This window comes from Burkholderia lata, from assembly GCF_902499025.1.
Lineage (GTDB): Bacteria > Pseudomonadota > Gammaproteobacteria > Burkholderiales > Burkholderiaceae > Burkholderia > Burkholderia lata_C.
In genome coordinates, this window is sequence record NZ_CABVPW010000020.1 from 56,746 (window position 1) to 114,416 (window position 57,671).

44 protein-coding genes and 1 riboswitch (2 of these 45 only partly in view) are annotated in these 57,671 nt (G+C 68.5%); of the genes, 29 read left to right on the top strand and 15 right to left on the bottom strand.

Annotated features, from left to right (window positions below):
- The 7 genes from BDI24065_RS20915 to BDI24065_RS20945 form a co-directional block, all read left to right on the top strand.
- Nucleotides 1-355: the end of a LacI family DNA-binding transcriptional regulator gene (locus BDI24065_RS20915; RefSeq protein ID WP_175032875.1), read on the top strand. 671 nt of this gene lie to the left of the window's left edge; 355 of the gene's 1,026 nt are visible here — the last part of the coding sequence; the start codon falls outside the window, past its left edge; its stop codon occupies nt 353-355.
- Nucleotides 356-430: 75 nt separating this feature from the next.
- Nucleotides 431-1,459, top strand: coding sequence for an ABC transporter substrate-binding protein (locus BDI24065_RS20920; protein WP_175032876.1), 1,029 nt, complete (start codon nt 431-433; stop codon nt 1,457-1,459).
- Between the two features lie 17 nt (nt 1,460-1,476).
- Complete coding sequence (locus tag BDI24065_RS20925) at nt 1,477-2,301, top strand: ABC transporter permease (protein ID WP_175032877.1); 825 nt, start codon at nt 1,477-1,479, stop codon at nt 2,299-2,301.
- A gap of 10 nt (nt 2,302-2,311) precedes the next feature.
- Nucleotides 2,312-3,208 carry an ABC transporter permease gene (locus BDI24065_RS20930; protein ID WP_175032878.1) on the top strand — a complete coding sequence of 299 codons (897 nt, stop codon included), beginning with the start codon at nt 2,312-2,314 and terminating at the stop codon, nt 3,206-3,208.
- Nucleotides 3,209-3,221: 13 nt separating this feature from the next.
- A complete protein-coding gene (locus BDI24065_RS20935; protein ID WP_175032879.1) occupies nt 3,222-4,253 on the top strand; it encodes an ABC transporter ATP-binding protein in 1,032 nt (343 codons plus the stop codon).
- Between the two features lie 87 nt (nt 4,254-4,340).
- Nucleotides 4,341-5,165 (top strand): phosphodiesterase, encoded by an 825-nt coding sequence (locus tag BDI24065_RS20940; RefSeq protein ID WP_175032880.1) that lies wholly within the window; start codon nt 4,341-4,343, stop codon nt 5,163-5,165.
- Between the two features lie 191 nt (nt 5,166-5,356).
- Nucleotides 5,357-6,556 carry an MFS transporter gene (locus BDI24065_RS20945; protein ID WP_175032881.1) on the top strand — a complete coding sequence of 400 codons (1,200 nt, stop codon included), beginning with the start codon at nt 5,357-5,359 and terminating at the stop codon, nt 6,554-6,556.
- Nucleotides 6,557-6,577: 21 nt separating this feature from the next.
- Here the strand turns inward: BDI24065_RS20945 and BDI24065_RS20950 are convergent, their stop codons facing one another.
- On the bottom strand, nt 6,578-7,786 hold the full coding sequence (locus BDI24065_RS20950) for an EamA family transporter (protein ID WP_175032882.1): 1,209 nt from the start codon (nt 7,784-7,786) through the stop codon (nt 6,578-6,580).
- 108 nt (nt 7,787-7,894) lie between these two features.
- On the opposite strand from BDI24065_RS20950, the gene BDI24065_RS20955 reads away from it, so the two are divergent.
- The gene (locus BDI24065_RS20955) at nt 7,895-8,305 is read left to right on the top strand and encodes a hypothetical protein (RefSeq protein WP_175032835.1); all 411 of its coding nucleotides are present in this window, start codon (nt 7,895-7,897) and stop codon (nt 8,303-8,305) included.
- Complete coding sequence (locus BDI24065_RS41395) at nt 8,302-9,996, top strand: methyl-accepting chemotaxis protein (protein WP_175032883.1); 1,695 nt, start codon at nt 8,302-8,304, stop codon at nt 9,994-9,996. The genes BDI24065_RS20955 and BDI24065_RS41395 overlap by 4 nt, the downstream gene beginning before the upstream one ends.
- Before the next feature lie 18 nt (nt 9,997-10,014).
- Here the strand turns inward: BDI24065_RS41395 and BDI24065_RS20965 are convergent, their stop codons facing one another.
- From BDI24065_RS20965 to BDI24065_RS20975, 3 genes are all read right to left on the bottom strand, one after another.
- On the bottom strand, nt 10,015-10,803 hold the full coding sequence (locus tag BDI24065_RS20965) for a molybdopterin-dependent oxidoreductase (RefSeq protein WP_175032884.1): 789 nt from the start codon (nt 10,801-10,803) through the stop codon (nt 10,015-10,017).
- Nucleotides 10,804-10,832: 29 nt separating this feature from the next.
- Nucleotides 10,833-11,465 carry a cytochrome b/b6 domain-containing protein gene (locus tag BDI24065_RS20970; RefSeq protein WP_175032885.1) on the bottom strand — a complete coding sequence of 211 codons (633 nt, stop codon included), beginning with the start codon at nt 11,463-11,465 and terminating at the stop codon, nt 10,833-10,835.
- A 97-nt stretch (nt 11,466-11,562) separates the two neighbouring features.
- Nucleotides 11,563-11,838 (bottom strand): pentapeptide MXKDX repeat protein, encoded by a 276-nt coding sequence (locus BDI24065_RS20975; RefSeq protein WP_175032886.1) that lies wholly within the window; start codon nt 11,836-11,838, stop codon nt 11,563-11,565.
- A 272-nt stretch (nt 11,839-12,110) separates the two neighbouring features.
- Nucleotides 12,111-12,227: riboswitch (TPP riboswitch) on the top strand.
- 124 nt (nt 12,228-12,351) lie between these two features.
- Here BDI24065_RS20975 and thiC point away from each other — a divergent pair.
- The 5 genes from thiC (at nt 12,352) to BDI24065_RS21000 (ending at nt 17,997) form a co-directional block, all read left to right on the top strand.
- Nucleotides 12,352-14,283: a phosphomethylpyrimidine synthase ThiC gene (gene thiC, locus BDI24065_RS20980; protein WP_048024440.1), complete on the top strand. Its 1,932-nt coding sequence runs from the start codon at nt 12,352-12,354 to the stop codon at nt 14,281-14,283.
- A gap of 250 nt (nt 14,284-14,533) precedes the next feature.
- Nucleotides 14,534-14,746 carry a glycine zipper 2TM domain-containing protein gene (locus BDI24065_RS20985; protein WP_043182137.1) on the top strand — a complete coding sequence of 71 codons (213 nt, stop codon included), beginning with the start codon at nt 14,534-14,536 and terminating at the stop codon, nt 14,744-14,746.
- A gap of 191 nt (nt 14,747-14,937) precedes the next feature.
- Nucleotides 14,938-15,186 (top strand): hypothetical protein, encoded by a 249-nt coding sequence (locus BDI24065_RS20990; protein WP_175032887.1) that lies wholly within the window; start codon nt 14,938-14,940, stop codon nt 15,184-15,186.
- A gap of 143 nt (nt 15,187-15,329) precedes the next feature.
- A complete protein-coding gene (locus tag BDI24065_RS20995) occupies nt 15,330-16,256 on the top strand; it encodes a DMT family transporter (protein WP_175032888.1) in 927 nt (308 codons plus the stop codon).
- 460 nt (nt 16,257-16,716) lie between these two features.
- A complete protein-coding gene (locus tag BDI24065_RS21000; RefSeq protein WP_175032889.1) occupies nt 16,717-17,997 on the top strand; it encodes a sensor domain-containing phosphodiesterase in 1,281 nt (426 codons plus the stop codon).
- A gap of 58 nt (nt 17,998-18,055) precedes the next feature.
- Here the strand turns inward: BDI24065_RS21000 and arfB are convergent, their stop codons facing one another.
- From arfB to recC, 4 genes are read right to left on the bottom strand one after another with little or no spacing between them, the layout of a single operon-like run.
- Nucleotides 18,056-18,460 (bottom strand): alternative ribosome rescue aminoacyl-tRNA hydrolase ArfB, encoded by a 405-nt coding sequence (gene arfB / locus BDI24065_RS21005; protein WP_175032890.1) that lies wholly within the window; start codon nt 18,458-18,460, stop codon nt 18,056-18,058.
- Nucleotides 18,457-20,775 (bottom strand): AAA family ATPase, encoded by a 2,319-nt coding sequence (locus BDI24065_RS21010; protein WP_175032935.1) that lies wholly within the window; start codon nt 20,773-20,775, stop codon nt 18,457-18,459. Before BDI24065_RS21010 ends, arfB begins: the two co-directional genes overlap by 4 nt.
- 2 nt (nt 20,776-20,777) lie before the next feature.
- Entirely contained in the window at nt 20,778-24,488 is a 3,711-nt protein-coding gene (gene recB / locus BDI24065_RS21015; protein WP_175032891.1) for an exodeoxyribonuclease V subunit beta, read from the bottom strand.
- Nucleotides 24,485-27,823, bottom strand: coding sequence for an exodeoxyribonuclease V subunit gamma (recC, locus tag BDI24065_RS21020; protein WP_175032892.1), 3,339 nt, complete (start codon nt 27,821-27,823; stop codon nt 24,485-24,487). Before recC ends, recB begins: the two co-directional genes overlap by 4 nt.
- Nucleotides 27,824-28,005: 182 nt before the next feature.
- On the opposite strand from recC, the gene BDI24065_RS21025 reads away from it, so the two are divergent.
- Both BDI24065_RS21025 and BDI24065_RS21030 read left to right on the top strand, forming a co-directional pair.
- Nucleotides 28,006-30,297 (top strand): FUSC family protein, encoded by a 2,292-nt coding sequence (locus BDI24065_RS21025; RefSeq protein WP_175032893.1) that lies wholly within the window; start codon nt 28,006-28,008, stop codon nt 30,295-30,297.
- 290 nt (nt 30,298-30,587) lie between these two features.
- Complete coding sequence (locus BDI24065_RS21030) at nt 30,588-31,955, top strand: amino acid permease (protein WP_175032894.1); 1,368 nt, start codon at nt 30,588-30,590, stop codon at nt 31,953-31,955.
- A 148-nt stretch (nt 31,956-32,103) separates the two neighbouring features.
- On the opposite strand, the gene BDI24065_RS21035 is transcribed toward BDI24065_RS21030, so the two are convergent.
- Nucleotides 32,104-32,265: a hypothetical protein gene (locus BDI24065_RS21035; RefSeq protein WP_006476417.1), complete on the bottom strand. Its 162-nt coding sequence runs from the start codon at nt 32,263-32,265 to the stop codon at nt 32,104-32,106.
- Nucleotides 32,266-32,508: 243 nt separating this feature from the next.
- Here BDI24065_RS21035 and BDI24065_RS21040 point away from each other — a divergent pair, with 243 nt between their 5' ends.
- The 3 genes from BDI24065_RS21040 to BDI24065_RS21050 are packed head-to-tail and all read left to right on the top strand — an operon-like array spanning nt 32,509 to nt 36,008.
- Nucleotides 32,509-33,552, top strand: coding sequence for a Fe(3+) ABC transporter substrate-binding protein (locus BDI24065_RS21040; RefSeq protein ID WP_175032895.1), 1,044 nt, complete (start codon nt 32,509-32,511; stop codon nt 33,550-33,552).
- Nucleotides 33,542-35,230, top strand: coding sequence for an ABC transporter permease (locus tag BDI24065_RS21045; protein ID WP_175032896.1), 1,689 nt, complete (start codon nt 33,542-33,544; stop codon nt 35,228-35,230). Before BDI24065_RS21040 ends, BDI24065_RS21045 begins: the two co-directional genes overlap by 11 nt.
- Before the next feature lie 4 nt (nt 35,231-35,234).
- Entirely contained in the window at nt 35,235-36,008 is a 774-nt protein-coding gene (locus BDI24065_RS21050; RefSeq protein ID WP_175032897.1) for an ABC transporter ATP-binding protein, read from the top strand.
- Nucleotides 36,009-36,050: 42 nt separating this feature from the next.
- Here BDI24065_RS21050 and BDI24065_RS21055 read toward each other — a convergent pair whose 3' ends face one another.
- The 4 genes from BDI24065_RS21055 to BDI24065_RS21070 form a co-directional block, all read right to left on the bottom strand.
- Nucleotides 36,051-36,521, bottom strand: coding sequence for an Lrp/AsnC family transcriptional regulator (locus BDI24065_RS21055; protein WP_011351482.1), 471 nt, complete (start codon nt 36,519-36,521; stop codon nt 36,051-36,053).
- 246 nt (nt 36,522-36,767) lie between these two features.
- The gene (locus BDI24065_RS21060; RefSeq protein WP_175032898.1) at nt 36,768-37,409 is read right to left on the bottom strand and encodes an NAD(P)-dependent oxidoreductase; all 642 of its coding nucleotides are present in this window, start codon (nt 37,407-37,409) and stop codon (nt 36,768-36,770) included.
- Between the two features lie 133 nt (nt 37,410-37,542).
- The gene (locus BDI24065_RS21065; RefSeq protein ID WP_175032899.1) at nt 37,543-37,998 is read right to left on the bottom strand and encodes an Rrf2 family transcriptional regulator; all 456 of its coding nucleotides are present in this window, start codon (nt 37,996-37,998) and stop codon (nt 37,543-37,545) included.
- A gap of 90 nt (nt 37,999-38,088) precedes the next feature.
- Nucleotides 38,089-38,517: a hypothetical protein gene (locus tag BDI24065_RS21070; RefSeq protein ID WP_175032900.1), complete on the bottom strand. Its 429-nt coding sequence runs from the start codon at nt 38,515-38,517 to the stop codon at nt 38,089-38,091.
- 193 nt (nt 38,518-38,710) lie between these two features.
- On the opposite strand from BDI24065_RS21070, the gene BDI24065_RS21075 reads away from it, so the two are divergent.
- From BDI24065_RS21075 to BDI24065_RS21110, 8 genes are all read left to right on the top strand, one after another.
- Nucleotides 38,711-39,046 carry a hypothetical protein gene (locus tag BDI24065_RS21075; RefSeq protein ID WP_175032901.1) on the top strand — a complete coding sequence of 112 codons (336 nt, stop codon included), beginning with the start codon at nt 38,711-38,713 and terminating at the stop codon, nt 39,044-39,046.
- 275 nt (nt 39,047-39,321) lie between these two features.
- Nucleotides 39,322-40,515 (top strand): ammonium transporter, encoded by a 1,194-nt coding sequence (locus BDI24065_RS21080; protein ID WP_011351477.1) that lies wholly within the window; start codon nt 39,322-39,324, stop codon nt 40,513-40,515.
- 159 nt (nt 40,516-40,674) lie between these two features.
- Nucleotides 40,675-42,639, top strand: a complete 1,965-nt coding sequence (locus tag BDI24065_RS21085; protein ID WP_175032902.1) for a PhoX family protein — start codon at nt 40,675-40,677, stop codon at nt 42,637-42,639.
- A 594-nt stretch (nt 42,640-43,233) separates the two neighbouring features.
- Nucleotides 43,234-44,058 carry an IclR family transcriptional regulator gene (locus tag BDI24065_RS21090; protein WP_175032903.1) on the top strand — a complete coding sequence of 275 codons (825 nt, stop codon included), beginning with the start codon at nt 43,234-43,236 and terminating at the stop codon, nt 44,056-44,058.
- A gap of 253 nt (nt 44,059-44,311) precedes the next feature.
- Nucleotides 44,312-45,682, top strand: coding sequence for an MdtA/MuxA family multidrug efflux RND transporter periplasmic adaptor subunit (locus BDI24065_RS21095; RefSeq protein WP_175032904.1), 1,371 nt, complete (start codon nt 44,312-44,314; stop codon nt 45,680-45,682).
- Nucleotides 45,683-45,697: 15 nt separating this feature from the next.
- Nucleotides 45,698-48,811: an MdtB/MuxB family multidrug efflux RND transporter permease subunit gene (locus tag BDI24065_RS21100; RefSeq protein ID WP_175032905.1), complete on the top strand. Its 3,114-nt coding sequence runs from the start codon at nt 45,698-45,700 to the stop codon at nt 48,809-48,811.
- Between the two features lie 3 nt (nt 48,812-48,814).
- Nucleotides 48,815-52,123 (top strand): efflux RND transporter permease subunit, encoded by a 3,309-nt coding sequence (locus BDI24065_RS21105; RefSeq protein ID WP_175032906.1) that lies wholly within the window; start codon nt 48,815-48,817, stop codon nt 52,121-52,123.
- A 105-nt stretch (nt 52,124-52,228) separates the two neighbouring features.
- Nucleotides 52,229-52,612 carry a VOC family protein gene (locus tag BDI24065_RS21110; RefSeq protein WP_175032907.1) on the top strand — a complete coding sequence of 128 codons (384 nt, stop codon included), beginning with the start codon at nt 52,229-52,231 and terminating at the stop codon, nt 52,610-52,612.
- A 79-nt stretch (nt 52,613-52,691) separates the two neighbouring features.
- Here the strand turns inward: BDI24065_RS21110 and BDI24065_RS21115 are convergent, their stop codons facing one another.
- Nucleotides 52,692-54,176 (bottom strand): NYN domain-containing protein, encoded by a 1,485-nt coding sequence (locus BDI24065_RS21115; RefSeq protein ID WP_175032908.1) that lies wholly within the window; start codon nt 54,174-54,176, stop codon nt 52,692-52,694.
- A gap of 333 nt (nt 54,177-54,509) precedes the next feature.
- Between BDI24065_RS21115 and BDI24065_RS21120 the strand changes: the two genes are divergently transcribed.
- Nucleotides 54,510-55,139 carry an NAD(P)H-binding protein gene (locus tag BDI24065_RS21120; RefSeq protein WP_175032909.1) on the top strand — a complete coding sequence of 210 codons (630 nt, stop codon included), beginning with the start codon at nt 54,510-54,512 and terminating at the stop codon, nt 55,137-55,139.
- Nucleotides 55,140-55,226: 87 nt separating this feature from the next.
- Here BDI24065_RS21120 and BDI24065_RS21125 read toward each other — a convergent pair whose 3' ends face one another.
- Nucleotides 55,227-55,778, bottom strand: coding sequence for a peroxiredoxin (locus BDI24065_RS21125; RefSeq protein ID WP_089430805.1), 552 nt, complete (start codon nt 55,776-55,778; stop codon nt 55,227-55,229).
- Nucleotides 55,779-56,057: 279 nt separating this feature from the next.
- Here BDI24065_RS21125 and cdpA point away from each other — a divergent pair, with 279 nt between their 5' ends.
- Nucleotides 56,058-57,671, top strand: the 5' portion of a protein-coding gene (gene cdpA / locus BDI24065_RS21130; RefSeq protein ID WP_217481825.1) for a cyclic di-GMP phosphodiesterase CdpA. The gene runs 129 nt beyond the window's last position; 1,614 of the gene's 1,743 nt are visible here — the first part of the coding sequence; its start codon is at nt 56,058-56,060; its stop codon lies off the right edge, out of view.

Genomic DNA, 57,671 nt, shown 5'->3' on the forward strand with positions numbered 1-57,671 from the left:
CGATGCGGTGCTCGCCCATCTCACTGCGCACGCGACGCGCCCGACCGCCCTCTTCTGCAGCAACGACCTGCTCGCGATGGTCGTGATGCGCGGCCTGCGCCGTGCAGGCTTCTCGATCCCGGACGACCTGTCGGTGCTCGGCTTCGACGGGATCGCGATCGGCGAACTGCTCGCGCCGCCGCTCGCGAGCGTCGCGACGCCGAACCGCGACATCGGCCGCCACGCATGGCAGCGTCTCGTCGAGTGCATCGGCGGCGCAGCGATCGAGCGCACGTCGCTGATCCTGCCGCACGTGGTACGCGACGGCGCGACGGTCGCACCGCCGGCCACCGACCTGCAATTGCGCAAGGCCTGAACCCGCGCCGCCGCACACGTACACAAGCACACAACCACACCACCCCAGCGCCTCACCCTCGCCCGGAGACCTACCGTGTCCTTTCGCCTGACCTCGCTGCTGCGCGCGCTTGCAGCTCCCGTCGCCTGCGCCGCGCTCATCGCCGGCGCGCCCGCCGCCCATGCCGACGAAACGGCGATCTGCTACAACTGCCCGCCCGAATGGGCCGACTGGGCCGCGCAGATCGCGGCGATCAAGCAGAAGACCGGCATCCGCGTGCCGTTCGACAACAAGAACTCGGGCCAGTCGATCGCGCAGCTGATCGCCGAGCAGAAGAGCCCGGTCGCCGACGTCGTCTACCTCGGCGTGTCGTCGGCCTTCCAGGCGAAGGACAAGGGCGTGATCGCACCGTACAAGCCCGCGCACTGGAACGACATCCCCGCGAACCTGAAGGACCCGCAAGGCTACTGGTTCGCGATCCACTCGGGCACGCTCGGCTTCTTCGTGAACAAGGACGCGCTCGACGGCAAGCCGGTGCCGCGCTCGTGGGCCGATCTGCTGAAGCCCGAATACAAGGGCATGGTCGGCTATCTCGATCCGTCGAGCGCGTTCGTCGGCTACGCGGGCGCGGTCGCCGTGAACCAGGCGCTCGGCGGCAGCCTCGACAACTTCAAGCCGGCGCTCGACTGGTTCAAAAAGCTGAAGGCGAACGCGCCGATCGTGCCGAAGCAGACCGCGTATGCGCGCGTGCTGTCGGGTGAGATTCCGATCCTGCTCGACTACGACTTCGACGCATATCGCGCGAAGTACAAGGACAACGCGAACGTCGAGTTCGTGATTCCGAAAGAAGGCACGATCGCGGTGCCGTACGTGATGAGTCTCGTGAAGGGTGCCCCACACGACGCAAACGGCAAGAAGGTGCTCGACTTCGTACTGTCGGACGAAGGCCAGAAGCTGTGGGCCAACGCGTACCTGCGTCCGGTACGTGCGCAGACGCTCGGCGCCGACATCGCGTCGAAGTTCCTGCCGGCGAGCGAATATGCGCGTGCGAAATCGGTCGACTTCGGCAAGATGGCGGCCGGCCAGCAGGCATTCGGCCAGCAATACCTCCAGGTGATGCAGTAAGCGGCCGGACATCATCGATGCTTGACCTGACTTTCCCGCTACGCTGGCGCGTCGCGCTCGTCGCGCCGGCGCTCGCGGTGTTCGCCGCTTTCTGGCTGCTGCCGATGGCGGCACTCGTGCAGGTATCCGCCGACGGCGCGTTCTTCTCGAACTACGCGGCGCTGCTCGGCAATGCGCGCTACATGAGGAGCCTCGGCGAAACCGTCGCGCTGTCCGCGGGCGTCACGCTCGCGACGCTCGTGCTGTCGACGATCTCGGGCCTCCTGCTCGCACGCCGCGAATTCGCGGGCAAGCGCGTGCTGCTCGCGCTGCTCACGTTTCCGCTCGCGTTCCCGGGCGTCGTCGTCGGCTTCATGGTGATCATGCTCGCCGGCCGGCAGGGGCTGATCGGCATGCTGTCCGCGAAGCTCACCGGCGACAAGTGGGTATTCGCGTACTCGGTCGCGGGCCTGTTCATCGGCTACCTGTACTTCTCGATTCCGCGCGTGATCGTCACCGTGATCGCGGCGGCGTCGAAGCTCGACGCGTCGCTCGAGGAAGCCGCGCGCTCGCTCGGCGCATCGCCGTGGCGCATCTTCGTCGACATCGTGCTGCCCGCGCTCGCGCCGGGCCTGATCGCGGCCGGCGCGATCTGTTTCGCGACCGCGATGGGCGCGTTCGGCACCGCGTTCACGCTCGCCACCGACCTGAACGTGCTGCCGATGACGATCTATACCGAGTTCACGCTGAACGCGAACATCGCGACGGCGGCCGGCCTGTCGATCGTGCTCGGCATCGTCACCTGGGCCGTGCTCGCGCTCGCGCGCCGCTTCACCGGCCACACCGCCGCCGCCGCGGCCTGAGGATTCCCGCATGCAATCGCTTTCCGGCTCTTCCGCGCCGTCGCCGGCCCCCGCTCCCGCGCAGGCGAACGGCATCGCCCGCCGCGCGCCGCGCGTCACCGGCGCGCGCGCGATCGCCGCGCTGCAATGGGGCGTCACGCTGCTGCTGTGCGCGTTCCTGATCGTGCCCGTCGTGATGTCGGTGCTCGCGGGCCTCACCGTCAACTATTTCCGCGGCCTGTCGAGCGGGCTCACGCTGCGCTGGCTCGAACAGGTGTGGCAGCAATATCACGGCTCGGTCGCGCTGTCGCTCTACGTCGCGTTCGCGACGCTCGCGATCGTGCTCGTCGTCGGCGTGCCGGCCGGCTATGCGCTCGCGCGCAGCAAGAGCCGCGTCGCGCGCGCGATCGAGGAGGCGCTCGTGCTGCCGGTCGCGCTGCCGGGCCTTGCATCGGCGCTCGCGCTGCTGGTCGTGTATGGCGGCTTCACCGCGTTCCGGATGAGCCTGTGGTTCATCGTCGTCGGCCACGTCGTGTTCACGCTGCCGTTCATGGTGCGCGCGGTCGCGGCCGTCGCGGCCGGCGCCGACCTGCGCACGCTCGAGGAAGGTGCGGCCAGCCTCGGCGCGTCGTTCGTCACGCGCTTCGTCACGATCGTGCTGCCGAACCTGCGCCCCGGCATCGTCGCGGGTGCGCTCGCGGTGCTCACGCTGTCGATCGGCGAATTCAACCTCACGTGGATGCTGCATACGCCCGACACCAAGACGCTGCCGGTCGGGCTCGCCGATACGTATGCGTCGCTGCGCCTCGAAGTCGGCAGCGCGTACACGATCCTGTTCCTGCTGATGACGCTGCCGCTGCTCGTTGCGATGCAGTGGCTCGGCGTCGATCCGTCCGGCACGCGCGCGCTCAAGAAGCGCCCGCGCTGAATTTCTCGCAGACATGAAACTCGATTCCACCCCCATCACCCTGACCCGCTGCGCGAAGACGTTCCGCGGCACGCGCGTGCTCGAACCGCTCGACCTGTCGATCGGCGCGGGCGAAACGCTCGTGCTGCTCGGGCCGTCCGGCTGCGGCAAGACGACGACGCTGCGCCTGATCGCGGGCCTCGACACGCCGGACGCCGGCGGCACGATCGCGTTCGGCAATGACGACGTGACCCCGCTGCCGATCGAGCGCCGGCAGGTCGGCATGGTGTTCCAGAACTACGCGCTGTTTCCGAACCTGACGGTGCGCGGCAACGTCGGCTACGGGCTGAAGATCCGCAAGACCGAGTCGCGCGCGCTGCGCGAGCGCGTCGACGAGCTGCTCGCGATGATGCGGCTCGACGCGCATGCGGACAAGCCGATCGACCAGCTGTCGGGCGGCCAGCGCCAGCGCGTCGCGCTGGCCCGCGCGCTGGCGGTGCGGCCGCGCGTGCTGCTGCTCGACGAGCCGCTGACCGCACTCGACGCGAAGCTGCGCGACACGCTGCGTCGCGAGATGAATGCGCTGCTGCGCGAACTCGGCGTGACGACGGTCTATGTGACGCACGACCAGGCCGAAGCGATGGAGCTCGGCGACCGGATCGTCGTGATGGGCGCGGGCCGCATCGAGCAGATCGGCACGCCACGCGACATTTACTACCACCCGGCGAATCGCACGGTCGCGCAGTTCATCGGCACGCTGAACCGGCTCGCCGGGCAATGGCGCGATGGCACGCTGGTGACCACGGGCGGCGCGATCGCGACGCCGCACGCCGCCGACGAGTGGTTCTTCCGCCCCGAGGACGCACAACTCGCCGATCCCGCGCTTGCGCCGCTGCGCGGTGCCGTGAGTGCGTGCGCGTTCCTCGGCGAGCGCACGCGGCTCACGATCGAGCATGCGGCCCCCGACGCGCTCGTGATCGACGTGCCGGGCCGCATCGCGCTCGCACGCGGCACGGCGGTCGGCCTCACGATCGCACCGGAAGGCCTGATCGCGCTCGGCGCGTGATCCGTCGTTCGGGCATCATTCAGGCAGCACCCCACCGCGGCGCGCAACGACGCCGCGACAACATACAAACGATTCCGAGGAACGACGATGCTGCTTGCTCAAATCAGCGATCTCCACATCAAGCGTCCGGGACAGCTCGCGTACCGGCGCGTCGACACCGCGGCCGCGCTCGCGCGCTGCATCGAAAAACTGAATGCGCTCGTGCCGCGCCCCGACGCGGTGCTCGTCACCGGCGACCTGACCGATTTCGGCCACGATGAAGAGTACGGCAACCTGCGCGGGCTGCTCGCGGCGCTCGAGATTCCGTATTACCTGATGATCGGCAATCACGACGACCGCGCCGGGCTGCGCCGCGCGTTCGCCGATCGCGCCGAGCTGCACGACGGCGAATTCGTACAGTACGCGCTCGACGTCGGCACAGTGCGCGTGCTCGCGCTCGATTCGCAGGTGCCGGGCGCCAGCTACGGCGACCTGTGCGATGCACGGCTCGCCTGGCTCGCCGCGCAGCTCGACGCCGCGCGCGACCGGCCCGTGATCGTCGCGCTGCATCACCCGCCGTTCGCGTCGGGCATCGGCCACATGGACAAGCTGCGCCTCGCGCCCGCCGCTTCCGCGAAACTCGACGCGCTGCTGCGCGGCCATCCGAACGTCGAGCGCGTGCTGTGCGGCCACGTGCATCGCACGATGTTCACGCGCTTCGGCGGCACGCTCGCAGCCGCGGTGCCGTCGCCCGCGCACCAGGTCGCATTCGACCTGCGCACCGATGCGCCGTCCGCCTTCCGGCTCGAACCGCCGGCGTTCGCGGTCCATCGCTATGTGCCCGATGCGGGGATGACGTCGCATCACGTGTACGTCGATGAAGGCGCCGGGCCCTATCCGTTCTATGAACCGACGGGCGAGCTGGTCGACTGACGGGGTGAAGCACGCACGATGACGGGCGGCAGCAGCCGCCGCCCGGTTGCGCCGGTTTCGCCGATTTGCCCCTGTCCGGCAGGATTCACGTCGCTCCGGTATGATCGGCAGCCTTGACCGGCGCCCCGCGCGCCTGCGCACCCGACGCGTGCGCCCGCGCGCCGCGCCGCCCCACTTCCGTCCGCGCAGCCATGTCCACCGCCTCCACCGACCGTCCGACCGACGCCGCCTCACCCCACTATTCGCGCAGCCTGCTGTTGCTGCTAGCGACGATCGCGGGTGTGTCCGTCGCGAACATCTATTACAACCAGCCGCTGCTCGACAGCTTCCGCTCGGCGTTTCCCGACGGCGCATCCTGGATCGGCGCGGTGCCGACCGCGACGCAGCTCGGCTATGCGGCCGGCATGTTCCTGCTCGCGCCGCTCGGCGACCGCTTCGACCGCCGCGGGCTGATCCTGATGCAGATCGCCGGCCTGTCGATCGCGCTGATCGTCGCGGCCACCGCGCCGTCGCTGGCCGTGCTCGCCGTCGCGAGCCTCGCGATCGGCGTACTCGCGACCATTGCGCAACAGGCCGTGCCGTTCGCCGCCGAGATCGCGCCGCCGGCCGAACGCGGGCACGCGGTCGGCACCGTGATGAGCGGCCTGCTGCTCGGCATCCTGCTCGCGCGCACGGCCGCCGGCTTCGTCGCCGAGTATTTCGGCTGGCGCGCGGTGTTCGCCGCGTCGGTCGCGGCGCTCGTCGCGCTCGCCGCCGTGATCGTGCTGCGGCTGCCGCGCAGCTCGCCGACGTCGACGCTGCCGTACGGCAAGCTGCTCGGCTCGATGTGGCATCTGGCGGTCGAACTGCGCGGGCTGCGCGAGGCGTCGCTGACGGGCGCCGCGCTGTTCGCGGCATTCAGCGCGTTCTGGCCCGTGCTCACGCTGCTGCTCGCCGGCGCGCCGTTCCATCTCGGCCCGCAGGCAGCCGGCCTGTTCGGGATCGTCGGCGCGGCGGGTGCGCTCGCGGCGCCGTACGCGGGCCGCTTCGCGGACAAGCGCGGCCCGCGCGCGATCATCTCGCTCGCGATCGCGCTGCTCGCGCTGTCGTTCGTGATCTTTGCGTTGTCGGGTTCGAGCCTCGTCGGGCTCGTGATCGGCGTGATCGTGCTGGACGTCGGCGTGCAGGCCGCGCAGATCTCGAACCAGTCGCGCATCTATGCGCTGAAGCCCGAGGCGCGCAGCCGCGTCAACACGGTGTACATGGTGTGCTATTTCATCGGCGGCGCACTCGGCTCGTCAGCCGGCGTGGCTGCATGGCACACATTCGGCTGGATCGGCATGTGCGCGACCGGGCTGGTGTTCACCGCGCTCGCGGGCTGGTTCCACCACCGCGGCGGCCGGCACGACTGAGCGCGACCGGCCACGGCGGCATCACGCGTCGGCGCGGGGCGCCGTCGGTTCGGCGGCGGGCGGCGGCGCGAACGCGGGTTCCGGTTCGGCGATGGGCGGCATGGCGAACGCCGGTGCCGGATCAATGACCGCGGCGGGATCCATCACGGCAGCCGGCGTCGGCACGGCCAGCGGAACGGCCGAAGGCGCCAGGATCGGCGCCGCATCCGGCACCGCGATCTGTTCGGGCGCGGACGAAGCCTCCGCCGTCGACGCGGCCGCCACGGCCGCCGAACTGGCGGCCGCCGCGCGCGCCGCGGGGCGGCGCGCCGGATCGAACACGAACGACAGCCCGACGCTGCCGAGGATCGCGACGGTCGCGACCACGGTGGCCATCGTCACCGGCTCGCCAAGCAGCAGCGCACCGAGCGCGACCGCGACGATCGGGTTCACGTACATGCAGCTGCTCGCGATGATCGGGCTCGTGTGACGGATCAGGTAGCCGTACGCGACGTATGCGGCCATCGTGCAGAACACCATCAGGTACAGGAACGCGAACACCGGCCCCACCATCAGGTGCTCGACGCGCTCGCCGACCAGCCACGCGACGAGCGTCGAGATCATGCCGCCGAGGCCGATCTGCAGCGACGTGGACAGAAACAGGTCGGACGGCAGCTTGAGCCGCGTCGCGAGATGCGCGCCGCCGGCCCAGAACAGGGCGCCGGCCAGCACGCAGATCGTGCCGAGCGCCGAATTCTGCGCGGCCGCGCCGCCCGAATTCAGCACGACGATGCCGACCATCCCGAGCGCAACGGCCGACCACTCGCCTTTCGTGACCGGCCGCCCGGCGACCGCCGCGATCACGGTCGCGAACAGCGGCACCGTGGCCACCATCACCGCGGCCGAGCCGCTGCTGACCAGACTGATCCCGAGCGCGATCGTGCCGGACGACAGCGCGACGAGCATCGTGCCGACGATCCCCGCATTGCGGATTTCGAGCAGCGTCGGCCATTCGGGCTTGCGCCGCAGCGCGAAGATGAACAGGCCGATCCCACCGAGCAGGTTGCGCAGCCCCGACAGCAGCAGCGGCGGGAACGACTGCAGCGCGAAATGCAGGCCGCTGTAGGTCGAACCCCAGACGAAATAGATGAAGACGAGCGCCAGCGCCACGCGGCCGCCGCGGCTTTGCGGCAGGCGGATCCGGAACGAGAAGCGGGCGAAGAAATCGAGGAGACGGTCGAGCGGCGTCATCGTGCAGCCTGCCCGCACGTCACGCCGCGTGCTCCGCTGAAAGACGCCGGCGATGCCGGCAAGCGGCCCTGGCGGGACCGGGAAGGCAGAGCAAACGTGCGGAACGACATGGCAGTGCGAACGGCGACGAAAGAGAACCGGCAAGCGGCGGCAGAGGGACAAAAAAAACGCGCGCAACCGTTTCGGCTGCGCACGCTCGGCATTATGGCATCACGGATTCGAAAGCAACGTCAGACCTGTCTGAAAGCATCAGGAATGACGCATCCGCACGACAGTTCCTCCTGCGACGATGCGCTCCGAGCCCGCCGCACACCGGGCGCGCCGCCCCGGTTCGCGCGCCGGATTCGACGCGGGCCGCCATGCGTACGCGACGGTTCGTTGCGCCTCAAGTTAACAATCGCCGTTGCCGTTTACCTTTTTATAACCCTGAACGCAGTATGGATTTATCAGACATATCGGTTCGCGACCGGCGTTCAGGGATGGCGGGTTTCTCGTTTCGACATGGGTGACGGTGGATGAGCAAGCTGACAGGCACAATCAAATTCAAGATCGCGCTCGCATTCGGCGCGTGCTTTCTCGTGATGGTCGCGATCGGGCTGACGGGGGTCCGCGGACTCGCGAAGCTGAGTACGGACATGGACTCGATGTACGCGCTCGGTACCATCCCGGTCGAGGACCTGGCGACGACACACACCGCATCGCTGCAGATGCGCGTCGCGCTCGACCGGCTCGCCGCGCAAACGAACCCGGCCGACGCGAAGCAGATCGTCGATCGCATGCACGAATTCGACAAGAAGCTGACCGCCGCGTGGAACGACTACTACCCGGCCAAAGTAACCGCGGACGACGAGCGCAAGGTCGCCGACCAGATCGCGAGCCAGCTCGCCGCGTTCCGTTCGCTCTCCGACGCGACGCTCGCCGCCGCCGCGGGCGGCAATGCCGAGGCCGTCGGTGCGACGCTCGACAAGCTGCGCCCGGTCGGCGTCGCGCTGAGCGACGGCATCGACGCGGACATCGCGATCAACGTGGCGCAGGTGAAGGACGCCGCCACGCAAGGCAGCGATACGTTCCACCTGCTGCAGTGGGTGTCGTTCGGCGTGCTTGCCGTCGGCGTGGCGGTGGCGATCGGCGCGTGGTTCTATTTGCAGCGCGCAATCACGCAGCCGCTCGAAATCGCGATGACGGCTGCCCGGCGCATCGCGGACGGACGGCTCGAAAACCGGCTCGAGACCCGCTCGACGGACGAATTCGGCCGCCTGCTGAGCGCGCTGCGCCAGATGGACACGCAGCTCGCCGGCATCGTGCGCGGCATCAAGACGTCGAGCGAGTCGATCCTGGTCGCGTCGAAACAGATCGCGGCGGGCAACATGGACCTGTCGTCACGCACCGAGGAACAGGCCGCGTCGCTCGAGCAGACCGCGGCGAGCATGGACGAGCTGACCGCGACGGTCAAACAGAACGCGGAGAACGCGATCCAGGCGACGACGCTCGCGACGAACGCATCGCAGATCGCGGACAAGGGCGGCGAAGCGGTCGGGCAGATGCTCGCGACGATGACGGAGATCAGCACGAGCTCGACGAAGATCGCCGAGATCACCGGCCTGATCGAGAGCATCGCGTTCCAGACGAACATCCTCGCCTTGAACGCGGCCGTCGAGGCGGCCCGCGCCGGCGAACAGGGACGCGGCTTCGCCGTCGTCGCCGGCGAGGTGCGCAGCCTCGCGCAGCGCGCGTCGAGCGCCGCGAAGGAGATCAAGGATCTGATCCAGCGCTCGGCGACGACCGTCCGGGAAGGTTCGACGCAGGCCGAGGCAGTCGGCCGCACGATGAGCGAGATACAGCAGGCGATCCGCCGCGTCTCGGACATCAACGCGGAGATTGCCGCCGCATCCGACGAGCAGAGCCGCGGCATCGAACAGGTCAACGTGGCCGTCGGTCAGATGGACGAAGTCACGCAGCAGAATGCGGCGCTCGTCGAAGAAGCGTCAGCGGCAGCGCAGTCGCTCGAGCAGCAAGCGGCGGAGCAGAAGCGCGCGATCTCGGTGTTCAGGCTGTCCGGTGAAACGGGCGAACCCGGCGAGGCCGGCGCGATCGCGGCGGCCTCCGCCGCCGTGCGCAAGACGCAGCGCCCTGCCCCGCTCCGCGCGGTTGCCGGGCCGGCGCTGGCGGCGGCACGCACGTCCGCGCCGGCCGACTGGGAAACGTTCTGACGCGCGGCGCGGCACCGCTCACGATCCGCCGAACCAGTTGTACCCCTGGTCGACCCAGTAGCCGCCCGGAAACGTATCGGTCACGAAGATCTCCATGATGTGCTTCGGGTTCTTGTAGCCGAGCTTGGTCGGCATCCGCAGCTTCATCGGGAAGCCGAATTCCGGCGGCAGCCGGTGGCCGTCGTAGTCGAACGCGAGCAGCGTCTGCGGATGCAGCGCGGTCGGCATGTCGATGCTCTCGTAGTAATCATCTGCGCATTTGAAACCGACGTACTTAGCCCGCGTATCGGCGCCGGCACGCGCGAGAAACGCGCCGAACGGCGTGCCGCCCCAGCGGCCGATCGCGCTCCACCCTTCCACGCAGATATGCCGCGTGATCTGCTCCGCGTGCGGCAGCGCATACAGTTCGTCGAGCGTCCACACGCGCTTGCCCGTCACGCGGCCGGACAGCACGAGCCGATACGTCGACGCATCGACGTGCGGCACGTCGTCGATCCCGTAGTACGCGTTGAACGGGAACGGTCGCGTGATGTCCGCTTCGGTGTAGGTCGGCGCGAGCCGCTCGCCACTGAACAGCCAGGCCTGCACGCGGTCGTTCATGCGCGACACCGTCTCGAGGAACGTGTTGACCGACGCGTCGTCCTTCAGCGAGCAGCCGGTCAGCATCGTCAGGCCGCCGAGCGTCAGCACGCGCCGGTTGAACAGCCGCCGCGACGGCATCTCGAGCTCGCGGCGCACGTCGAGTTCGAGCGACTTCCGGTCGAGCGTCCAGCGCGAACCGTCGCGCTTGTTTTCGGATTCCGACATGATGATTTCCTTCACTCGAAGTTGACAGGTCAGCGCCCGCGCAGCATCGCGAGCAGCGAGCGCGGCACCAGCAGCGCCATCGCGACGTGAACGACAACGAATGCGACGAGCACCGACATCGCCCAGAAGTGCACGACACGCGCGTTGTCGTAGCCGCCGAACAATTCACGCAGCAGCGGGAATTGCACGGATTTCCAGATCGTGAGCCCCGACAGCACCAGCACGACGAGATCGACGATCGCGGTCAGGTATGCGGCTCGCTGCACCGCGTTGTAGACGCTCAGGTCGTCGTGCGACAGCCGCCCGCCCAACGCGGCACGGATGTCGCGCCAGATCGACGCCGGCGTGACGGGCAGCATCTTGCGCGCGAGGCGCCCCGTCGCGATCGACATCGCGAGGTAGAACAGCCCGTTGAAGACGAGCAGCCACATCGCCGCGAAATGCCATTGCAGCGCGCCGCCGAGCCAGCCGCCGATCGTGATCCCGTGCGGGAACGTGAACGGCGGATAGATCGGCGACGCGTCGTAGATGCGCCAGCCGGACAGCACCATCAGGATCGCCGCGAGCGCGTTGAGCCAGTGGCTCGCGCGCACCCACAGCGGATGGATCGGGCGCGCGGGCGGCGTGGCGGCCGCGCGCCCGGTGGCGGGAACGGTTTGCATGATGAAGACTCCCGGAATGAGTCAACGGGACGGGACGGGACGCGTTGCGGGCGGCCGCCGTGCGACGCACGCGCCGGCCGCGCCGCGTCCGCCTCCGTCAGTTCGACGGCGCCATCTTGTCGCCCGACGACTTGCCCATCTCGTCGTGCGACATCGCGTCCTTCTTCATCGCGTCTTTCTTCATCGCATGCTTCTTCATGCCGTCCTTCTTCATCGCGTCATGGCCCATCGCATCCTTGGCCATCGCGTCGTGGCCCATCGCGTCCTTCGACATCGACGAGCCCGGCTGCGACATCGCGTCGTTCTGCGCATACGCGCCCGTGGCGATCGTGGCGAAAGCGGCGACGCAAGCGGCAATCAGTACTTTTTTCATGACATCTCTCCAAAACAACATGGGTTTAAGGAGCCGAATAGACGGACGACGTCGCGGGAAATGACAGCCGCTGCGAAAATTTTTTTTGAGGTTGCGCGAAAGCGCGTCATGCTGCACCGCTTCGCCGTTGCCGGCCAAGCCGGGAGGCCATGCGGCGGCGACGCGCGCTGCCATTTCGACGGGCCACCGTACCGCCCGCCATGCTGCGGCCGCACCGGGGCAGCCGATCCTCTCCCGGTTGAAACCGCCGCCAAGCCAGTGTATCGTGTGCCCTGCTAACGCGGGGGTCCTGCAATGCGTCCGGTCAAACAATCGGCATTGCGGGTGAGAAATACCCTTTGAACCTGATCTGGATAATGCCAGCGCAGGGAAGCGTACGGATTTCGCCGCCATCCTTCTGACGAAATCCGCCGCCTCACCAAGCCTCGTCTCCTGCTTAGCTCGAGCCCCACATACGTCAAGGGCTCCGGGCAAGCGCCGACGCGCCTGTCCGGCGCTCACACAGGAGATTGCATGAACGCCAATCCGAAGTTTCTGTCCGCCGACGCTCATGTCGATGCCGCGGCCGTCGCCCCGCTGCCGAATTCCCGCAAGGTTTATGTAACCGGCTCTCAGCCCGACATCCGCGTGCCGATGCGTGAAATCACGCAGGCCGACACGCCGACCGGCTTCGGCGGCGAAAAGAATCCGCCGATCTACGTGTACGACACATCGGGCCCCTACACCGATCCGGACGCGAAGATCGACATCCGCGCGGGCCTGGCCGCGCTGCGCCAGGGCTGGATCGAGGCACGCGGCGACACCGAAGTGCTCGGCGGCCTGTCGAGCCAGTACGGCCTCGAGCGTGCGGCCGACCCGGCCACCGCCGACCTGCGGTTCCCGGGCCTGCACCGCAACCCGCGCCGCGCGCAGGCCGGCAAGAACGTCACGCAGATGCACTATGCGCGTCAGGGCATCATCACGCCGGAAATGGAATACATCGCGATCCGCGAGAACCAGCGCCGTGCCGAGTACCTCGAGAGCCTGAAGGCCAGCGGCCCGAACGGCGCGAAGCTCGCCGCGATGATGGGCCGCCAGCACCCGGGCCAGGCGTTCGGCGCCGCAGCCTTCGGCGCGAACGCACCGGCCGAGATCACGCCGGAATTCGTGCGCTCGGAAGTGGCGTGCGGCCGCGCGATCATCCCCGCGAACATCAACCACCCGGAATCCGAGCCGATGATCATCGGCCGCAACTTCCTCGTGAAGATCAACGCGAACATCGGCAACTCGGCCGTCACGTCGTCGATCGGCGAGGAAGTCGACAAGATGACGTGGGCGATCCGCTGGGGCGGCGACACGGTGATGGACCTGTCGACCGGCAAGCACATCCATGAAACGCGCGAGTGGATCATCCGCAACAGCCCGGTGCCGATCGGCACGGTGCCGATCTACCAGGCGCTGGAAAAGGTCAACGGCAAGGCCGAGGACCTGACCTGGGAAATCTTCCGCGACACGCTGATCGAACAGGCCGAGCAAGGCGTCGACTACTTCACGATCCACGCGGGCGTGCGCCTGCAGTACGTGCCGCTCACCGCGAACCGGATGACCGGCATCGTGTCGCGCGGCGGCTCGATCATGGCGAAGTGGTGCCTCGCGCATCACAAGGAAAGCTTCCTGTACGAACACTTCGAAGAGATCTGCGAGATCATGAAGGCGTACGACGTGAGCTTCTCGCTCGGCGACGGCCTGCGTCCCGGCTCGATCTACGACGCGAACGACGAAGCGCAGCTCGGCGAACTGAAGACGCTCGGCGAACTCACGCAGATCGCGTGGAAGCATGACGTGCAGGTGATGATCGAAGGCCCCGGCCACGTGCCGATGCAGCTGATCAAGGAGAACATGGATCTCCAGCTCGACTGGTGCAAGGAAGCGCCGTTCTACACGCTCGGGCCGCTGACCACCGACATCGCACCGGGCTACGACCACATCACGTCCGGCATCGGCGCCGCGATGATCGGCTGGTTCGGCACCGCGATGCTGTGCTACGTGACGCCGAAGGAGCACCTGGGCCTGCCGAACAAGGACGACGTGAAGGAAGGCATCATCACGTACAAGCTCGCCGCGCACGCCGCCGATCTCGCGAAGGGCCACCCGGGCGCGCAGGTGCGCGACAACGCGCTGTCGAAAGCACGCTTCGAATTCCGCTGGGAAGACCAGTTCAACATCGGTCTCGATCCGGACAAGGCGCGCGAATTCCACGACGAGACGCTGCCGAAGGATTCGGCGAAGGTCGCGCACTTCTGCTCGATGTGCGGCCCGCACTTCTGCTCGATGAAGATCACGCAGGACGTGCGCGAGTTCGCCGCGCAGCAGGGCGTGTCGGAAACCGAAGCGCTGAAGAAGGGGATGGAAGTCAAGGCGGTCGAGTTCGTCAAGACCGGCGCCGAGATCTATCACCGTCAGTAAGCGAACGCGCGGTCCGGCGATCCCCGCCGGATCGCCTCGCCATGCACGAAGCCCGCTTTCGAGCGGGCTTTTTTGCGCATGCCGCGTGCCCGCCGGCGCATGGGTAAACCACCGGAAACAATTCATTACGAAACCGCGCGAGCCTTAACAAGTCCTTACAGCAGCGTCGGGGGACGGCGCGTAGATTGGGTTCATGCGCGGCCGCCGGCCGGTCGCGTGTCCTCTGTTCACAACCGCAAGGACAACGATCATGAATTCGATACGGCGTATTGGGGTATGCGCGCTGCTCGTCGCGACCGTGGCCAGCCTGTCGGCCTGTGACTCGATGACGAGACGCCAGCGCGACACGGCAATCGGTGCGGGTGTCGGCGGCGTCGCCGGCGCGGCGATCGGCGGCAGTGCACTGTCGACGCTGGGCGGCGCGGCGGCCGGCGGCATCATCGGCAACCAGGTCGGCAAGTAAGCGGCGCAGCGCGCCGCGACGGCCAGCCAGACGGCGTTTTCGCGGTGCGGAAGCGCCGTTTTCGCATGCGGCGCCGCAACGTGACCGGCAGCCTGCGCGGAAATGATCCGTTACCGTTTTGCACACCGTGTCATCGGTGCACGGCCTAAGCTTAAGCATCTGCCGATTGCCGGCTCCGCCGGAGAGACATCATGAACAGGACCCTCGTCGCCGCAGCGCTCGCCTGCGTGACGCTCGCCGGCTGCTACTACCCGTACGGCTACTATCCTGGCGGCTATTACGCGGCGGCTCCCGTGCAGCCGGCTCCCGTCTACGTCGATCCGGGCCCCGCCTATTACTATCCGGCACCGGCCTATGCACCCGCGTGGGGCGGCTATTGGGGACCGGCGGTATCGCTCAATTTCGGCTTCGGCGGACGCGGCGGCTGGCACCATCACTGATCGGGCACGACCGCCGGCAGGCGGCCGTCCCGCGCCGGGAACCGGCGACATTCCCGTTTCTTGCCATTTCATCGAAACGTGAAACGACGGCGCGGTAACGCGGTGTAAGATTCTTCGCATCCGTTCCTCGCCCTTCACGATCGATGTCTCCCAAGAACGCCCTTTTGCTGACCGTGCTCGCTGCCCTGTGGGGTGCGTCGTTCCTGTTTATCCGGATCGGCGTCGTCGATCTCGGCGTCGCGCCGCTGATGGCGTTGCGGGTGGGCATCGGCGCACTGTTTCTCGCCGGCTTCGCGCTGACGCGCTTCAAACCCGCCGATCTCGGCGCCCGGCTGCGCCGTCATGCGTGGCCGTTGTTCGTCGTCGGCGCGCTGAACTCGGGCATCCCGTTCTGCCTGTTCGCGTTCGCCGAACTGACGCTGTCGGCCGGCGTGACGTCGGTGATCAACGCGACGACGCCGCTCTGGGGTGCGCTCGTGGCCTACCTGTGGCTGAAGGACAAGCTGTCGCTGCCGCGCGCACTCGGCCTCGTGATCGGTTTCGCCGGCGTGCTCACGCTCGTGTGGAACCAGATCGCGAATGCTCATGGCGAAACGGGCGCCACTGCGACCGCGCTCGCCGCCGCCGCGGCGCTCGGCGCGACGCTGCTGTACGGCATTGCGGCCAACTACACGAAGCGCAAACTCACCGGTGTCGATCCGCTCGTCAACGCGACCGGCAGCATGATCGGCTCGACCATCCTGCTGCTGCCGTTCGCGATCGCCACGTGGCCGGCCGCGCCGGTCAGCGCGCACGCGTGGGGCTCGGTGCTCGCGCTCGGCTTCGCGTGTACGGGCGTCGCGTATTTCATCTACTTTTACCTGATCGCGCATGTCGGCCCCGCCCGCGCGATTACCGTGACGTTCGTGATCCCCGTGTTCGGCCTGCTGTGGGGCGCGCTGTTCCTCGGCGAGCACGTGACGGCCGTGATGATCGAAGGCTGCGCGATCGTACTCGTCGGCACCGCGCTCGCAACCGGCGTGATCAAGCGGATTCCCGGGATCCGGCCGCGCAGCGGCGAAGCGACCTGACGATACATTCGGGCGCACGCGCCGCCATCGGCCGGGCCGCGATGCCTGACGACCGGGCGCCGACTGTTCATCGCCGCGCCGCGGATGGCGCCGCAGCGCGGCCGGCATTCCTCTGACGGCGACCGTCGCTCGCCCATTCGCTCGCCACTGGCCGGCCGCCGCAATTTCCCGTGTCACCGCGCACGCCATGCCGTCCGATTGTCATGTGCGGCGGCGGCGCCCAACGCTGCGCGGCGGTCATGCGCGGCCCGCATGCGTGCGTTGCCGGCCGCCGCCGCGTACCCGGGTGCGTGTGGAGTTTCCCTGATACGCGAGCGGCCCCGTTCCCGTTACACTCCGAACACTTACCCGCAGAAGGCGGTCTCGATGTCCCACGTCCTTTCGCGTCCGCCGGCGCGTGCGACTGCTTCAGCGTGGCGGCGCGTTGCCGTTCCGCCGCTCACTCCCGGGCACCGTTGACATGAAGCCCGCCCGCGACCTCTCGCTCGACTCCCTGCTCGAACGCCTCACGCCGACACCCGGCGGCTGGGTCGCCACCTATCGCACCACGACATTGCGCAGCGTGTTCCAGCCCGTGCTGTCGATCACGCACAAGCGGGTCGTCGGTTACGAGGCACTGCTGCGCGTCGTCGATACGAACGGCGCACTGATCTCGCCCGCCGCCCTGTTCGACAAGACGCGCGCCGACGCCGACGCGTTGCTGCTCGACCGGCTCGCGCGCTGCCTGCACACGGCCAACTTCGTCGCGCAAGGTATCGGCGACGGCTGGCTGTTCCTGAACGTCAACCCGCGCGTGCTCGACTCGGGCCTCGTGCAGCGCGAATTCGTCGAGGCGCTGTGCCGGCATTTCGCGCTGCCGCCGAACCGCATCGTGCTGGAAGTCGTCGAACAGCCGGCGCGCGACGAAGCCGCGCTCGCCCGCACGATCGACATGATCCAGCATCGCGACTTCCTGATCGCGATCGACGATTTCGGCACGGGATTCTCTAATTTCGACCGCGTGTGGCGCGCGCGACCCGACATCGTCAAGCTCGACCGCTCGCTCGTCGTACGCTCGACCGGTTCGGCCGAAGATCGCCGCATCATGCATCACCTCGTGTCGATGCTGCATCAGGCCGGCGCGATGGTGCTCGCCGAAGGCGTCGAGAGCGACGACTCGCTGCAGGCGCTGATGGAAGCCGACATCGATTTCGTGCAGGGTTTCAAGTTCGGCCAGCCCGATGCATCGATCGCACATGCAAGCGCGGCAGCCCCCGCGATGCTCGACGCCGCATGGCAGCGCTTCATCGCCCGCCGGCACACGCCGGTCGTCGCCGAGCAGCCGGGCTTCGACGCGATCGAGCGGCTCGTGCTGACCGGCGCCGCAGCGTTTTCCGCGAGCGGCAGCCTGCAGGACGCCGCGCAGCGCGTGTTCGCGGTGCCGGCCGCGCGCCGCGTGTTCGTCACCGACGAGACCGGCGAGCAGTTCCTGCCGTCGATCGGCGCGCGCACCGACGACGGCCAGGCGGGCGTCACCCGCCTCGCACCGCTCTTCCCGGAAACCCACAGCAACTGGTCGCGGCGCCCGTATTTCCAGCGTGCGATCGCCGCACCCGGACGCGTCGCGCTGATGGGCCCGCACTTCTCGCTGACGGAAGGCCGCGACTGCTATACGGCCGCCGTCGCGATCCGCGCGCAGAACCGGCTCGTCGTGTTCTGCGTCGATTTCGTGCTCGACAGCGCGGGAACCGTCATGCGATAACGGGCACGACGTCGGGCGTTCGGCTGTCTCGCCCGTCGTTCGTCCGCTCATCCATTCGTCAGTCGGTCACCTTCCCTCTTCCCGACTTCACCACGCTGCGGCGCGACTTGTGCTCGAGCCGCCGCTCCTTCGAAGCACGCGTCGGCCGCGTGGCGACCCGTGCACGCGGCGTGAACGCGACGCCGCCGATCAATGCATCGAGTCGCGCCAGCGCGGCCTCGCGGTTCTTCTCCTGGGTGCGATATTCCTGCGACTTGATCACGACGATGCCGTCGCGCGTGATGCGCTGGTCGGACAGCGCGAGAAGCCGCTCCTTGATGACGGGCGGCAGCGACGACGCGCGGATATCGAAGCGCAGATGAATCGCGCTCGACACCTTGTTCACGTTCTGCCCGCCGGCGCCCTGCGCGCGCACGGCCGTCCATTCGACTTCGGCCGGATCGAGCGTATAGCGGATCATCATCGCGACGCCTCCATGCGGCGCCGCGCGAGCGCCTCGTCGACGCGCGCCGCGAGCCCCGAATCGCGCTGCGTGCGCGTCGCGACTGCCTGCGCCAGCACGCGCCGCGGCCCGATCACCTGCACGCGCGTGCGGGCACGCGTGACGGCCGTGTAGACGAGTTCGCGCGTGAGCACGCGGCCGAACGATGCCGGCAGCACGAGCGCGGCTTCGTCGAATTCCGAGCCCTGCGATTTGTGGACCGTCAGCGCGAACGCGGTTTCGTGCGGCGGCAGCGCGGCCGGCGACACCGCGCGCGCGGTGCCGTCCGCGCGCCTGAACCACACGCGCAGCACGCCGTGCGCGTCGGGCAGCGCAATGCCGATATCGCCGTTGAACAGCCCGAGCGCGTAGTCGTTGCGCGTCACCATGATCGGCCGCCCGGTGAACCAGTGCGCACCGACCGCGAGCGGCACGCGCGCCGCGTGGCGCACGTGCGCGGCCACGAGCGCATTGACGTGCTCCGCGCCGCGCAAGCCGCTGCGGGTCGCGCACAGGATCCGGAACCGGTTGAGCGCATCGAACAGCGGCAGCGGATCGGGCACCGGCGCGGCCAGCGCGTCGCGCAATGCGTCGAGGTAGGCGCCGAACCGCCGCGCGAGCCGCTCGACCGTCGACGACGCGAGCGATTCGCCCGCATCGTCATGGAACGACGCGGCGGCCGAATCGTCGGCGGGCAGCGCGTCGAGCGCGGCCTGCACGTCGCCGCTGCGGATCGCGAGCGACAGCCGCCCAATCGGCGAATCGAGACCGAAGCGGTAATTGCGTTCGAGCCAGACCACGCAGTCGGCGAGCGGGGCCGGTGCGGGCGTGGGCGTGGCAGACACGGCCGCGGTTTCGTCCGGGGAGATGGACGTGACCGACGCGAGCGCCACATCGCTCGCGTCGAACGGCGGCAACTCGACGGCGTCGAGCCACGCGAGTTCGTCGACCTCGATCCACGCGGGGGCCTCACCTGCCTCGCCTGCCTCACCAGGCTCGCCGGTTTCGGTCAGCACCGGACCTGCGGCGGGCAGCGGCGCGACGCGGGTCGTCGACACTTCGTCATCCTGCGGTTCGTCGTCGAAGAGCGAGGCCTGTCGCACATCGACTTTCCGTCGCGACGCCGGTTTGCGTGCAGTGGCGGCAGCAGGCGCCGACGGCAGTGCCGGTGCCCCGGCCGCGGCTGAAACCGGATGCGCGACGGGAACCGCTGCGGCCGCGGCTTCGTCCTGCACCGGCAGCGCCGCGACGAATGCCGCCTCGTCGATGCCGAGCGCCTGCGCGATGCGTGTTCGCGCCGCGGCGGTAAACGCCGGCCGCGCGCTCAACTCTGCGAAGACGGCGCCCGCCTCGACCGCGGCCAGTTGATCCTTGTCGCCGAGCAGCACGAGCCGTGCGCCCGGCGCAAGCGCATCGAGGAGATGCGCGGCGAGCGCGACGTCGATCATCGACGCCTCGTCGACGACGATCAGGTCGTACGGCAGCGGATTGTCGCGATGATGCCGGAAGCCGGCCGCCCCGCCGCCGCCCAGCAGCCGGTGCAGCGTGTACGACGTGTCGGGCAGGCGCGTCGCGAGTTCGGGCGGCAGGTCGCCGGCCCGCGCATGCAGCGCTTCCTGCATCCGCTGCGCGGCCTTGCCGGTCGGCGCGGCCAGCGCGACGCGCAGCCCCGGATGCGCATCGAGCAGACAGGCCAGCACGCCGACGACCGTCGTCGTCTTGCCCGTGCCCGGGCCCCCGCTGACGATCGTCACGCGGCCCGTCAGCGCGACGATCGCCGCGACGCGCTGCCAGTCGACTTCGCCGGTTGCCGGCCCGAAGTAACGCGCGAGGCTGTCGCGCAACCGGTCGGGCGCAAGACCTTCGTCGGGCGCGGCCACGCCGGCCTGCGCGACGAGCGCATCGGCAAGCCGACGTTCGTAGTCGAAATAGCGCGACAGGTACAGGTGGTCATGGCGGTCGACGATCAGCGGCCGCTCGTCGCCGCGCGCGAGCGTGCCGAACGCGACCACGCCGCTCGCGGCAAGCGCCGCGCGAACCTCGTCGAGCGGTGCTTCGTAGCGCTGCGCGAGCGCGCCGAGCGCGACGCACACGTGGCCCCCGGCGGTCGCACGGCTCGTCGCGAACGCAGCACGCGCCGCCCAGCGCGCGGCCACAGCGGGCGCGCCGGCGCGGCGAGAGAGGTCGCCGATGCGGCGCGCGAAACCTTCCGCGAGCGCGATGCCGAAATCGGCCGGCTCGGGCAACCGCGCGACGAGGCCGCCGGTGAATTCGAGGGTGTCGTCCTGCGCGTTCATGTTCATGCGCGGCCCCCTTCCATCATCCGGTCGAGTGCGTCGACGAGCGCGCGCGCGGGCCGCCGCGCATGCACGCCGGCCGGCTCGCCGCCGCTACGCCAGCCGGGACGCACACCGCGCACGAACAGGTACAGGTAACCCGCGATATGCGTGTCGTAGTCGTAATCGGGCAGCCGCCCGCGCAGGTAGCGATGCAGTGCGACCGTATAGAGCAGCGCCTGCAGGTGATACGCGTGATCGGCCATCGCGACGTCGAGCGCGCGCGGTCCGTAGGCATCCGGCGTCGTGCCGAGATGGTTCGACTTCCAGTCGACGATCCAGAAGCGGCCGTCGTGTTCGACGATCATGTCGATGAAACCCTTGATGAAACCGGCGAGCACGCCCGCCTCCAGTGCAACGTCCGGGTAGCCGTGCGCAACCAGCAACCGGCGCAGCGCCAGCAGGTCGAGCGCGGGCGCCGGGAACAGGAAACCCATTTCGTCGAGCCGCTTCGCCGGATCGAGATCGGCGAGCCGCATGCCGGGCACGAGTTCGGTGCGCACGACATCGTCGACCAGCTGCACCATCATCGCCGGCAGGCGCGTGGCCAGCTCGGGCATGGCCTCGACCGGCCGGTCGTGCAGCGCGCCGAGCGCGGCCCTGGGCCACGACTCGGGCTCGGTGAAGCGGCTGAGTTCGAACAGGCGGTGCAGGCACTCGCCCGCCGCCGCACCGCGCGGAAACACGAGGATGTCGTCGTCCGGCGGTTCGGGCGCGACCGGATCGGCCAATAGCCACTCGCCATCCGGCGCCACCGCGGCGAGCGCGTCGTGATCGGGCCGTAGTTCGTCATCGGGCACGGCCGCGACGCCCGCCTCCTCGCGCGCCATCGATGCCGTCAGCGAACTGAAGCTGGCCATCCGCCACGCATCGCGCAGCACGCGCGTCGCATGGCGCGCGGCGAGCGTCTGCGATGCGTCGTGCCCGGCCGCGAGGCGCTCGGGGCGCGCGGGCGCCGGCAGCGGCGCGACGCTCACGGGGCCACTCGCGAGCGCCTGCCACGCCGCATCGAGCGCCGCTTCGTCGGGCGGCTCGTCGAGCCATGCATCGAACGAATGGCCGGCACCCGCGACGAGCCAGTTGAGCACGCTGCGCCGCGATTCACGCGTCGAGCGCGACGACAGGTACGGCCCGGCGACGACGTAGCAGCGATAGACCGCGCGCGTCAGCGCCACGTAGACGAGCCGTGCGCGTTCCGCAGCCTGCTCGCGCAGCGCCTGCCGTGCCGCGTGCGCGGCCGCCTCGTCGTCGCACCCGTAATGCAGCACCGCATCGCCCGCATCGTCGTGATATTCGCGCGCATCGGGCAGTGCGGACGCGGGCGGCTCGCGCAACCCGCCGTCGTTCAGGAACGGACAGAACACGATCGCGTATTCGAGGCCTTTCGACTTGTGCACGGTGACGATCTGCACGAGGTTGCGATCGGATTCGAGACGCAGCTGCGCTTCCTCGCCGCCACCGTCGAGCCGTTGCGCGGCGAGCCAGCGCAGCGTCGGCGCGATGCCCGGCTGGGCGGACGCGCGTGCCTGCGTCAGTTCGGCCAGATGGTTGATGTCGGTCACGCGACGCTCGCCGTCCGCGCCGGCCATCAGCCGCTCGGCAATCCGCAGCTCGCGCGTGAACGTGCGCCACATCACCGCGAAGCCGCGTTCGCGCCACAACAGCCGGTACCGCGAGAAGCGCTCGACCCAGCTCATCGCGTCGGCGCTATCCGCCGCCGATGCGTCACGTTGCGCATCGCCGTCGCCCTGCTCCATCCGCCACAGTGCGCCGGCATCGAGGCCGAACCAGTCGGACGCGAGCGCCGCGCGCAGGCGCCGCAGGTCGCCCGGCGCATCGATCGCCGCCAGCACGCGTTCGAGTTGCTCGGCGTCGCCGGTCGAGAACACCGAGGCCTGCGCCAGTTCGACGCTGCCGATGCCCCACGTGGCCAGCACGCGCTTCACGAGACTGCCCTGCCGGTGCGTCTGCACGAGCACCGCGATATCGCCCGGCGACAGCGGCGTATCGCCGAGCCGCACGCGCCCCTCGCGCGCGCCGCGCATCAGCCGTGCGATCTCGGCGGCACAGGCCTGCGCGGCCTGTGCCTGCGCGTCGCGCTTGAGCAACGTACCCTCGCCGCCCGGCAACGCCCAGACCCGAAAATCGCCGGCCGGGCCGTGATCGGTTTCATCGACGAACGGCGCGCGCACGCGCGTGCCGGCGCGCACCGCGTAATAGTCGAGCCCGTCGAGCACGAACGCGCGCGGATTCGACATGAAGAAGCGGTTGCACGCATCGACGATCGCGGGGGTCGAACGCTGGTTGACCGCGAGCGTGTAGCGCTCGCTCGCCCGTGCGCGCGCGGCAAGATAGGTATGCAGATCGGCCGCGCGGAAGCTGTAGATCGCCTGCTTCGGATCGCCGACGAGAAACAGCGGGCCGCCGGGCGCGAAGATCTTGTCGAAGATCGCGAACTGCAGCGGGTCGGTATCCTGGAACTCGTCGATCAGCGCGGCCGGATAGCGCGCGCGCAGCGTCTCGGCGAGCCACGGATGCGCGTGCAGCGCGTGGTACAGGTTCGCGAGCAGATCGTCGAACGAGACGACGCGACGCGTGCGCTTGCGCTCGGCCAGTTCGCCCGGCGCCATGTCGAGCCATGCGGCGATCAGCGCGAGCCAGCGCGCACGCTGCGCGGCCTCGGCCGCCGCCACGGCCGCTTCGAGCGCGTCGGCCACGTCGAAGAATGCGTGTTCGGGCGTCGCGCCGCCTTTTTTCGTCGCCTTCACGAGCGCGGTGCGCGTGAGCTTCAGCGCAGCCTTCGGCAGCGCCGCCGTCGCGTCGACCTGCGCGAAATGCGCGGCCCATGCGGCCAGCGCATCGGCCACGGCTTCGGGTTTGTGCGAGCGCTGGTTGAGCGCGGGCTGCGCGGTGCGCAGCAACGCATCGATCGCTTCGCGCTCGGCCGCCCACATCCGCTCGGCTTCGGCGAAGCATTCGGCCGCGGCCGCCTCGGCCGATTCGTCGGGCTCGGTCACACCGTCCCAACGCAGCGCGGCAAGCGGCTTCTTCAGCCGGCGCGCCAGCTGCGCATCGAGCGCGGCCGGGCCGGCGCCCGATTCGACGAGCCAGGTCGCGAAGCCCGGCCAGCGCGCGGCCGCCGGTTCGACGCGCGTGCGCCAGAAATCCGCTGCGAGCTCGAAGCGCAGCGATGCGTCGTCGGCCTCCATGTCGAACGCGAACGGCATCGCGGCCGCGAACGGCGCTTCCTGCAGCGCGCGCTGGCAGAACGCGTGGATCGTGTGGATCGCGGCCTGGTCGAACGCGCGCAGCGCGCGCCGGATCCGCTTCGCGGCCGTTTCGGGATCGAGCGCGCCGTCTTCGCCGAGCGTGGTTTCGAGCAGGCGCTCGATGAACGGATCGCCGCCGTCGTCACCCGTGTCGAGCGCATGCGCGAGCTGCGCGAGCCGGCCGCGAATCCGCTCGTGCAGCTCGGCGGTCGCCGCTTTCGTGAACGTCACGACGAGGATTTCATCCGCGCCGAGATCCTTTTCCAGCAGCAGGCGCACATACAGCGCGCAGATGTTCCAGGTCTTGCCGGTGCCGGCCGACGCCTCGATCTGGTTGACGCCGTCGAGCGGGCACGCGAACACGTCGAGTTCGAGCGCCTGCTGCGGCTGAGATACGGCGCTCATGCGACCTCCTTCAGATGCTCGACGAGCGGATCGAACACGAGCCGCGCGAGTGTGCCGAACGGCTCGTCGAGCGACGCATGCGCACCACGCCACGCGATCGCGATGGCCGGATCGTCGGCCTCGCTCACGACGCGCTCGTTGATCCAGACGCTCGCAGCCTTGGCCTCGCCGTCGGACACCCTTGCCCACGCGCTGCGCGGGAAAAACCGCAGCGGCATGCGCCGCCCCGCGCGAAACAGCGCGGCAAGCGGTGCGAGCCGCTCGAGCGGCGCCGCGACAGGCGTCAGCTCGAATGCACCGCCGCTGCCGAACCACAGCGTGCGGCGCGGGCCACCAGGCTCGATCGCGCAGTAGACGAGATGCGCGAGCCACGCGGACAGGTAGTCGCGCGCACTCGGCCGCGCATAACGGTAGATGATCTGCCCGGCCGGCGTGAGCCGGTTCAGCGTGCCGTGCAGTTCGAGCGGCGCGCTCACCGCGTCGCCCGACAGCCGCGCGTCGTCGGCGCCGAACAGCGCCTGTTCCGTGTCGGGCCAGGCCGGCACGACGGTAAGCGAGAACGGCCGTCGCTCCATCCCGTCGGCCAGTGCGCGCCGTACGCTCGACGCAAGCTGTGTCATCGAGCCGAGCGCCTGGTCGCGCCACACGGCGCCCGTCGCGCCGCCCGGCAGTTCGGGGCTCGCGTCCGCAATGCGCAGCGCGTGATCGTGCACGCCACCGTCGTCCGACTCGATCAGCAGCGGCAGCACGCGCTCGGCCAGCGCGTCGCTGCCGGCGAAGTCGAGCGCGAACGGCTCGGTGTCGAGCAGTTCGGCCTGCGCGTCGGCAAGCACGATGCCGAGCCGCGAGCGCAACAGCGCACGCGCCGGATGCAGCCAGAAGCGTTCGAATTCGCTGAATGCGACGGGCTCGACCGGTTCGGCCGGCAGCGGCTGCGCGAAGAACGGTAGCTCGCGCGGCCCGTCGCGCGACGCTTCGGCGGCGAGCAGCGACGCGAGCGTCGCACGCTCGGCGTCATAGGAAACGAGTTCGCTGCCAGGCTGGAAATACGCAGCCGCGAACGGCTGCAGCGGATGCTCGACGACGAATGCGCGCCGCGCGGCATCGACCGCGTCCGGCGGCGCGTCGGGCCCGGCCGTCACGAGCGCGAGATGGTCGAGCAGCTCGTCGACGAGTGCCGCGGGCGGCAACGGTGCGTTATCGCGAATGCTGCGGCCCGTGTAGGCAATCATCAACCGGTCGCGCGCGGCGAGCAGCAGGTCGAGAAACAGGTTGCGCTCGTCGTCGCGGCGCTGGCGGTCGCCGAGCTTCGGCAACACGGCCATCAGGTCGAATTCGTCCGCGCGCGCGAGGCTCGGCAGCACGCCGTCGTCCATCCCGAGCAGGCAGACGACGCGATACGGCAGGCCGCGCAGGCTCGTCAGCGACGAGAACGTGACGCCGCCCCACGGCACCCCGCCGCGCGCCGGATCGTCGAGCGCGGCGGCCAGCCCGGCCCGGACGACGGCCGCCGGCAACGCTTCGTCGGGTGCCCCCTCCGTCATCGCGGCCAGCATCGCATCGAGCGCGTCACGCACGCCCGCGAGCGCGTCCGCATACGCGGCGCCCGAATCGAAGAAACGCGCGAGCGTGTCGGCGAACAGTTCGCTCCAGCCTTGCGGCGTATGCGATTCGGCCAGCCGCCGCGCGAAGCCGTCGAGATCGTCGGTGAAGCGTGCGAGCCGGCCGAGCAGTTCGGCCTCGCTGCCGGTGGCCGCCTCGATCGGCAGCCACGCGCCGACCGGCGCCGCGCCTTCCGGCATCGCATAACCGAGAAAGAGCCGCGCGAGCGCATCGGAGAACGTATGGCGCGGCGACGGCACGGCCGCGTCGTCGCTCGCGAGCGGCGACAGCCCGCGCCGCGCGCCGGCGGCCGCGAGCCAGGTCTGCACCGTTTCGAGCGCGGCCGCATCGATGCCGTAGCGCGCCGCCACCGCGTCGACGCGCAGCCATTCGACCAGCTCCGGCGCGCCGACCTGCCGCTCCGGTAACACGAGCCAGTCGAGCAGCACGCGCGCGACCGGATTCGCCTGCGACGGCGGCAGGCCGGTGATCCGGTAAGGCACACGCGAGCCGCCGGCGCCGGCCGTGCCGAACACGGCGTCGATCAGCGGCCCGGCCGCCGCGAGATCGGCCACCGCGACGAGCACGTCGGACGGCTGCAGGCTCGCGTCGGCGTCGAACCACGCGAGCAGCCGGTCGTGCAGCACTTCGAGCTGGCGCGCGAGGCTGTGGCACACGTGCACCTCGATCCCGCGCTCGGCCGGCGTGTCGCCTACGTCGGCCTCCGGCTGCAGTTCGAGGATCGCGTTCTGCACGCGCGCGAGCCACGTCGGCGCGGGATTCTCGACGAAACGCGACGCGTCGCCCGACGCGGCGCTTTCCGTCAATTCGTGCAGCATGTGCAGCTGCGCCTGCGTCTGCCTGCCCCATTCGGCGAGCAGCGGATGGCCGACTTCCTGATAGTCGAGCCGCCCGGCTGCATCGAGCGCCTCGGCATGCGCGGCGGTCACGATGTCGAACCAGAACTCGCGGCATGGGTTCAGCGCATAGACGCGCACGTCGATCCAGCGCGACAGCTCGCGCAGCAAGGCGACATGCAGCGGCGGCATCGTCGGCAGCGCGAACACGCTGACCGATTCCGGCCAGTCCGCGCGCGCGATGGCTTCGGAATCCAGATGGCGCGCCTCGACGAGGAAGCGGTGCGCGGGCGGCGTGCCGCTGTCGCTCAGCTCGGCGAGCAGCGCGCGCCACAGCGCGGCCTGCCAGCGCTCGTCGTCGCGCGCGGCGTCGCTGATTCCGCGCGGCGCGGCGTCGCCCGCGAGCACGGACTCGCCGGCCTGCCATGCGGCCAGCCATTCGGGACGATAGGTCAGGTAATGATCGAGCACGGCCGCGACGCGGTGTGCCAGCTCGTAGCGCATGGCATCGTCGGACGCGGACAGATACGCGGCCAGCCGCGGCGACGCGAGCCACGGCGCTCCGTCGGACGCCTGCGCAAACAGCCGGTAGCAGCGCCACACGAGGCGATCGGGTGCGAACGGCGAACGGGCGGGCACCGTCAGCACGCGGCCGATCTGCGCCCACAGCCATTGCGCGAGATACGTGAACTCGACGTTCGCGCACACGCCGTTGCGCGCGGCGATATCGAGCTCGAGACGGCGGCGCAGCGCCGCGCTCGGCACGATCACCTGTTGCGGCGCCCACGGGCCGTTGCGGGCCGGGAACGCGGCCAGATCCTCGAGCAGCGCGTCGGCCAGCGTTTCGTGACGGTTCGAATAGAAGAGATGGAGCATGAAGCAGGCGTCGGAACCTCGCGCCGGCCGGGCCGGGCGAACAGGATCACCAAGGATAGCAAATGGACCGCCGCCGCGGACCTCGTCCGGAAAGCCAGGTTTTGCGGACCGCGAAATACGATAGACTCGTCGCCAGTCAAGATGCCGCCCCCGGGCGTCTTCGTCTGCCATTCAGCCCATCGATGCGCTATTCGGTCGAAATCAGAAAGTTTTTCTACAGCCAGTACTTTTTCGGCGGCCTGCGGATCGCAGTCGGCGTCTCGCTGCCGGCCGTGCTGTGCCTGATCGTGTTTCACAACCGGGAGCTCGGTTTCACGATCTCGACGGGCGCGCTCGGCGCCTGCGTCGTCGACATGCCGGGCCCGCTCAAGTACAAGCACAACGAAATGCTCGCTTGCAGCGTGATCGGTTTTCTGGCCGCGCTCGCCACCGGCCTTGCCACCCCGAACATCTTCGGGCTGTGGCTCACCATCGTGCCGCTCACGTTCGTGCTGTCGCTGATCGTCGTCTACGGCAACCGCTGGCCGCAGATCAGCTTCGCGACGCTGTTCATGATGGTGATGACGCTCGAGGAGAAGTTCACGCCGCTGCAGGCGTTCGTCAACGCCGGCTGGATTCTCGCGGGCGGCCTCTGGTACACGTACTGGGCCACGCTCGTGTCGCAATGGCAGGCGCGCCGGATCGAGCAGCAGGCGCTCGCCGAGAGCCTGTTCGCGTGCGCCGACTACCTGCTCGCACGCGCACAGTTCTACGACCTCGACGCCGATCTCGACGAGTGCTACCGCAATCTCGTCGCCAAGCAGATCACGGCGGTCGAAACGCAGGAAACCGCGCGCGACATCGTGCTGCGCAACCTGCCGAAGCTGCGGCGCGGCAAGCTCGATCCCGGCCGCACGACGATGTACAACCTGTTCATCAACAGCGTCGACCTGCACGAGCTGTTCGTCGGCGCACACACCGACTACCCGCTGGTGCGCAATACGTTCGGCGGCTCCGATCTGATCATTTTCTACCGCGACCTGATCCGCAAGGCGGCCGCCGATCTCGAGGAGATCGGCCTGGCGGTGCTCGAGAACCGCGCACCGCATTCGCGGGTCAGCGTGAAGGCCGAACTGCGCGCGATCGAGTACGAGATCGAGCTGATGCGCAAGAAGAACTTCCCGGCCACCAACGCGGAAGCGTATGCGGCCGTGCTGGCCACGTTCCGGCGCATCTGGAGCGCGACGCGCCTGATCGACCGGATGCGCCGCAACCTGTCGGGCCACGCCGATCCGCAGCAAACCGAACTGAAGATCGACAAGGCGCTCACGCGCTTCCTGCAGCGCCGCCGGATGTCGCCGCTGCTGATCTTCTCGAACCTGAACATGCGCTCGCCGAGCTTCCGCCACGCGCTGCGCGTGACGATCGCGGTGGCGGTCGGGTTCTGGCTCGGCCGGCTGCTGCCGCTCACGAACGCGTACTGGATCGTGATGACGACCATCATCATCCTGAAGCCCGGCTACTCGCTCACCAAGCAGCGCAACGCACAGCGGATCATCGGCACGCTGATCGGCTGCGCGGCGAGCATCGCGCTGATCTACACGGTGAAGGAGCCGCACCTGCTGATCGCGATCATGTTCGGGTCGATGGTGATGAGCTACAGCCTGCTGCTGTTCAACTACGCGGCGAGCGTCGTGTTCACGTCGTCGTACGTGCTGCTGATGTTCCACCTGCTCGCGCCGGGCAGCATGCGAATCATCGGCGAGCGCGCGATCGACACGGTGGTCGGCTGCATGATCGCGATCGCCGCGAGCCGGCTGTTCCCGTACTGGGAATACCGGCTGATGGGCAAGCAGGTCGCCGACATGCTCACCGCCACCCGCAAGTATTTCGAAGCCGTGTGGCGCGCCGGGCGCGGCGTGTCTCCGCCGCCGGTGCCGGCCGCCGACGGCGCGGCCGTCGTGCCGGTCGTCGCGGCAGCCATCGAGACGCCGTCCACGACCCTCGACGACGACTACCGCTACCGCCTCGCGCGCAAGGACGTGCACATCGCGTTCGCGAATCTCGGGCAGGCGTTCCAGCGGATGATGATCGAGCCGAAGGCGCACCAGCGCTTCGTGCCCGAACTGAACGACCTGCTGGTGCAGACGCACGTGCTCGGCGCGCAGATCACGGCCGCCGCGCCGCTGATCCGCACGGCCTGCGCGGCCGACGGCAGCATCCTCCACGACGACGCGCTGCACCGCGGCCTCGCCGCGGTGCTCGACAATCTCGAGAAGGCCGAGGCCGGCGAGCCGCCGCCCGCCGATCGGCTCGACGCGTCGAAGCAGATCACGCGCGACCTCGACGCCATGGTCGTGTCCGCGGAGAAATCCGATGCGGTGGGGGCCGAGCTCACGCACGACCTGAAGGTGCTCGCGCACCAGTGCAAGCAGATGCTCGCGTCGTCGCTGCTGATCCGCAAGGATGCGAGCGTGATCCGCCTGCCCGCCTGACCCAGGCTTGACCTCGCCGGTGGCCGGCCCGCGCATGCCGCGGATCGGCCCCGGCGCTCCCCGATTCAGCGATCCCCGAAGCATGACCCGCCCGTTCCACGCGGCCCGCGCCCTCGATGCGCGACCGCCCAGCCCCCTATTGCGCCCGTCGCGCCAGTCAGGGAATACCCGATTCCGGTCAGCCGGCCCGGCTTGTTATCATTCGTTCACATTTAAGTTGTATAGACAACTTAAGCCAATCGGACCGGCCGCGCTCGCCCGGTCCGTCGCATAACGATATCGGAGACACGATGAAAAACTTGCAGCGCCACCTGAGCGCGCGGCACATCCGCTTTCTCGCGCTGGGTTCGGCGATCGGCACCGGCCTGTTCTATGGCTCGGCGTCCGCGATCCAGCTCGCGGGCCCGGCCGTGATCCTCGCGTACATCCTGGGCGGCGCGGCCGTCTACATGGTGATGCGCGCGCTCGGCGAGATGGCCGTGCGCGAACCCGTCGCCGGCTCGTTCGGCCACTACGCGACCGAGAACCTCGGCCCGTTCGCCGGATTCGTCACCGGCTGGACCTACACGCTCGAAATGGTGATCGTCGCGATCGCCGACATCACCGCGTTCGGCATCTACATGGGCTTCTGGTTTCCGGATGTCCCGCAGTGGATCTGGGTGCTCGGCGTCGTCGCGATCATCTGCGGGCTGAACCTGTGCCACGTGAAGGTGTTCGGCGAACTCGAGTTCTGGCTGTCGATCATCAAGGTCGGCGCGATCGTCGCGATGATCGGCGGCGGCGTCGCGATCCTGCTGACCGGCATGCACTTCGGCCACTCGGCCGACGTGCCGACGTTCGCGAACCTGTGGAACCACGGCGGCTTCCTGCCGAACGGCGTCGGCGGGCTGATCGCGTCGCTGTCGGTCGTGATCTTCGCGTACGGCGGCATCGAGGTGATCGGGATGAGCGCCGGCGAGGCCAAGGATCCGGAACGCGTGATTCCGCGCGCGATCAACGCGGTGCCCGCGCGCATCCTGCTGTTCTACGTGCTGACGATGGTCGTGCTGATGTCGATCAGCCCGTGGACGGGTGTCGGCAGCGACGGCAGCCCGTTCGTGCAGATCTTCTCGGCGCTCGGCGTGAAGTCGGCCGCGACGATCCTCAACCTCGTGGTGATCAGCGCGGCGATCTCCGCGATCAACAGCGACATCTTCGGCGCGGGCCGGATGATGTTCGGGATGGCGCGCCAGGGCCAGGCGCCGCGCGTGCTGATGACGACGTCGCGGCACGGCGTGCCGTGGGTCACGGTGCTCGTGATGGCGGTTGCGCTGCTCGCCGGCGTGCTGCTCAACTACCTGATGCCGAAGGATGTGTTCCTGATGGTCGCGGCAATCGCGACGTTCGCCACCGTGTGGGTGTGGCTGATGATCCTGCTGTCGCAGGTCGCGATGCGTCGCCGGCTGTCGAACGCCGAAGTCGCGGCGCTGAAGTTCAAGGTGCCGTTGTGGCCGGTCGCGCCGGCACTGACGATCGCGTTCATGGGCTTCGTGATCGTGATGCTCGGCTGGTTCGAGGACACGCGCGTCGCACTGTATGTCGGCGCGGCCTGGCTCGCGCTGCTCGCGCTCGTGTTCTACGCCCGGATTCGCCCGAAGTTTGCGCCTGCGTCACGTTGACGCACGGCTGACCTGCATACGCGGCGCGCCGGCTCTGGCGCCCGCTTCTCCCCCGGCTCCGCGCGGCATCCGCCGCACCAGCAGCCGGGGACTCATCCCCTTCACGTCCCCACCATGTGCGCGGCCCGCCGGGCCGCGCATCGGCACGTCAGTGCGACGCCGCGCTCGCGGCCTCGGCCGGATGGGCCTCGTCGTACGCGTGCTTCTGCGAAATCGCGTTGTACAGGATCGTCCCGATCACGAGCAGCACGGCCACGACGATCAGGATGCTCACGTTGCGGACAGGGTTCTTCTTGCGCTGATCGTTCATGGTCGGGGCGACTCCGTCAAATTCATCGAAGCGGGCATTCTACGCGCTTGCGCGCCCGCTGCGACGCGCCGATTCCGATCCCCATCCTCCGCCTCCTCCCACCCGCAGCAAGCTTTCATTTGATAATCGTTCCCATTTCGATCTAGAATCTCGAGTCTTTCATTTTGTAATGTTTCGGGTCGCTCGGGCGGCAGGCGCGCCCCGAAACGCTCCCATCGTTCATCTGCCCCTTCCGGAGTCTTCATGTCGAATCCGCGCACCCGCCTGCTGCCGCTCGCCGGCGCCCTCGCCCTTGCCGCCGCCGCATTCGCGCCGCTGGCCCATGCGGCCGAGGAAGTCAGCCTGTACACCACCCGCGAACCGAAGCTGATCCAGCCGCTCATCGACGCGTTCACGAAGCAGAGCGGCGTCAAGGTCAACACGGTGTTCGTGAAGGACGGCCTGCTCGAGCGCGTGAAGGCGGAAGGCGCGCAGTCGCCGGCCGACGTGCTGATGACGGTCGACGTCGGCAACCTGCTCGATCTCGTCGACGGCGGGCTCACGCAGCCGGTGCGCTCGAAGACGCTCGACGACGCGATTCCCGCGAACCTGCGCGGCGCGAACGGCGACTGGTACGCGCTGTCGCTGCGCGACCGCGTGCTGTACGTCGAGAAGGACCTGAAGGTCGACGCGTTCCGCTACGAGGATCTCGCCGATCCGAAATGGAAGGGCAAGGTCTGCATCCGCTCGGGCCAGCATCCGTACAACACGGCGCTCGTCGCGGCGATGATCGCGCACGACGGCGAAGCGGCGACCGAGAAGTGGCTGCGCGGCGTGAAGGCGAACCTCGCGCGCAAGGCGACGGGCGGCGACCGCGACGTCGCGCGCGACATCCTCGGCGGCATCTGCGACGTCGGCCTCGCGAACGCCTACTACGTCGGTCACATGAAGAATGCGGAGCCCGGCAGCGATGCGCGCAAGTGGGGCGACGCGATCAAGGTCGTGCGGCCGACGTTCGCGAACGCGAAGAGCGGCGGCACGCACGTGAACATCAGCGGCGCGACGGTCGCGAAGCACGCGCCGCACAAGGCCAACGCGGTGAAACTGCTCGAGTACCTCGTGTCGCCGGAAGCGCAGGCGCTGTATGCGCAGGCGAACTACGAATACCCGGTGCGCGCGAACGTGAAGCTCGACCCGGTGATCGCCAGCTTCGGCACGCTGAAGATCGACCCGCTGCCGCTAGCGGACATCGCGAAGCATCGCAAGCAGGCGAGCCAGCTGGTCGACAAGGTCGGTTTTGACAACTGACGCAACCGCCGCCGGCGCGCGCCGGCCGCCCTGCCGGCCGCGCCTGCTGCCGAGAGCGGGCAGCCTGTGGCTGGTCGCGGCGCTGGCGATCGCCGCGGCGGTCGCCGCGCCGCTTGCGGTGCTCGTGGCCGCCGCGTTCGACGCCGATCTCGCGCACTGGCGCCATCTCGCCGAATTCGTGCTGCCGCAGGCGCTCGTCAATACGTTGCTGCTGCTCGCGGGCGTCGGCGCGATCGTGTCGATCGTCGGCACGGGCTGCGCGTGGCTCGTCACCGCATACGACTTTCCCGGCCGCCGGATGCTCACGTGGGCGCTGCTGCTGCCGCTGGCCGTTCCCACCTACATCGTCGCGTTCGCGTATCTCGACCTGCTGCACCCGATCGGCCCGGTGCAGGGTGCGGTCCGCTGGCTGCTCGGCTTCGACAGCCCGCGCCAGTTCCGCCTGCCCGACCTGCGTTCGCTGCCCGGTGCGATCTTCGTGCTCGGCTTCGTGCTGTATCCCTATGTCTACCTGAGCACGCGTGCGATGTTCGTCACGCAGTCCGCGAGCCTGCTCGAAGCCGCGCGCACGCTCGGCGCGGGCCGCATCGCCACGTTCTGGCGCGTCGTCGTGCCGCTCGCGCGGCCCGCGATCGCGGTCGGCGTGAGCCTCGCGCTGCTCGAAACGCTGAACGATATCGGCGCGTCGGAATTCCTCGGCGTGCAGACGCTGACCGTGTCCGTCTACACGACGTGGATCACGCGCTCCGATCTCGCCGGCGCCGCACAGATCGCGCTCGCGATGCTCGCGATCGTCGTCGGCATGATCGTGCTCGAACGCTACGGGCGCCGCCGCCAGCGCTACGCGCACGGCCGGCGCATGCGGCCGATCGCGCCGCGCCGCCTGACGGGCACGGCCGCATTGGGCGCCGCCGTGCTCGGCTGGCTGCCCGTGCTGCTCGGCTTCGGCGCGCCGGCCGCGTACCTCGCGGTCGAGACGGCCAAACGGCTGCATCTGGTCGGCGGCGTGTCCGAACAACTGATGACGGGGCTCGCGAACACGCTGACGATCGCCACCGCCGCCACCGTCGCGACGCTCGCGTGCGGCCTCGTCGTCGCCTGGGCCGCACGCGCACAACGCGACAGCGCCCGCGCGGGCCCAGCCCGCGTGTGCGCGAGAATCGCGAGCCTCGGCTATGCGGTGCCGGGCACCGTGCTCGCGATCGGCCTGCTGATTCCGTTCGCGGCGGCCGACCGGCTGTTCGGCGCGGTACTCGGCCGCGACGGGCTGCTGCTGATGGGTTCGTCCGCCGCGCTCGTGATCGCCTATACCGTGCGCTTTCTCGCGATCCCGGCCGGCAGTATCGAGGCCGGTCTCGCGCGCATCCCGCCGTCGCTCGAACAGGCGGCGCGCTCGCTCGGCGAGACGGCCGGCGGCACGCTGCGCCGCGTGCACCTGCCGCTGCTGCGGCCCGCGCTCACGACGAGCGCGCTGCTGGTGTTCGTCGACGCGATGAAGGAATTGCCGGCGACGCTGCTGCTGCGTCCGCTGAACTTCGACACGCTCGCGACCTGGCTGTATGCGGAGGCCGCGCGCGGCACCTACGAGGAAGGCGCGGTCGCCGCGCTCGCGATCGTGCTGGCCGGGCTCGTGCCCGTGATCCTGCTCGCCCGCACCCGCCACAAGATCGGAGCCTGACACCGTGAACCTGCTCGAACTCGATGACCTCTGCCTCGCCTACGACACGCCGCACGGCCGCCGCACGGTGGTCGACGGGCTGAGCCTCGCGCTGCCGCGCGGCGACATCGGCTGCCTGCTCGGTGCGTCGGGCTGCGGCAAGACCACCGTGCTGCGCGCGATCGCCGGCTTCGAACCGGTGCGCATGGGACGCATCGTGCTGGACGGCGCGCCCGTCGCGGCGCCGTCGCTCGACGTGCCGCCCGAGCGGCGCCGCATCGGCATGATGTTCCAGGATTACGCGCTGTTCCCGCACCTGAGCGCGGCGGACAACGTCGCGTTCGGCCTGCGGCGCATGCCGAAGGTCGAACGGCGCATGCGCGTCGCGGAGATGCTCGAACTCGTCGGCCTCGCCGATTCCGGCGGCGCGTATCCGCACGAACTGTCGGGCGGCCAGCAGCAGCGCGTCGCCCTCGCGCGTGCGCTCGCGCCGTCGCCGGAACTCCTGCTGCTCGACGAGCCGTTCTCGAATCTCGACGTCGATACGCGCGAGCGGCTCGCGTTCGAGCTGCGCGACATCCTGAAACGCACGGGTCACACCGCGATTCTCGTCACGCACAACCAGGCGGAAGCGTTCGCAATCGCCGACCGGATCGGCGTGATGAAGGACGGCCAGCTCGCGCAATGGGATACGCCGTACGCGCTGCATCACCATCCGGCCAGCTCGTTCGTCGCGGATTTCGTGCGGCGCGACGCACTGGCCGACGAACGCGCGCGCGCGCTGGCGCGCGGCCGCTGAACCCGCGGGCGCGATGTGCGCCCGCGTCGGTTCATTGCCGCGTCATGCCGGCTCGGCAAGATCGCGCACGGGCAGCGCGGTCGAATACTTGATCTGCTCCATCGCGAACGACGAGCTGACGTCGAACAGCGGCACCGCGCGAATCAGCTGCTTGTAGACGCGGTCGTAATCGTCGATGCCGGCCACCACGACGCGCAGCAGGTAATCGGTCTCGCCGCTCATCCGGTACACCTCGACCACTTCCGGCATGTCGCGCACGGCCTGCGTGAAGCGCTGCGCCCATTCCTCGGTGTGCTGGTTCGTGCGGATCGCGACGAACACGGTCGTGCCGACCCCGAGCTTGCGCGGATCGCACAGCGCAACCTGCGCGCGAATCGCGCCGGTTTCCTTGAGCCGCTGCACGCGCTTCCAGCACGGCGTCTGCGACAGGTTCACGCGCTGTGCCAGTTCCGCGATCGGCAGCGTGGCATCCGCCTGCAGCAGCTCCAGCAGCTTGCGATCGATGGCGTCCATTTCTCCAGTCCCTCGTAGATAGAAATTTATTCTATTCATCCTGCACAACGGGGAACAATATGGAAACGGCTGCGCCGCGTCGACCGGTATAAATACCGATCCGGTACGCGCGCGGGGCGAGCGAATCCGCCGGACACGGCACGCGCCAAATGAAACAGGCGATCCCGCCCGTGAAGGTGGAATCGCCTCGCGTTCCTGCAGGTCGCGGCCGGCGCGGCACCTACGCGCCACCGGCCAGCACACCGCTCAATACGCGACCGTCGCGAGCTCGCGCACGAAGCTGCCTTGCTCGAGCGCGTCGACGAACGCGACCGCGTAGTCTTCCGCCGAGATCTTGCTGTTGCCCTGCGCGTCCGCGATCAGCTTGCCGACGCCCGTGCGGAACGTGCCCGTGCGCTCGCCCGGGGCGATCAGTGCGGCCGGTGCGAAGAACGTCCAGTCGAGATCGCCGACCGTCTTCAGGTAGTCGAGCGCGTCGCGGTGCGCGAGCGCGACCGCCTTGTACGCTTCCGGGAACCCTTCGCTGTCGACGAGCTGCTTGCCGGGTGCGACTTCGAGCGAGCCGGCGCCACCCACCACCACGAGCCGCTTCAGCCCCGCCTGGCGCGTGCCGGCGACCAGCGCCTTCGCGGCTGCGACGACCTTCGCCGCGTCGTCCTGCTTCGGACCATATGCGCTCGCGACGACGTCATGGCCCGGCAGCGCGGCCGCAATGCTGGCCGCGTCGAACAGGTCGGCCGCCTTCGCGGTGATGCCTTCGCCGGCCGCACCGGGATTGCGCGACAGCGCGGTCACGCGATGGCCGCGTCGTGCGGCTTCAGCAGCGATGCGCGAGCCGATCGTGCCGGTAGCGCCGAACAGCGCGATGTTCAAAGTACGTTGCGTCATATCGATTCTCCAGTAAGAAAAATATGTAACCCATTTAATTACATATAAGACCGAAAAAAACGGGGCAAAGCCCCCGTTGCGCCGGCCGCCGCGCCTCTCGCGCCGCCCGGCTTCCTGCCCTGCCTGCCGCCGGTCACCCGCCGGCGCGCGCCGCGTGTTGCGTACGCTGCTCCAGATCCAGCACGTCGGCCGTCACATCAGCCAGCGTGCGCGTGCCAAGCGATGCTTCCATCGCACGCTGCGCGTCGCCGATGTAGTCGGTCAGCGCGCCCTGGATGTGCCGCCCGACGAGACACGCGGGATTCGGCGCCTCGCGGTGCAGCGCAAACAGTTGCGCATCGTCGACCGCGCGATACACGTCGAGCAGCGTGATCGCGCCGGGCTCGCGCGCCAGCAGCGCACCGCCGCCCGCGCCCAGTTGCGACGTGGTCAGCCCTGCGGCCGCCAGCATCGACAACAACCGGCGGATCAGCGCCGGATTCGTGTTCACGCTGCCCGCGATGATATCGGACGACAGCGGCACGCCCTCCTGCATCGACAGCAAGGCAAGCACGTGAACGGCAAACGCGAACCGGCTGCTGGTATTCATTCCTCACTCACTTGACGGCGCCGGCTCATCCCGCAGCCGGCGACATGTGTAACTATCATAATTACATTTAGCGGATCATGCAAGCCTGCGTCACTCTCCGCTCGCGGGCTTCGCGCCCGACGCATTCTGCTGGCTCCACTGCTGGAGCTTCTTGCCGGCTTCGGCGATCTTCGCGCCGGCTTCGGAAGCCGCATGCGCGACGACCGCGGAAGCAGCCGCGTCGATCTGCGCCTGCGCGGCGGACGCGAGGCCGCTCGCGGACAGCGGCGGCACGGCCGATGCCGCGGACGCGATGCCGGCCTTCGCGGCGTTGATCTGCTGGTTGACCGTGCTTGCCATCTGGTCAAGCGCCTTGGCCGCATTGTTCGCGGCATCGGCGGCCGCGCTGGCGGCCGTATCGGGTTGCGTGACCGGCGCACCGGACTTCTCGCAGCCCGCGAGCAACAGCAGCGCACCGGCGGCCACGGCCGCCAGTACGGACCCGGGCACGCGACGCGCCCGCGAAGTCTTCATGTTCATCAGCAATCTCCGGCCGCGCGGCGCGCGGCCTCGTGGTTGGACCGACGTCGATGATACCGCCTGTGGAACAGGGCCAATCACGCACCGCCATTAAAAATGGCTTTCAATTTCGGACTCGTCTGATTTAATCGCACACGCGAGGACACTAAAGTGGGCACGCTTCAATCCGCTTCGGACGTGCCCCCTTTTTCTCATGGATTTCCTCGTCGACTGGTTCATCGCCCTGGCCGCCGTGCTCGCCGCCACCCTGTTCCTGTGCCTGCGCCCGCCGTCTGCACGCCGCCTGGCCGCATCCGGGCGCCCGCGCCGCGTCGCGTCCGCGCGCCTGCTCACGCAGGCCGTGATCGGCTTCTGGACGGCCGCGCTGATCGTCACGGAAGGCATCCTCGGCCCCACCGCCGACGGCCAGTCGCTTGCGGGTTTCGCGGCGCTCGCGTTTGCCGCGCTCGGGCTGACCACCGTCGCCGCCTACTGGTCGGCGTGCGCGCTGCGGCTGCGCCGGCCGCCCCTGCTGTTCCCGCGCCACTGACGCGCCGGAACGGTGCGCAGCAACGCCGCCATCGCGCACCATCACGCATCACGCCGCACCAATCGGCACATCACACGCACCAGTTCCGCACGTGCCGCACCACACGCGTGCACCGGGCATCGAACCCGCCCTGCAGCGGCCGCGCCCCCTTCCCGTGCACGATTCACCGGAATGCCGCACCACGCGGTGTCGAAGCACCAACTCAACGCAGCCGCTCACCAAGTTGGCTCGATACTTGCGTTCCTTGCCCGTTTTTTGCGCAAGGAAGCCACGGCATGGATGGTCTGAAATCCGGCGTCGACACACTGTTCCTGTTGATCGGCGCCGTCATGGTGCTCGCGATGCACGCGGGCTTTGCATTTCTCGAACTCGGCACGGTCCGCAAGAAGAACCAGGTCAACGCGCTCGTGAAGATCCTGGTCGACTTCTCGGTGTCGACGCTCGCGTATTTCTTCATCGGCTACACGATCGCGTACGGCGTCGAGTTCTTCGACGATATCGGCACGCTGTCGCAGCACAGCGGCTACGCGCTGGTGCGCTTCTTCTTCCTGCTGACCTTCGCGGCGGCGATCCCCGCGATCGTGTCGGGCGGCATCGCCGAGCGTGCGAAGTTCAATCCGCAGCTCGTCGCGACGCTGATCATCGTCGGCTTCATCTATCCGTTCTTCGAAGGGATCGCCTGGAACAACCGCTTCGGCGTGCAGGCCTGGCTCACGCACGCGTTCGGTGCGCCGTTTCACGATTTCGCGGGCTCCGTCGTCGTGCACGCGTTCGGCGGCTGGGTCGCGCTGCCGGCCGTGCTGCTGCTCGGCGCGCGCCACGGCCGCTATGCGAAGGACGGCCGGATCGCCGCGCACCCGCCGTCGAACATCCCGTTCCTCGCGCTCGGCGCGTGGGTGCTCGCGGTCGGCTGGTTCGGCTTCAACGTGATGAGCGCGCAGACGCTCGACAAGATCAGCGGCCTCGTCGCCGTGAACTCGCTGATGGCGATGGTCGGCGGCACGCTCGCCGCGTGGATGGCCGGCCGCAACGACCCGGGCTTCACGTACAACGGGCCGCTCGCGGGCCTCGTCGCGGTGTGCGCGGGCTCCGACGTGATGCACCCGATCGGCGCGCTCGTCACGGGCGCCGCCGCCGGCGCGCTGTTCGTCGCGATGTTCACCTGCGTCCAGAACAAGTGGCGCATCGACGACGTGCTCGGCGTGTGGCCGCTGCACGGCATGTGCGGCGCGCTCGGCGGCCTCGCGGCCGGCGTGTTCGGCCTGCCCGCGCTCGGCGGTCTCGGCGGCGTGTCGTTCATGTCGCAGCTCGTCGGCACGCTCGGCGGCATCGCGATCGCGACCGCGGGCGGCACGCTCGTCTACGGCGCGCTGAAAGCGACCGTCGGGCTGCGCCTCGACCGCGAAGCCGAGTTCGACGGCGCGGACCTGTCGATCCACCGGATCTCGGCGACCCCCGAACGCGATTGAGCGCCTGACGAACGCCCGACACATCATTACGTTTTCAATTCAAAAAACTTTCATCGAGCATCCTTACACTTCCGTCCAGTTTTCAATTTGCCTTCGCCAAGCTTGCCGAGCACCTGCTTCGCGAAGGCCATTCTTCCAACAACTGAAACTGGACTCCACATGCCCGCGTTGCCCAATGCTGCCCGTCGTCAGGCCCTGAAGATCCTCGCCGGTGCGCCGATGCTTCCCCTTTCCGGCCTCGCGCTGCCGGCCCTGCTGACGGGTTGCGGCGGCGACGACAATCCGGCGTCGACGCCGGCCCCGGTCGCTGCTGCGTACACGTCGGCGACGTTCTCGGCGATGGCCGCGCCTTCGCTCGACAACGCGGCCGCGATGGCCACGACGACGGTCGGCTCGACGCTGTCGGTGTCGTTCTCGGACGGCTCCGCGCGCAACTTCAAGCTGGCGTACCGGCCGTTCTTCGTGACGGGCGACATGGTGCCGGACGGCAAGGGCGGCACGACGCTCGCGGGCGGCTACTACGACATCAACAACCAGCCGATCATCGATCGCTCGGTTGCCGGCAAGGAGCGCCAGTTCTATTCCGACTGCCCGGACGGCAGCTCGCTGCTGACGCTGAAGAACGCAAACGTGCCCGGCGTGAAGGGCAACACCGTGTTCGCCGTCGTGCAGTTCGAATACACGACGCGCGACCAGGCCAGCGCATCGCAGTACGGCCAGCTGCCGTCGCCGATCGCGGTGCTGACGCTCGACCAGGATCCGGCCAACGGCGCGCTGAAGGTCGTCAAGTACCACAACGTCGACACGTCGAAGGCGCACGGCCTGTGGATCACGTGCGGCGCGAGCCTGTCGCCGTGGGGCACGCACCTGTCGAGCGAGGAGTACGAGCCGGACGCGACGAAGGTCGCGACCGACGCGCAGTTCAAGGCGTTCAGCAAGAACACGTTCGGCGACGAGACGAAGGCGAACCCCTACCACTACGGCCACCTGCCCGAGATCACCGTGAATCCGGACGGCACGGGCACCGTGAAGAAGCACTACTGCCTCGGCCGCATCTCGCACGAGCTGATCCAGGTGATGCCGGACCAGCGCACCGTGATGATGGGTGACGACGCAACCAACGGCGGCCTGTTCATGTTCGTCGCCGACAAGGCGGCCGACCTGTCGGCCGGCACGCTGTACGTCGCGAAGTGGACGCAGACGTCGTCCGCCGGCGCGGGCACCGCGACGCTCACGTGGATCAGGATCGGCCACGCAACGAGCAGCGAGATCGAAGCGCTCGCGAACACGCTGAAGGCGTCGGACATCATGGACCTGACGACCACCGACCCGAACGATGCGAGCTACGCGAAGATCCACTTCGGCGGCAAGTTCAACTGGATGCGCGTGAAGCCGGGGATGGAAAAGGCGGCCGCGTTCCTCGAGACGCACCGCTATGCGGCGCTGCTCGGCGGCAGCATGGGCTTCACGAAGCTCGAAGGCACGACCGTGAACGCGAAGGACAAGATCGTCTACACGGCGATGTCGCGGATCGAGACGTCGATGGTCAAGGGCAATGCGGTGTCGCGCGACGTCGCGGTCGACAAGAAGATCGCCGCGGGCGCCGTCTATGCACTGAACCTGAAGGGCAGCCAGCGCGACACGACGGGCAGCGCGATCGACAGCGAATGGGTGCCGGTCGACATGGGCGCGCCGGCCGCGCTCGTCGGCGAGGATCTCGCCGCGGCCGATGGCCTCGGCAACCTCGCGAACCCGGACAAGATCGCGAACCCGGACAACCTGAAGTTCTCCGAAAAGCTGCGCACGCTCTTCATCGGCGAAGACTCGGGCATGCACGTGAACAACTTCCTGTGGGCCTACAACGTCGACACGAAGTCGCTGGTGCGCGTGCTGTCGTGCCCGGCCGGCGCCGAATCGACGGGCCTGCACGCGGTCGACGAGATCAACGGCTGGACCTACATCATGAGCAACTTCCAGCACGCGGGCGACTGGGAATCGCCGCTGCACGACAAGGTCAAGCCGACGCTCGATCCGCTCGTGCGCGCGAACTTCAAGGACCGCTTCGGCGCCAGCGTCGGCTACCTGACCGCCGAGCAGACCAGCATCAAGCTCGCGAAGGCCTGACCGGGCCACGCGAGGAGGGCCTGCCCGTTTGGCCGGGCCCGCCGTTCTTCATCACCGTTCATTCGTCGGCGCTCCACGCCGTTTGATGCGCGATGCCCAATGCGGGTATCGCGCTTTTTTTTTGCGCATGCGAATCGCACAAAGCGCGCGCGCAAACAGACACCGCCCGCGTTCAAACAGGGGGTTTCGACGATCGGGGGATAATGCGGGCCTGACTCGTCCGGGCGGACGAGCGGAAAGACGGGCAAAAAAAAGCGCCACGGAGACCGTGGCGCTAAAAAAGTTCTAGCCATTCCGAGGGCCGTGCTAGAACCTGAGAGACTGCGCGAAACATCGTTGCCGGTTAAACTCTTGAAACGATGTTTCGAAAACGTGAGACATTCTTTCCGTTTCCGCCCGACAAGTCAAGCGGTATTTGCACCGGTTCATGCACTTTCTGGCAACGCTCATTTGAGCGTTTTCCTAATAAACCAAGGGTGAACCCGTAAAATCTCATCCAATGACCGGTTTGCCAGCAGAACATGCATCCTTTGACAATAGTCCTACAATACCAACAAAATTGAAATCGAGTTTCGGAATTAGAGAGAATCCCTCGTGTCGACAACTGTAACCCCTCCCGCGTCGCGGGACCGTGAATCGTCGCCCGACGAGATCACCGCCCTCGCCCGCGGCCTCGCCGTGCTGCGCCGCATCGCGGCGGCTGATGCGCCCGTCAGCAACCGCGAGCTGACCGAACTGACCGGCATCCCGAAGCCGACCGTCTCGCGCATCACCGCGACGCTCGTCAGCGCCGGCTTCCTGTTCCAGTTGCCCGACAGCGAGCGCTTCGTGCTCACCGCGTCGGTGCTCGAACTGAGCCACGGCTTCCTGCGCAACTTCGACATCCGCGCGCGCTCACGGCCGTTCATGATCGAGCTGGCCGAACGCACGTCGCTGTCCGTGCACCTCGCGGTGCGCGACTGGCTCGACATGGTCGCGATCGACGTGATCCGGCCGCGTTCGGCCGTGCTCGTCACGCGCCTCGAAATCGGCTCGCGGATGGACATCGCGCGCACCGCGGTAGGCCGCGCGTATCTCGCCGCGCTCGAGGACGACGAGCGCCGCCTGCTGCTCGAGTCGCTGCGCACCACGGCGGGCGACGACTGGCCGCATGTATCGGCACGCCTGAACCCCGCGCTGGACGATGCGATGCGCGACGGCCACGCGATCGCGATCGGCGAATGGCGCGAAGGCCTGAATGCCGTCGCGGCCGGTTTCGTCGGCCCGTCGGGCCAGCGCTATTCGGTGAATTGCGGTGGCGCGTCGCACCAGTGCCCGCCCGAATGGCTGAACGAACACGTGGTGCCCGCGCTGCACGAATGCATCGCGAAAATCACGCGCGAAATCGGCGGCGCACCGGCCCGGCGCATCGCCGTGTAATCGTTTCGTCATCGTCCTGTCGCGTTCTGTAACGACCGTAACCCGATGAAAGATAGACCACTGGACTGTAACGGGGACGGGACGTAGGATCATGCCCATCGTCGCGCCGCATTCGCGGTGCGCACCGCTCTTTTCCCGCGCAGGCCGGCGGGGCCCCGGACCGAGCCGGGCGCCCCCTCCCGGCACCGCTCGCCCACGCGCAGCCCAGCAGTCCGATTTCCGGCACGCCGCGCCGTCTTCCTGACAGATCACGATGGATAACGAACAAAAGCCCACGCCTCCTTCGAAAGACCCCGCGTCCCCCGCCGCGCGGCGCCCGCGCCGCACGCTGATGGCCGGCGCGCTCGCGGTCGTCGTCATCGGCGGCCTGCTGTGGTGGCACCCGTGGAACCGCACGCCGGCAACCGGCACTGCCGCGAGCGGCGCGGGCGCAAGCGCGACCGGTGCTGCCGGCGGCCACCGCGGTCGCGGCGGCCCCGCCGCAATGGCGAACATTCCGCAGCCCGTGCAGGTCGCGACCGCGACGCAGGGTGAAATGCCGATCGTGCTGTCCGCGCTCGGCACCGTCACGCCGCTCGCGAACGTGACGGTCAAGACGCAGTTGTCCGGCTACCTGCAATCGGTGGCGTTCCAGGAAGGCCAGATCGTCAAGAAGGGCGACGTGCTCGCACAGATCGACCCGCGCCCGTACCAGGTGTCGCTCGAGAACGCCGAAGGCACGCACGCGCGCGACTCCGCGTTGCTCGCAACGGCCCGCCTCGATCTGAAGCGCTACCAGACGCTGCTGTCGCAGGACTCGATCGCGTCGCAGACCGTCGATACGCAGGCGTCACTCGTCAAGCAATACGAAGGGGCGGTGAAGACCGACCAGGCCGCGATCGATTCCGCGAAGCTGAACCTCACGTATGCGCGCATCACCGCGCCGGTGTCGGGCCGCGTCGGCCTGCGCCAGGTCGACCCCGGCAACTACGTGACGCCGGGCGATGCCAACGGCCTCGTCGTGATCACGCAGCTGCAGCCGATGAGCGTGATCTTCACGACATCGGAAGACAACCTGCCGCAGATCCTCAAGCAGGTGAACGCGGGCCAGAAGCTGTCGGTCACCGCGTACAACCGCAACAACACGGTGCCGCTCGAGACGGGCTCGCTCGCGACGCTCGACAACCAGATCGACACGAGCACCGGCACCGTCAAGCTGCGCGCGAACTTCGATAACAAGGAAGGCATGCTGTTCCCGAATCAGTTCGTGAACACGCGCCTGCTCGTCGACGTGCTGCGCAACGCGACGATCGTGCCGACCTCGGCCGTGCTGACCGGCTCGATCGGCCAGTTCGTCTACGTCGTGAAATCCGACAACACGGTGACGGTGCGCAAGGTCGCGATCGGCCCGGTCGACGGCGAACGCACGAGCATCGTCAGCGGCGTCGCACTCGGCGAGCGCGTGGTGACCGACGGCTCCGACCGCCTGCGCGAAGGCGCGACGATCTCGATCCCGGCCGACAAGCCGAAAGGCGCGTCGGGCACGCGCGGCGCCGCTGCGGCGTCGGGGGCATCGGGCGCCGGCGGCCATCGCGGCGAACACAAGCACGGCGCGTCGCAGGCAGCGGCCTCCGCGGCCCAGTAACGCGCGGGCCGCTCGATGAATCCATCCCGCCTCTTCATTCTCCGGCCGGTCGGCACCGCCCTCCTGATGGCGGCGATCATGCTGGCCGGTCTCGTCGCGCTGCGCTTCCTGCCGCTCGCCGCGCTGCCGGAAGTCGACTATCCGACGATCCAGGTCCAGACCTTCTACCCGGGCGCGAGCCCGGAGGTGATGACCTCGTCGGTCACCGCACCGCTCGAACGGCAGTTCGGGCAGATGCCGTCGCTGAACCAGATGTCGTCGCAAAGCTCGGCCGGCTCGTCCGTGATCACGCTGCAGTTCTCGCTCGACCTGCCGCTCGACATCGCCGAACAGGAAGTACAGGCCGCGATCAACGCGGCCGGCAACCTGCTGCCGTCGGACCTCCCTGCCCCGCCGATCTACGCGAAGGTCAACCCGGCCGACGCGCCGGTGCTGACGCTCGCGGTCACGTCGAAGACGCTGCCGCTCACGCAGGTGCAGGATCTCGCCGACACGCGCCTCGCGATGAAGATCTCGCAGATCGCGGGCGTCGGCCTCGTCAGCCTGTCGGGCGGCAACCGCCCGGCCGTGCGGATCCAGGCGAACCCGACCGCGCTCGCGCAATACGGGATGAACCTCGACGACCTGCGCACGACGATCTCGAACCTGAACGTGAACACGCCGAAGGGCAACTTCGACGGCCCGACGCGCGCGTACACGATCAACGCGAACGACCAGCTCACGAGCGCCGACCAGTACAACAGCGCGGTCGTCGCGTACAAGAACGGCCGCCCGGTGATGCTCACCGACGTCGCGACGGTGGTCGCCGGCTCCGAAAACACCAAGCTCGGCGCGTGGGTGAACAAGGAGCCCGCGATCATCCTGAACGTGCAGCGCCAGCCGGGCGCGAACGTGATCCAGACGGTCGACGCGATCAAGGCGCAGCTGCCGAAGCTGCAGGAAACGCTGCCGGCCGCGCTCGACGTGCAGATCGTCACCGACCGCACGACGATGATCCGTGCCGCCGTGCGCGACGTGCAGTTCGAACTGCTGCTCGCGGTCGGGCTGGTCGTGCTGGTGATGTACCTGTTCCTCGCGAACATCTACGCGACGATCATCCCGAGCCTGTCGGTGCCGCTGTCGCTGATCGGCACGCTCGCGGTGATGTACATGGCCGGCTTCTCGCTGAACAACCTGTCACTGATGGCGCTCACCATCGCGACCGGCTTCGTCGTCGACGACGCGATCGTGATGATCGAGAACATCGCGCGCTACGTCGAGGAAGGCGAAACGGGGCTCGAGGCCGCGCTGAAGGGCTCGAAGCAGATCGGCTTCACGATCATCTCGCTGACGGTGTCGCTGATCGCGGTGCTGATCCCGCTGCTGTTCATGGGCGACGTGGTCGGGCGCCTGTTCCATGAATTCGCGATCACGCTCGCGGTAACGATCGTGATCTCGGCGATCGTGTCGCTCACGCTCGTGCCGATGATGTGCGCGAAGCTGCTGCGCCATTCGCCGCCGCCCGAAAGCCATCGCTTCGAAGCGCGCGTGCACCAGGCGATCGACTGGGTGATCGCGCGCTACGCGGTCGCGCTCGAATGGGTGCTGAACCGCCAGCGCTCGACGCTCGTCGTCGCGCTGCTGACGCTCGCGCTGACGGGCCTGCTGTACGTCTACGTGCCGAAGGGCTTCTTCCCCGCGCAGGACACCGGCGTGATCCAGGCGATCACGCAGGCGCCGCAGTCGATCTCGTACGGTGCGATGGCCGAACGCCAGCAGGCGCTCGCGGCCGAGATCCTGAAGGATCCGAACGTCGAGAGCCTGACGTCGTTCATCGGCGTCGACGGCAGCAACATCACGCTGAACAGCGGCCGGATGCTGATCAACCTGAAGGCACGCGACGACCGTTCCGAAACGGCCGCGCAGATCATCCGCGACCTGCAGCACCGTGTGTCGAACATCACCGGCATCTCGCTGTTCATGCAGTCGGTGCAGGACCTGACGATCGACTCGACCGTCAGCCCGACGCAGTACCAGTTCATGCTGACGAGCCCGAACTCGGAGGAATTCTCGACCTGGGTGCCGAAGCTCGTCGCGCGGCTGCAGCAGGAGCCGTCGCTCGCCGACGTCGCGACCGATCTGCAGAGCAACGGCCAGTCCGTCTACATCGAGATCGATCGCGCGAGTGCCGCGCGCTTCGGCATCACGCCGGCGACCGTCGACAACGCGCTGTACGACGCATTCGGCCAGCGCATCGTGTCGACGATCTTCACGCAGTCGAACCAGTACCGCGTGATTCTCGAATCCGAGCCGAAGGAGCAGCACTACGCGCAATCGCTGAACGACATCTACCTGCCGTCGGCCGGCGGCGGCCAGGTGCCGCTGTCGTCGATCGCGTCGTTCCACGAGCGGCCGTCGCCGCTCTTGGTCGCGCACCTGTCGCAGTTCCCGTCCACCACCATCTCGTTCAACCTCGCGGCAGGCGCGTCGCTCGGCGAGGCGGTCAAGGCGATCGACGCCGCCGAGAAGGACATCGGGCTGCCCGGGTCGTTCCAGACGCGCTTCCAGGGCGCGGCGCTCGCGTTCCAGGCATCGCTGTCGAACCAGCTGTTCCTGATCCTCGCCGCGGTCATCACGATGTACATCGTGCTCGGCGTGCTGTACGAGAGCTACATCCACCCGATCACGATCCTGTCGACGCTGCCGTCGGCCGGCGTCGGCGCGCTGCTCGCGCTGATCGTCACCGGGCACGACCTCGACATCATCGGGATCATCGGCATCGTGCTGTTGATCGGTATCGTGAAGAAAAACGCGATCATGATGATCGACTTCGCGCTCGAGGCCGAGCGCGTCGAAGGCAAGCCGCCGCGCGAGGCGATCTACCAGGCGTGCCTGCTGCGCTTCCGGCCGATCCTGATGACGACGCTCGCCGCGCTGCTCGGCGCGGTGCCGCTGATCGTCGGCTCCGGCGCGGGCTCCGAGCTGCGCCAGCCGCTCGGGATCGCGATCGCCGGCGGCCTGATCGTGTCGCAGGTGCTGACGCTGTTCACGACGCCCGTGATCTACCTCGGCTTCGACTCGCTCGCGCGCCGCGTGCGCGGCTGGTTCGAACGCCACGGCCCGCAAGCCGGCACGCGCACGGATGCGTAAGCGATGAACCTGTCGCGCCCCTTCATCACCCGCCCCGTCGCGACGACGCTGCTCGCGATCGGCGTCGCGCTCGCGGGCCTGTTCGCGTTCGTCAAGCTGCCGGTGTCGCCGCTGCCGCAGGTCGACTTCCCGACGATCTCGGTGCAGGCGTCGCTGCCCGGCGCGAGCCCCGAGACCGTCGCGACCAGCGTGACGAGCCCGCTCGAACGGCACCTCGGCTCGATCGCGGACGTCTCCGAAATGACGTCGACGAGCACGGTCGGCAACGCGCGGATCATCCTGCAGTTCGGCCTGAACCGCGACATCGACGGCGCCGCACGCGACGTGCAGGCCGCGATCAACGCGGCCCGCGCCGACCTGCCCGCCGCGCTGAAGAGCAACCCGACCTACCGCAAGGTCAACCCGGCCGACTCGCCGATCATGATCGTGTCGCTGACGTCGGAGACCTCGTCGCCCGCGAAGCTGTACGACTCCGCGTCGACGGTGCTGCAACAGTCGCTGTCGCAGATCGACGGGATCGGCCAGGTGACGGTGAGCGGCTCCGCGAACCCGGCCGTGCGGGTCGAGCTCGAGCCGCAAGCGCTGTTCCATTACGGAATCGGCCTCGAGGACGTGCGCGCCGCGTTGGCGTCCGCGAACGCCAACGCGCCGAAGGGCGCGATCGAGTTCGGCCCGCAGCACTACCAGCTGTATACGAACGACCAGGCGTCCGAGGCGTCGCAGTATCGCGACCTCGTCGTCGCGTACCGCAACGGCGCAGCCGTGCGGCTGTCCGACCTGTCCGACGTCGTCGATTCGGTCGAGGATCTCCGCAACCTCGGCCTGTCGAACGGCAAGCGCGCGGTGCTCGTGATCCTCTACCGCTCCCCCGGCGCGAACATCATCGACACGATCGACCGCGTGCGCGCGGCGCTGCCGCAGCTCACCGCGTCGTTGCCGGCCGACATCACGGTCACGCCGGTGCTCGACCGTTCGACCACCATCCGCGCGTCGCTGAAGGACACCGAGCACACGCTGCTGATCGCGGTGAGCCTTGTCGTGATGGTCGTGTTCCTGTTCCTGCGCAACTGGCGCGCGACGCTGATCCCGAGCGTCGCGGTGCCGATCTCGATCATCGGCACGTTCGGCGCGATGTACCTGCTCGGCTTCTCGATCGACAACCTGTCGCTGATGGCGCTGATCGTTGCGACCGGCTTCGTCGTCGACGATGCGATCGTCGTGCTCGAGAACATCTCGCGGCATATCGAGAACGGCAAGTCGCGCATGCAGGCCGCGTTCGACGGTGCGCGCGAGGTCGGCTTCACCGTGCTGTCGATGAGCATTTCGCTCGTCGCGGTGTTCCTGCCGATCCTGCTGATGGGCGGCATCGTCGGGCGCCTGTTCCGCGAGTTCGCGCTGACGCTGTCGCTCGCGATCGCCGTGTCGCTCGCGGTGTCGCTCACGGTCACGCCGATGATGTGCGCGCGCCTGCTGCCCGAGTCGCACGAACCGCAGAGCGAAGGCCGCTTCGCGCGATTCCTGGAACGCTGTTTCACCCGCATGCAGCGCGGCTACGAGCGCTCGCTGTCGTGGGCGCTGCGCCGGCCCCTGCTGATCCTGCTGACGCTGTTCGCGACGGTCGGGCTGAACGTCTACCTGTACATCGTCGTGCCGAAGGGCTTCTTCCCGCAGCAGGACACCGGGCTGATGATCGGCGGCATCCAGGCCGACCAGTCGACGTCGTTCCAGGCGATGAAGCTGAAGTTCTCCGAGATGATGCGGATCGTGCAGAGCAACCCGAACGTGAAGAGCGTCGCGGGCTTCACCGGCGGCACGCAGACCAACTCGGGCTTCATGTTCGTCACGCTGAAGGATCGCACCGAGCGCAAGCTGTCGGCCGACCAGGTGATCCAGCAGCTGCGTCCGCCGCTGGCGGACGTCGCGGGTGCGCGCACGTTCCTGCAGGCGGCGCAGGACATCCGCGTCGGCGGCCGGCAGAGCAACGCGCAGTACCAGTTCACGCTGCTCGGCGATTCGAGCACCGACCTGTACAAGTGGGGGCCGATCCTGACCGAGGCGCTGCAGAAGCGCCCCGAGCTGACCGACGTGAACTCCGACCAGCAGCAAGGCGGCCTCGAGGCGATGGTGACGATCGACCGCGCGACGGCCGCACGGTTCGGCATCAAGCCCGCGCAGATCGACAACACGCTGTACGACGCATTCGGCCAGCGCCAGGTCTCGACGATCTACAACCCGCTGAACCAGTACCACGTGGTGATGGAAGTCGCGCCGAAATACTGGCAGAGCCCCGAGATGCTGAACCAGGTGTGGGTCAGCACGTCGGGCGGCAGCGCGAACGGCTCGCAGACCACCAACGCGGCCGCCGGCACCTACGTCGCGACGTCGGCCGGCACGTCGAGCGCCGGCACGGCCACGCAGAGCGCCGCGGCGATCGCGTCCGACTCCGCGCGCAACCAGGCGCTCAACTCGATCGCGGCGAGCGGCAAGTCGAGCGCGTCGTCGGGTGCGTCGGTGTCGACGTCGAAGTCGACGATGATCCCGCTGTCGGCAATCGCGACGTTCGGGCCGAGCACGACGCCGCTGTCGGTCAACCACCAGGGGCTGTTCGTCGCGACGACGATCTCGTTCAACCTGCCGCCCGGCGTGTCGCTGTCGCAGGCGACGCAGGTGATCTACCAGACGATGGCGCAGCTCGGCGTCCCGCCGACCATCGTCGGCAGCTTCCAGGGCACCGCGCAGGCGTTCCAGCAGTCGATGAACGACCAGCCGATCCTGATCCTCGCGGCGCTGCTGGCCGTCTATATCGTGCTCGGGATCCTGTACGAGAGCTACATCCACCCGATCACGATCCTGTCGACGCTGCCGTCGGCCGGCGTCGGCGCGCTGCTGGCGCTGCTGCTGTTCAAGACCGAGTTCAGCATCATTGCGCTGATCGGCGTGATCCTGCTGATCGGTATCGTGAAGAAGAACGCGATCATGATGGTCGACTTCGCGATCGACCAGACGCGCAACAACCACAAGTCGTCGTTCGACGCGATCCACGAGGCGTGCCTGCTGCGCTTCCGCCCGATCATGATGACGACGATGGCCGCGCTGCTCGGTGCGCTGCCGCTCGCGTTCGGCAGCGGCGACGGCGCCGAGCTGCGTGCGCCGCTCGGGATCGCGATCGCCGGCGGCCTGATCGTGTCGCAGGTGCTGACGCTCTATACGACGCCGGTCGTCTACCTGTACATGGACCGGTTCCGCGTGTGGGGCGAGAAACGCCGCAACCGCCGCGGGAATTCCGGCGGGCCGGCCGTCGCCGGGGAGTGATGAAAGCGGCCGCCCTCGGGCGGCCGTTTTTTCGCGCTTGAACCGCAGCGACGATCGGCTATCGTGAGTCCATGCCCACCGCGGGGCCCTTCACGGGGACACACCATGAACGTCCAGCTCAACCATACGATCGTCTGGTGCCGCGACAAGCGCGCGTCGAGCCGCTTCCTCACCGAGCTGCTGGAACTCCCGCCGCCGACGCCGTTCGGCGCGATGCTGGTCGTCCCGCTCGGCAACGGCGTATCGCTCGATTTTTACGAACAGCCGGGAGAGATCGCGTCGCAGCATTACGCGTTCCTGCTCGACGAAGCAGGCTTCGATCGCGTGCTCGCGCGCATTCGCGAGCGCGGGCTGCCGCACTGGGCCGATCCGGCGAAGCGGCAACCCGGTGACATCTACCGCCACAACGGCGGCCGCGGCGTGTATTTCGACGATCCGGACGGCCACTTCCTCGAAGTGATGACGCAGCCTTATGCGCTGAACGGCTAGTTCGACGGGCCGGCGTTGCACCGCCCGGTATCGTGGCGCGGATGCCGTCCCGCTCGGGACGGCATCCGGCCGACCGACGTTACTCGGCAGCGTCCGCCGCCGTCTTGCGCGGACGACGCGCGCGCGGTGCGGCCTTGCGGGCCGGCTTCTTCGGCTTGGCAGCGGCCGGCGCTTCCGCCACCGCTTCGACCGGCGCCGCGTCGTGCGACGGCTGGGCGGCGGCACGCTCGCCACCGGCATCGCCTGCCGCCGGCCCGGCGTGCGTCACCGTCACATGCCGCTCGTCGCCCTGCTCCGCGTCGCGATGCGCGTCGTCGGCATGCTTGCCGTGCGCGTGCTTGTCGCCGCCGTGCTTCGCCCCGTCGTGGATCGCGTCTTCGGTCTTCCCGGTCGCGTGACGGCCAGCGCTCTTCGCGGCGGCGCCCTTCTTCGCGCCTGCCTTCTTCGCCGCGGTCTTGCGCGCGCGCTTGCGGCCATCCTTCGCATCGCCATGCGCGTCGGCCACTTCGGCCGCTTCGGCCGTTTCCGCCGGCGACGTCATCGGTGCCACCTCGGCAACCTCAGCCACTTCCGCGTCGTCCGCTTCGACCTGCACGCTTTCGTGCACGACCGCTTCCGCCCGCTGCCCGCGACGTTGCGCATTGCGCCCGGCCCGCGCCGGCTCGGCCGCACGCGTACCGTGGTGCGCGCCGCCGTGCCCGCCGCCCTCACCGCCCGCCGCGACGTGCTCCGCAGCCGCCGACTGGCGTGCCCGCGACACGAACGCGCCCGACTTGTCGTCACGCCCCACTTCGAGCAGGCCGCGCGCCTGCGCTTCGTCGAGCAGGTTGCCGAACGCGCGGAATCCGTAGTACGACTCGTTGAAATCCGGCTTGCGACGCTTGATCGCGCTCTTGAGCACCGACGCCCAGATCTTGCCGACGTCGTCCCGCTCCGACGCGAGCGCGTCGAACGTCTCGACCGCCAGCGCGATCGCCTCGGCCTTGCGCGCGTCCATGTCGTGCTTGCGCGACGGCTCGTCCGGCCGCTTCGCGCCGCCGTTGCCCGCGCGCTGCTGCTGTTCGCGCTTCGCGAGCGCGCGCTGCTGCTCGCGCACCAGATCGTCGTAGAAAATGAATTCGTCGCAGTTCGCGACCAGCAGGTCCGACGTCGATTTCTTCACACCGACGCCGATCACCTTCTTCGCGTTCTCGCGCAGTTTCGACACCAGCGGCGAAAAATCCGAGTCGCCGCTGATGATCACGAACGTATCGACGTGCGACTTCGTGTAGCAGAGGTCGAGCGCGTCCACGACGAGCCGGATGTCGGCCGAGTTCTTGCCCGACTGGCGCACGTGCGGAATCTCGATCAGCTCGAAGCTGGCCTCGTGCATCGACGCCTTGAAGCCCTTGTAGCGATCCCAGTCGCAATAGGCCTTCTTCACGACGATGCTGCCTTTCAGCAGCAGGCGCTCCAGCACGGGCTTGATGTCGAACTTCTCGTACTTCGCGTCGCGCACGCCGAGCGCGACGTTCTCGAAGTCGCAGAACACGGCCATGCTGACGTTGTCCAGGGGTATTGCCATGTGTACTCCAACCAGTGGGCCGACGCGTTGTATGACGTAGCGGCGAAAAATGCATCGCGCACATGATAGCCGGTCGGCGCGTCATTCCCGCATCCGTGTGAATGAATGACGACCGGAATGCCAGTCGCGCCCGCAGATCGCGTGCCCGCGCCGGGCAGCCCTGCTGGCACACGGTGTCTGTATGTCCGATGCCGGCACGCCCGATGCCGGTACGCCCGACGCCGGTACGCCCCTTAATACGCACCCGCCGCAGGGGCAAATCGACATTACACTTGAGTTATCGGTCGTCCGTCCCTATCTGGAAGGATGACGCATCGAGCAAGGAGCGGTTTCATGACGACGAAGGTACTGCTGATTGGCGCGACCGGCCGAACGGGCCAGGCCTGCGCGGATCTGCTGCTCAAGCAGCCGGAGTTCGAGGTCACGGCGCTCGTGCGCCGCCACGGCTATGCGCTGGCGGGCGCACGGGTGGTCGAGGCCGATCTGACGAACGATTTCTCGCACGCATTCCAGGGCATCTCGCACGTGATCTACGCGGCCGGTTCGGCCGAATCGGAGGGCGCGGCCGAAGAGGAGCAGGTCGACCGCGACGCGGTCGCCCGCGCGGCCGAATACGCGCTGGCTTACAACGCGCAAAAGCTCGTGGTGATCAGTTCGCTGTCCGCGTACCGGCCCGAGCTCGGCCCGGACGCACTGCACCACTATTCGCAGATGAAACGCGAAGGCGACGATCGCGTGATCGCGTCGGGCGTCGACTACGCGATCCTGCGCCCCGGCCCGCTCACGGACGATCCGGGTGTCGGCAAGATCGCACTCACCGACGCGTGGTTCGAAGCCGCCCCGCCCGTGTCGCGCCAGGATGTGGCCTGGGCCGCGATCGAGGCGATCAAGCTCGGCATCTCGCGCAAGATCGTCGGCTTCGTCGGCGGCAGCGTGCCGATCGAGCAGGCATTGCGCGCCTAGCGGCTTCGCGCGCGCCGCCACGCGGGCGGCGCGTCGTTCCGTACCGGCGGCCCGCACGACGGGCCGCCCTGACGTGCGGGCACCCGTTTACTGCTTCGGATGCGCGTCGGCCCACGCCTTCACGGCGGCGAGCGTGTTCTCGACGTGCTTGTCGGGCGACATGCTCGTGTATTCGTAAAGAACCTTCCCTTCCGGCGAAATCACGTAGGACACGCGGTTCGCCTTGTCGATCGCCGGCAGCTTCGCGTCGTATTCCCGGATGATCTTCGCGTCCGGATCGGCCGCGACCGGGAACTTGCTCCGGCACTCGCTCACCGAGAACTTCGTCAGCGTGTCGATCTTGTCAGCCGAAACGCCGATCACCGTCGCGCCGTAAGCCTTGTAACGGTCGACGGCGTCCGCGAACGCGTGCGCCTCGATCGTGCAGCCCTTCGTGAACGCGGCCGGGTAGAAATACAGCACGACCGGCCCCTGCTTCAGCGCGTCCGCAAGCGAGTACGTGTAAGTCTTGCCGCCCAGCGACGCCTGCGTCGTGAAATCGGGCGCCGCGGCACCCGGCTTCAATTCCGCCTGCGCCATCAGCGCATGGCCGGCCACCAGTGCCGCCACGGCGGCGCCCAGCAACAGTTTTCGCTTCATCTGCGTCCTCATTTCTTATACAGTCAGCCTCGATGTAGGCCATGCCGGCGTTCGCCTGTCGAACACCTGCCTGACCGATCCGGTCCAGCGGTAGCGCCACCCGCGGCCGGTCCGTTAAAGATTCCGCACAGTCTGCCGTTATTCCTTCCGGACAACCGGTTCCAGCCCTTCACGTCAGCGAGAAACATGGAAGCCAACAGGAAACAGACGTCACGCAAGGGCTCCTGGCGCAGCGCCTTGCATACGCTGCGCCGCTTCGCCTGGTCGGGCGGCGCGCTGATGCCCGCGCGCGCCGGCGCGCCGCGCCGCGACGACTCCGTGCGCAACTGGCTGGAACAGACGGTCGGCACGGTGGATTTCCTCGCCCATGTCGACCGCGAGCTGCGCTTTCTGTATGTATCCGACGCGAGCCTGCGCTTCATCGGCTACCACCGCGACTACCTGCACACGCTGACGCTGCGCGACCTGATCGCTGAACAGGATACCGCGGCGCTCGAAGGCCTGCTTGCGCGCGCCGCGCGTTCCGGCCAGGTCGAGAAGGCGACGATGTGCATCGTCAAGTCGCTCACCTACCCGCTGGACGTCGAAGTCCGCGCGTTCAAGAGCCGCCACCACGGGGTCGACGGGTTTGCGATCGCGGCGTTCGACGTGTCGTCGTGGCGCGCGCTCGAGGCACGCCTGACCTACGAAATGCACCACGACCCGATGACCGGGCTCGACAACCTGTCCGCGCTCGTGCCCGCGCTGATGCGTGCGCAGCAGGCCGCCGACGGGGACGGCACCTGCGCGGCGCTGCTGCTGCTCGATCTCGACGACTACCAGCGGATCAACCGCGCGCTCGGCTACGACGCGGGCGACACGCTGCTGCGCGAGACCGCGCAGCGGCTGAAGGCGCTCGTGACGCCGAACGAACAGCTCGCGCGCGTCGCGAGCGACAAATTCGCGGTCGTGCTCGGCGCGCCGGACCGCACGCAGGCAAGCAATGCCGCCGACGCGCTCGCGCGCCGGCTGCAGGCCGCGGTGCGCGAGCCCTACGTGTACCAGGGGCAGACCGTGCACCTGTCCGCGAGCATCGGTATCGCGCTCTACCCTGACGAGCGCGCCGTGCCGCATCGCGCGCAGCACCACAGCCCGCTGCTGCGCCGCGCCGACCACGCGCTCGCGCAGGCGAAGGCGTCGGGCGGCAATGCGCTCGCGTTTCACGCGCCCGTCGACGATCCGGCCGATGCCGAACGGCTGAAGCTCGAAGCCGACCTGTACGACGGCGTGCGCAACGGCGAGTTTTCGCTCCATTTCCAGCCGATCACGCGCAGCCAGTCGGGCGCGGTGGTCGGCGTCGAGGCACTGATCCGCTGGCGCCACCCGGTGCACGGCCTCGTGCCGCCGGCGACCTTCATTCCGCTCGCCGAATCGATCGGCCTGATCAACTATCTCGGCAACTGGGTGCTCAAGGCCGCGTGCATGCAGCTCGTCGCCTGGGATCGCCAGGGGCTCGCGCTGCAGTACGTGGCGGTCAACGTGTCGCCGCAGCAGTTCCGCGACCCGCGCTTCACGCAGAGCGTGCGCGAGGCGATCGCGCTGACGGGCATCGACCCGCGCCGCATCGTGCTCGAAATCACCGAAAGCCTGCTGATGCACGATCCCGCGCAAGCGAAGGGGCTGCTCGAGGAGCTGACCGATCTCGGCATCCGCTTCGCGATCGACGATTTCGGCACCGGCTATTCGAGCCTCGCGTACCTGCAGCGCTTCCCGCTCGCGAAGCTGAAGATCGATCGCAGTTTCGTCGAGAACCTGCTGACCTCGCGCAACGACCGCGCGATCGTGTCGGCCGTGGTCGGCCTCGCGCAGACACTCGATCTCGAACTCGTCGCGGAAGGCGTCGAGACCGAGGCG

Bases quoted from the DNA above. Each gene is read 5' to 3' on its own strand.
- BDI24065_RS20950 (WP_175032882.1), bottom strand. From the start codon at position 7,786: ATGACGCCGCTCGACCGTCTCCTCGATTTCTTCGCCCGCTTCTCGTTC.
- BDI24065_RS20925 (WP_175032877.1), top strand. From the start codon at position 1,477: ATGCTTGACCTGACTTTCCCGCTACGCTGGCGCGTCGCGCTCGTCGCG.
- BDI24065_RS21000 (WP_175032889.1), top strand. From the start codon at position 16,717: ATGAAGCCCGCCCGCGACCTCTCGCTCGACTCCCTGCTCGAACGCCTC.
- BDI24065_RS20970 (WP_175032885.1), bottom strand. From the start codon at position 11,465: ATGCAAACCGTTCCCGCCACCGGGCGCGCGGCCGCCACGCCGCCCGCG.
- BDI24065_RS21040 (WP_175032895.1), top strand. From the start codon at position 32,509: ATGTCGAATCCGCGCACCCGCCTGCTGCCGCTCGCCGGCGCCCTCGCC.
- BDI24065_RS20985 (WP_043182137.1), top strand. From the start codon at position 14,534: ATGAATTCGATACGGCGTATTGGGGTATGCGCGCTGCTCGTCGCGACC.
- BDI24065_RS21035 (WP_006476417.1), bottom strand. From the start codon at position 32,265: ATGAACGATCAGCGCAAGAAGAACCCTGTCCGCAACGTGAGCATCCTG.
- BDI24065_RS21105 (WP_175032906.1), top strand. From the start codon at position 48,815: ATGAACCTGTCGCGCCCCTTCATCACCCGCCCCGTCGCGACGACGCTG.
- BDI24065_RS21120 (WP_175032909.1), top strand. From the start codon at position 54,510: ATGACGACGAAGGTACTGCTGATTGGCGCGACCGGCCGAACGGGCCAG.
- BDI24065_RS21075 (WP_175032901.1), top strand. From the start codon at position 38,711: ATGGATTTCCTCGTCGACTGGTTCATCGCCCTGGCCGCCGTGCTCGCC.
- BDI24065_RS41395 (WP_175032883.1), top strand. From the start codon at position 8,302: ATGAGCAAGCTGACAGGCACAATCAAATTCAAGATCGCGCTCGCATTC.
- recB (WP_175032891.1), bottom strand. From the start codon at position 24,488: ATGAGCGCCGTATCTCAGCCGCAGCAGGCGCTCGAACTCGACGTGTTC.
- BDI24065_RS21060 (WP_175032898.1), bottom strand. From the start codon at position 37,409: ATGACGCAACGTACTTTGAACATCGCGCTGTTCGGCGCTACCGGCACG.
- arfB (WP_175032890.1), bottom strand. From the start codon at position 18,460: ATGATGATCCGCTATACGCTCGATCCGGCCGAAGTCGAATGGACGGCC.
- BDI24065_RS20930 (WP_175032878.1), top strand. From the start codon at position 2,312: ATGCAATCGCTTTCCGGCTCTTCCGCGCCGTCGCCGGCCCCCGCTCCC.
- BDI24065_RS21065 (WP_175032899.1), bottom strand. From the start codon at position 37,998: ATGAATACCAGCAGCCGGTTCGCGTTTGCCGTTCACGTGCTTGCCTTG.
- BDI24065_RS21115 (WP_175032908.1), bottom strand. From the start codon at position 54,176: ATGGCAATACCCCTGGACAACGTCAGCATGGCCGTGTTCTGCGACTTC.
- BDI24065_RS21070 (WP_175032900.1), bottom strand. From the start codon at position 38,517: ATGAACATGAAGACTTCGCGGGCGCGTCGCGTGCCCGGGTCCGTACTG.
- BDI24065_RS21025 (WP_175032893.1), top strand. From the start codon at position 28,006: ATGCGCTATTCGGTCGAAATCAGAAAGTTTTTCTACAGCCAGTACTTT.
- BDI24065_RS21010 (WP_175032935.1), bottom strand. From the start codon at position 20,775: ATGAACGCGCAGGACGACACCCTCGAATTCACCGGCGGCCTCGTCGCG.
- BDI24065_RS20945 (WP_175032881.1), top strand. From the start codon at position 5,357: ATGTCCACCGCCTCCACCGACCGTCCGACCGACGCCGCCTCACCCCAC.
- BDI24065_RS20955 (WP_175032835.1), top strand. From the start codon at position 7,895: ATGGCAGTGCGAACGGCGACGAAAGAGAACCGGCAAGCGGCGGCAGAG.
- BDI24065_RS21095 (WP_175032904.1), top strand. From the start codon at position 44,312: ATGGATAACGAACAAAAGCCCACGCCTCCTTCGAAAGACCCCGCGTCC.
- thiC (WP_048024440.1), top strand. From the start codon at position 12,352: ATGAACGCCAATCCGAAGTTTCTGTCCGCCGACGCTCATGTCGATGCC.
- BDI24065_RS21055 (WP_011351482.1), bottom strand. From the start codon at position 36,521: ATGGACGCCATCGATCGCAAGCTGCTGGAGCTGCTGCAGGCGGATGCC.
- BDI24065_RS21110 (WP_175032907.1), top strand. From the start codon at position 52,229: ATGAACGTCCAGCTCAACCATACGATCGTCTGGTGCCGCGACAAGCGC.
- BDI24065_RS21080 (WP_011351477.1), top strand. From the start codon at position 39,322: ATGGATGGTCTGAAATCCGGCGTCGACACACTGTTCCTGTTGATCGGC.
- BDI24065_RS20990 (WP_175032887.1), top strand. From the start codon at position 14,938: ATGAACAGGACCCTCGTCGCCGCAGCGCTCGCCTGCGTGACGCTCGCC.
- BDI24065_RS20965 (WP_175032884.1), bottom strand. From the start codon at position 10,803: ATGTCGGAATCCGAAAACAAGCGCGACGGTTCGCGCTGGACGCTCGAC.
- BDI24065_RS20975 (WP_175032886.1), bottom strand. From the start codon at position 11,838: ATGAAAAAAGTACTGATTGCCGCTTGCGTCGCCGCTTTCGCCACGATC.
- recC (WP_175032892.1), bottom strand. From the start codon at position 27,823: ATGCTCCATCTCTTCTATTCGAACCGTCACGAAACGCTGGCCGACGCG.
- BDI24065_RS21125 (WP_089430805.1), bottom strand. From the start codon at position 55,778: ATGAAGCGAAAACTGTTGCTGGGCGCCGCCGTGGCGGCACTGGTGGCC.
- BDI24065_RS20940 (WP_175032880.1), top strand. From the start codon at position 4,341: ATGCTGCTTGCTCAAATCAGCGATCTCCACATCAAGCGTCCGGGACAG.
- BDI24065_RS21100 (WP_175032905.1), top strand. From the start codon at position 45,698: ATGAATCCATCCCGCCTCTTCATTCTCCGGCCGGTCGGCACCGCCCTC.
- BDI24065_RS21030 (WP_175032894.1), top strand. From the start codon at position 30,588: ATGAAAAACTTGCAGCGCCACCTGAGCGCGCGGCACATCCGCTTTCTC.
- BDI24065_RS20935 (WP_175032879.1), top strand. From the start codon at position 3,222: ATGAAACTCGATTCCACCCCCATCACCCTGACCCGCTGCGCGAAGACG.
- BDI24065_RS21085 (WP_175032902.1), top strand. From the start codon at position 40,675: ATGCCCGCGTTGCCCAATGCTGCCCGTCGTCAGGCCCTGAAGATCCTC.
- BDI24065_RS20995 (WP_175032888.1), top strand. From the start codon at position 15,330: ATGTCTCCCAAGAACGCCCTTTTGCTGACCGTGCTCGCTGCCCTGTGG.